At 44.1% G+C, this 57,671-nt stretch carries 41 protein-coding genes, 1 tRNA gene, 2 pseudogenes and 1 riboswitch (2 of these 45 running past the window's edge); of the genes and pseudogenes, 32 read left to right on the top strand and 12 right to left on the bottom strand.

The genetic code is table 11. The annotated features are described in order from the left end of the window. Positions 1 to 738: the 5' end (the start) of a transketolase gene (gene tkt, locus ACLD5M_RS01130; RefSeq protein ID WP_308581758.1), read on the bottom strand. 1,362 nt of this gene lie to the left of the window's left edge; only the first 738 of its 2,100 coding nucleotides appear in the window; it begins with the start codon at positions 736 to 738; the stop codon falls past the left edge of the window. 326 nt (positions 739 to 1,064) lie between these two features. On the opposite strand from tkt, the gene hrcA reads away from it, so the two are divergent. The 8 genes from hrcA (at position 1,065) to ACLD5M_RS01090 (ending at position 13,053) form a co-directional block, all read left to right on the top strand. Then, positions 1,065 to 2,081 carry a heat-inducible transcriptional repressor HrcA gene (hrcA, locus tag ACLD5M_RS01125; RefSeq protein ID WP_246905879.1) on the top strand — a complete coding sequence of 339 codons (1,017 nt, stop codon included), beginning with the start codon at positions 1,065 to 1,067 and terminating at the stop codon, positions 2,079 to 2,081. Between the two features lie 69 nt (positions 2,082 to 2,150). Then, complete coding sequence (dnaJ, locus tag ACLD5M_RS01120) at positions 2,151 to 3,308, top strand: molecular chaperone DnaJ (protein WP_410314383.1); 1,158 nt, start codon at positions 2,151 to 2,153, stop codon at positions 3,306 to 3,308. 80 nt (positions 3,309 to 3,388) lie between these two features. Beyond that, a complete protein-coding gene (fmt, locus tag ACLD5M_RS01115) occupies positions 3,389 to 4,375 on the top strand; it encodes a methionyl-tRNA formyltransferase (protein ID WP_410314382.1) in 987 nt (328 codons plus the stop codon). Positions 4,376 to 4,379: 4 nt separating this feature from the next. Then, positions 4,380 to 5,054 (top strand): phosphoserine phosphatase SerB, encoded by a 675-nt coding sequence (serB, locus tag ACLD5M_RS01110; RefSeq protein ID WP_410314381.1) that lies wholly within the window; start codon positions 4,380 to 4,382, stop codon positions 5,052 to 5,054. Between the two features lie 245 nt (positions 5,055 to 5,299). Beyond that, positions 5,300 to 6,130, top strand: coding sequence for an inositol monophosphatase family protein (locus ACLD5M_RS01105; RefSeq protein ID WP_410314380.1), 831 nt, complete (start codon positions 5,300 to 5,302; stop codon positions 6,128 to 6,130). Between the two features lie 274 nt (positions 6,131 to 6,404). Further along, a complete protein-coding gene (locus ACLD5M_RS01100) occupies positions 6,405 to 6,569 on the top strand; it encodes a hypothetical protein (protein ID WP_410314379.1) in 165 nt (54 codons plus the stop codon). 100 nt (positions 6,570 to 6,669) lie between these two features. Continuing rightward, positions 6,670 to 12,312, top strand: a complete 5,643-nt coding sequence (locus tag ACLD5M_RS01095) for a sugar-binding protein (protein WP_410314378.1) — start codon at positions 6,670 to 6,672, stop codon at positions 12,310 to 12,312. A 204-nt stretch (positions 12,313 to 12,516) separates the two neighbouring features. Beyond that, positions 12,517 to 13,053, top strand: coding sequence for a peptidylprolyl isomerase (locus tag ACLD5M_RS01090; RefSeq protein ID WP_102694689.1), 537 nt, complete (start codon positions 12,517 to 12,519; stop codon positions 13,051 to 13,053). A gap of 223 nt (positions 13,054 to 13,276) precedes the next feature. On the opposite strand, the gene thiC is transcribed toward ACLD5M_RS01090, so the two are convergent. The 4 genes from thiC to ACLD5M_RS01070 form a co-directional block, all read right to left on the bottom strand. Continuing rightward, entirely contained in the window at positions 13,277 to 15,934 is a 2,658-nt protein-coding gene (gene thiC, locus ACLD5M_RS01085; RefSeq protein WP_410314377.1) for a phosphomethylpyrimidine synthase ThiC, read from the bottom strand. Then, positions 15,932 to 16,035: riboswitch (TPP riboswitch) on the bottom strand. It overlaps the preceding gene by 3 nt. 117 nt (positions 16,036 to 16,152) lie before the next feature. Beyond that, a complete protein-coding gene (locus ACLD5M_RS01080; protein WP_375169441.1) occupies positions 16,153 to 16,833 on the bottom strand; it encodes a methionine ABC transporter permease in 681 nt (226 codons plus the stop codon). Position 16,834: 1 nt separating this feature from the next. After that, positions 16,835 to 17,635, bottom strand: a complete 801-nt coding sequence (locus tag ACLD5M_RS01075; protein ID WP_410296122.1) for a methionine ABC transporter ATP-binding protein — start codon at positions 17,633 to 17,635, stop codon at positions 16,835 to 16,837. 155 nt (positions 17,636 to 17,790) lie between these two features. Next, positions 17,791 to 18,624, bottom strand: a complete 834-nt coding sequence (locus tag ACLD5M_RS01070) for a MetQ/NlpA family ABC transporter substrate-binding protein (RefSeq protein WP_410313431.1) — start codon at positions 18,622 to 18,624, stop codon at positions 17,791 to 17,793. Between the two features lie 259 nt (positions 18,625 to 18,883). On the opposite strand from ACLD5M_RS01070, the gene ACLD5M_RS01065 reads away from it, so the two are divergent. From ACLD5M_RS01065 to ACLD5M_RS01035, 7 genes are all read left to right on the top strand, one after another. Further along, the gene (locus tag ACLD5M_RS01065; RefSeq protein ID WP_410314376.1) at positions 18,884 to 20,581 is read left to right on the top strand and encodes an NAD+ synthase; all 1,698 of its coding nucleotides are present in this window, start codon (positions 18,884 to 18,886) and stop codon (positions 20,579 to 20,581) included. Positions 20,582 to 20,698: 117 nt separating this feature from the next. Continuing rightward, positions 20,699 to 23,074: a formate C-acetyltransferase gene (pflB, locus tag ACLD5M_RS01060; RefSeq protein WP_004137380.1), complete on the top strand. Its 2,376-nt coding sequence runs from the start codon at positions 20,699 to 20,701 to the stop codon at positions 23,072 to 23,074. Between the two features lie 161 nt (positions 23,075 to 23,235). Next, complete coding sequence (gene pflA, locus ACLD5M_RS01055) at positions 23,236 to 24,117, top strand: pyruvate formate-lyase-activating protein (RefSeq protein ID WP_016637030.1); 882 nt, start codon at positions 23,236 to 23,238, stop codon at positions 24,115 to 24,117. Between the two features lie 107 nt (positions 24,118 to 24,224). Beyond that, the gene (locus tag ACLD5M_RS01050) at positions 24,225 to 24,596 is read left to right on the top strand and encodes a hypothetical protein (protein ID WP_119521236.1); all 372 of its coding nucleotides are present in this window, start codon (positions 24,225 to 24,227) and stop codon (positions 24,594 to 24,596) included. A gap of 193 nt (positions 24,597 to 24,789) precedes the next feature. Continuing rightward, entirely contained in the window at positions 24,790 to 26,127 is a 1,338-nt protein-coding gene (locus ACLD5M_RS01045; protein WP_410314375.1) for an HRDC domain-containing protein, read from the top strand. A 51-nt stretch (positions 26,128 to 26,178) separates the two neighbouring features. Next, the gene (gene tig, locus ACLD5M_RS01040; protein ID WP_410314374.1) at positions 26,179 to 27,528 is read left to right on the top strand and encodes a trigger factor; all 1,350 of its coding nucleotides are present in this window, start codon (positions 26,179 to 26,181) and stop codon (positions 27,526 to 27,528) included. 142 nt (positions 27,529 to 27,670) lie between these two features. Further along, complete coding sequence (locus tag ACLD5M_RS01035; RefSeq protein WP_410314373.1) at positions 27,671 to 29,092, top strand: chloride channel protein; 1,422 nt, start codon at positions 27,671 to 27,673, stop codon at positions 29,090 to 29,092. A gap of 54 nt (positions 29,093 to 29,146) precedes the next feature. Here the strand turns inward: ACLD5M_RS01035 and ACLD5M_RS01030 are convergent, their stop codons facing one another. Continuing rightward, positions 29,147 to 30,052, bottom strand: a complete 906-nt coding sequence (locus ACLD5M_RS01030) for a hypothetical protein (protein WP_410314372.1) — start codon at positions 30,050 to 30,052, stop codon at positions 29,147 to 29,149. Positions 30,053 to 30,258: 206 nt separating this feature from the next. On the opposite strand from ACLD5M_RS01030, the gene ACLD5M_RS01025 reads away from it, so the two are divergent. The 6 genes and pseudogenes from ACLD5M_RS01025 (at position 30,259) to ACLD5M_RS01000 (ending at position 35,123) form a co-directional block, all read left to right on the top strand. Continuing rightward, the gene (locus ACLD5M_RS01025) at positions 30,259 to 30,870 is read left to right on the top strand and encodes an ATP-dependent Clp protease proteolytic subunit (RefSeq protein ID WP_119521228.1); all 612 of its coding nucleotides are present in this window, start codon (positions 30,259 to 30,261) and stop codon (positions 30,868 to 30,870) included. Between the two features lie 3 nt (positions 30,871 to 30,873). Further along, positions 30,874 to 31,548, top strand: coding sequence for an ATP-dependent Clp protease proteolytic subunit (locus ACLD5M_RS01020; protein WP_004135168.1), 675 nt, complete (start codon positions 30,874 to 30,876; stop codon positions 31,546 to 31,548). 120 nt (positions 31,549 to 31,668) lie between these two features. Further along, positions 31,669 to 31,742 (top strand) — tRNA-Arg (locus ACLD5M_RS01015). A 132-nt stretch (positions 31,743 to 31,874) separates the two neighbouring features. Next, positions 31,875 to 33,113: pseudogene (locus tag ACLD5M_RS01010) on the top strand (Na+/H+ antiporter NhaA); the annotation flags it as partial. An 86-nt stretch (positions 33,114 to 33,199) separates the two neighbouring features. Further along, positions 33,200 to 34,006: a TIGR00730 family Rossman fold protein gene (locus ACLD5M_RS01005; protein ID WP_410314371.1), complete on the top strand. Its 807-nt coding sequence runs from the start codon at positions 33,200 to 33,202 to the stop codon at positions 34,004 to 34,006. A 73-nt stretch (positions 34,007 to 34,079) separates the two neighbouring features. Then, positions 34,080 to 35,123, top strand: coding sequence for a succinate dehydrogenase/fumarate reductase iron-sulfur subunit (locus ACLD5M_RS01000; RefSeq protein ID WP_410314370.1), 1,044 nt, complete (start codon positions 34,080 to 34,082; stop codon positions 35,121 to 35,123). Positions 35,124 to 35,464: 341 nt separating this feature from the next. On the opposite strand, the gene ACLD5M_RS00995 is transcribed toward ACLD5M_RS01000, so the two are convergent. Further along, on the bottom strand, positions 35,465 to 36,262 hold the full coding sequence (locus ACLD5M_RS00995; protein WP_410314369.1) for a 16S rRNA (uracil(1498)-N(3))-methyltransferase: 798 nt from the start codon (positions 36,260 to 36,262) through the stop codon (positions 35,465 to 35,467). A gap of 158 nt (positions 36,263 to 36,420) precedes the next feature. On the opposite strand from ACLD5M_RS00995, the gene ACLD5M_RS00990 reads away from it, so the two are divergent. From ACLD5M_RS00990 to era, 4 genes are all read left to right on the top strand, one after another. Continuing rightward, the gene (locus tag ACLD5M_RS00990; protein ID WP_410314368.1) at positions 36,421 to 36,798 is read left to right on the top strand and encodes a histidine triad nucleotide-binding protein; all 378 of its coding nucleotides are present in this window, start codon (positions 36,421 to 36,423) and stop codon (positions 36,796 to 36,798) included. 135 nt (positions 36,799 to 36,933) lie between these two features. Next, on the top strand, positions 36,934 to 37,488 hold the full coding sequence (gene ybeY / locus ACLD5M_RS00985; protein WP_004135153.1) for an rRNA maturation RNase YbeY: 555 nt from the start codon (positions 36,934 to 36,936) through the stop codon (positions 37,486 to 37,488). A 77-nt stretch (positions 37,489 to 37,565) separates the two neighbouring features. Then, positions 37,566 to 39,125, top strand: coding sequence for a hemolysin family protein (locus ACLD5M_RS00980; protein ID WP_410314367.1), 1,560 nt, complete (start codon positions 37,566 to 37,568; stop codon positions 39,123 to 39,125). A gap of 40 nt (positions 39,126 to 39,165) precedes the next feature. Beyond that, positions 39,166 to 40,245, top strand: coding sequence for a GTPase Era (era, locus tag ACLD5M_RS00975; RefSeq protein WP_410314366.1), 1,080 nt, complete (start codon positions 39,166 to 39,168; stop codon positions 40,243 to 40,245). Positions 40,246 to 40,394: 149 nt separating this feature from the next. Here era and ACLD5M_RS00970 read toward each other — a convergent pair whose 3' ends face one another. Both ACLD5M_RS00970 and ACLD5M_RS00965 read right to left on the bottom strand, forming a co-directional pair. Next, the gene (locus tag ACLD5M_RS00970) at positions 40,395 to 44,393 is read right to left on the bottom strand and encodes a hypothetical protein (RefSeq protein ID WP_410314365.1); all 3,999 of its coding nucleotides are present in this window, start codon (positions 44,391 to 44,393) and stop codon (positions 40,395 to 40,397) included. Between the two features lie 283 nt (positions 44,394 to 44,676). After that, positions 44,677 to 46,728, bottom strand: coding sequence for an AMP-dependent synthetase/ligase (locus ACLD5M_RS00965; protein WP_410314364.1), 2,052 nt, complete (start codon positions 46,726 to 46,728; stop codon positions 44,677 to 44,679). 328 nt (positions 46,729 to 47,056) lie between these two features. Here ACLD5M_RS00965 and ACLD5M_RS00960 point away from each other — a divergent pair, with 328 nt between their 5' ends. The 3 genes from ACLD5M_RS00960 to ACLD5M_RS00950 all read left to right on the top strand — a co-directional run bounded on the left by ACLD5M_RS00960 (position 47,057) and on the right by ACLD5M_RS00950 (position 50,047). After that, the gene (locus ACLD5M_RS00960; RefSeq protein WP_410314363.1) at positions 47,057 to 47,677 is read left to right on the top strand and encodes a 50S ribosomal protein L25/general stress protein Ctc; all 621 of its coding nucleotides are present in this window, start codon (positions 47,057 to 47,059) and stop codon (positions 47,675 to 47,677) included. Positions 47,678 to 47,958: 281 nt separating this feature from the next. Beyond that, a complete protein-coding gene (locus ACLD5M_RS00955; protein ID WP_004137340.1) occupies positions 47,959 to 49,128 on the top strand; it encodes a branched-chain amino acid aminotransferase in 1,170 nt (389 codons plus the stop codon). Between the two features lie 199 nt (positions 49,129 to 49,327). Beyond that, the gene (locus tag ACLD5M_RS00950; RefSeq protein ID WP_116794070.1) at positions 49,328 to 50,047 is read left to right on the top strand and encodes a trimeric intracellular cation channel family protein; all 720 of its coding nucleotides are present in this window, start codon (positions 49,328 to 49,330) and stop codon (positions 50,045 to 50,047) included. A gap of 134 nt (positions 50,048 to 50,181) precedes the next feature. Here ACLD5M_RS00950 and rpsT read toward each other — a convergent pair whose 3' ends face one another. After that, positions 50,182 to 50,442 carry a 30S ribosomal protein S20 gene (gene rpsT, locus ACLD5M_RS00945; RefSeq protein WP_004127335.1) on the bottom strand — a complete coding sequence of 87 codons (261 nt, stop codon included), beginning with the start codon at positions 50,440 to 50,442 and terminating at the stop codon, positions 50,182 to 50,184. A 239-nt stretch (positions 50,443 to 50,681) separates the two neighbouring features. Between rpsT and lepA the strand changes: the two genes are divergently transcribed. The 3 genes from lepA to ACLD5M_RS00930 all read left to right on the top strand — a co-directional run bounded on the left by lepA (position 50,682) and on the right by ACLD5M_RS00930 (position 54,406). Beyond that, a complete protein-coding gene (lepA, locus tag ACLD5M_RS00940) occupies positions 50,682 to 52,562 on the top strand; it encodes a translation elongation factor 4 (protein WP_032843669.1) in 1,881 nt (626 codons plus the stop codon). Further along, positions 52,559 to 53,881 carry a radical SAM family heme chaperone HemW gene (gene hemW, locus ACLD5M_RS00935; protein ID WP_410314362.1) on the top strand — a complete coding sequence of 441 codons (1,323 nt, stop codon included), beginning with the start codon at positions 52,559 to 52,561 and terminating at the stop codon, positions 53,879 to 53,881. Before lepA ends, hemW begins: the two co-directional genes overlap by 4 nt. 69 nt (positions 53,882 to 53,950) lie before the next feature. Then, positions 53,951 to 54,406, top strand: a complete 456-nt coding sequence (locus ACLD5M_RS00930) for an SLC41A family transporter (RefSeq protein ID WP_116794068.1) — start codon at positions 53,951 to 53,953, stop codon at positions 54,404 to 54,406. A gap of 201 nt (positions 54,407 to 54,607) precedes the next feature. Here ACLD5M_RS00930 and ACLD5M_RS00925 read toward each other — a convergent pair. Further along, positions 54,608 to 54,889 (bottom strand): annotated as a pseudogene (locus tag ACLD5M_RS00925) (type II toxin-antitoxin system YafQ family toxin). 342 nt (positions 54,890 to 55,231) lie between these two features. After that, positions 55,232 to 55,681, bottom strand: coding sequence for a Panacea domain-containing protein (locus ACLD5M_RS00920; RefSeq protein WP_410314361.1), 450 nt, complete (start codon positions 55,679 to 55,681; stop codon positions 55,232 to 55,234). A 242-nt stretch (positions 55,682 to 55,923) separates the two neighbouring features. Between ACLD5M_RS00920 and ACLD5M_RS00915 the strand changes: the two genes are divergently transcribed. Then, positions 55,924 to 57,671, top strand: partial view of a G5 domain-containing protein gene (locus tag ACLD5M_RS00915; protein WP_410314360.1) — the 5' end (the start) only. 1,840 nt of this gene lie beyond the right edge of the window; 1,748 of the gene's 3,588 nt are visible here — the first part of the coding sequence; the start codon lies at positions 55,924 to 55,926; its stop codon lies off the right edge, out of view.

Below are 57,671 nucleotides of genomic sequence, written 5' to 3'. Positions count from 1 at the left end.
TTCAATAGCTGCAGCCAAAGCCTGAACGTCTTCCTTGTAGGAGCCGTCTGGCTGAACGAAGCTAACTTCATCGGTGTACCAACCGTATGCACGGTAACGAGCAAGAATATCTTCAGAGAAGGTGAGCTTAGTGTCGCCTTCAATCTGAATGTGGTTTGCATCGAAGATTACGGTCAAATTGCCGAGCTTCTGGTTTCCAGCCAAGGAAGCAGCTTCAGAAGAAACGCCTTCCTCAACGTCGCCTTCGCCGCAGATAACCCATACCTTGTGATCGAATGGGGAAGTGCCGGCTGGAGCTTCTGGGTCAAGAAGACCGCGCTCAAAACGCTGGCCGTAAGCGAAACCAACAGCAGAGGCAAGACCCTGGCCGAGTGGGCCGGTGGTCATTTCAATGCCTGGGGTTAAGCCATACTCTGGGTGGCCTGGAGTACGCGTGTCAGCGCCGCCACGGAAATACTTGAGATCGTCAAGAGTCAAGCCGTAACCAGAGAAGAACAACTGCACATATTGCGTAAGCGAAGCGTGACCGCCAGAAAGAATAAAACGATCGCGTCCGGCCCACTTTGGGTCAGCAGGATCGTGCTTAATGAAGTGCTGGTACAGGGTGTACGCAATTGGTGCCAATGAAACAGGGGAGCCAGGATGTCCGTGTCCTGCTCGCTCAACAGCATCAGCCGAGAGAACCTTCGCCATCTTTACGGCGCGCTCGTCTAATGCAGACCAGTTGAAATCGGTCATGTGATCTACTTTCCTTCCAATAATCCGGGTTTTTAAGCACAGCTTACGCTGGCTTTTTACCCTCTCATTGCCCTTCAATCCTATCTTTCGCGCGCGACGAATATGTTACAAAGTGTGTCAAAGTTTGCTTTTATGTTCTGTTGCGAGTTTGCTTTTGTGTTCTGCTAATAGTTTGCTTTTATGCTCTGTTGAGTGCTAAGAAATAGACTATTATATGAATATTAGAAATACTAAAAAATATCAGAAATATTAGAAATATAGATATTAAAAATATAGTATTTAGACGTATTTGTTATTTATAAGGAGCGGTAATGCAGTCACGACGCATGATGATTTTGCGCGCAGTTGTGGAGGATTATATTCGTTCTCAAGAGCCTGTTGGTTCTGCGGCTCTTGCAAAGCATCATCAGCTTGGGGTAAGTTCTGCGACTATTCGTAACGATATGTCTGCCTTGGAAGAAGAAGGCTATCTTGTTCAGCCGCACACTTCTGCCGGACGCATTCCTACCCAAAAGGGGTATCGCTATTTTGTTGACGGCTTGGCTGCAGTTATTCCGCTTTCTGAGCCTCAACGTCGTGCTATACGAAACTTTTTAAGCGGATCTGTTAGTTTGCAAGATACTTTGCAGCGTTCTGCGCGTCTTCTTGCAAGTATTACCGGTCAAGTCGCGCTCGTCGCATCTCCAGCATTGTCTAAGTCAAAAGTAAAAAGAATTGAGATTGTTCAAGTATCGTCTTCTACGCTTTTGGTTGTTGTTATTACAGACGCTGGAGGCGTGGCTCAGCACATGATTCAAGCGTCCAACATAAATCCAGACGACTTATTGCATCTAACAAATATGGTTAACGAGTGCTGCATTGGAGCGTCTCTTTTAGATGCTTCAAAACGCGTTTATGCGCTCGCAAATCGCAAGGATTTAGCGTCAGCTTTGCAAATTATTAGTCAACTTGCTAATGCTTTAGAAGACATGCACGACGGAGAGCACACTCACGATTTGTATATGGCTGGAGCTTCCCAACTTGCGCATAGGCAAAGTATTGGTGATTTTGCTTCCCTTTTTGACGCGCTTGAGGAGCAGGCTGTTATTATGCGACTTATGACTTCGCTAAGTGAGGAAGCAAGCGATTGCGAAAGCGGCGTTAGTGTTGCAATAGGTTCAGAAACGCACACTCCGGGCTTGCTTAATGCTTCTGTTGTAACAAGCGCTTACGGCTACAATGCTGATTCTGATTCCGCGTTTATTGGCTCAATCGGCCCTACTCACATGGATTATGCTGCAACTATGACAGCTGTTAAGGCTGTTGCGCGCTATCTTAATTCGTTTATATCCGAAAATTCTTAAAATTAGCTGGCTTATAGCTGGCTGTGCCTTATGTAAAAATGATTTATGAAAAGGTAAAAGGGGAATTAATTGACTGATTACTACAAGATTTTAGGTGTTGATCATAACGCTAGCGACGACGAAATTCGCAAAGCCTACCGTAAGATGAGCCGCAAGTATCATCCGGATATTGCAGGCGCTGAGTTTGAAGAAAAGTTTAAGGAAGTAAACGCAGCTTACGACGTGCTTTCTAATCCAGAAAAGCGTCGAATGGTAGATATGGGAGTCGATCCTAACGATCCTTCTGCTGGAAGTGCCGGAGCTTCAGGTGCTGGTTTTGCAGACATGGGCATGGGTGATATTTTTAGCCAGTTCTTCGGTGGCTCTTTTGGAACTTCTCAAGGCCCAATTTCTAGAGTTCAGCCTGGTGAGGACTCTTTAGCTGAAGCTAAGATTGATTTGAAAACGGCTATTTTTGGCGGAAATGTGAGCGTTCGCATAACCGCTTTTGGAGTGTGCAACGATTGTAACGGTTCCGGTTCTGCAGATTCCGCAAATTCCGCTCCGGAGCAGTGCTCGCAATGTCATGGAACTGGCTTCTGTCAGAAGGTTGTGCGCACAATGCTCGGCCAAATGGTTTCTTCAATGCCTTGCGACAAGTGCGAAGGTCACGGCACGATTATTAAAAATCCGTGCCAAAATTGCCGTGGTCGCGGCCGAGTGCGCGCGGTTCGCGAAGTTGGTGTGAATGTGCCTGCAGGTATTCGAGATGGCAGCCGTTTGCGTCTTGCTTCTCAAGGTAGCGTTGGCGAGTGCGGCGGCCCTGCTGGCGACTTGTATGTTGATATTCACATTCGCGCTGACAAGCAGTTTACGCGAAACGGCGACGATTTGCATTGCTGGATTACTGTTCCTATGAGCTGGGCTGTGCTTGGTCACGATGTTGAAATCGAAACTTTTGACGGCCCTCAAAAGCTTGAAATTCCTGCTGGATGCCAGAGTGAGGACACTGTAACTCTTGAAAATCTTGGAGTTACGAAGCTTCGTTCTAAAGATCGCGGCAATATTATTGTTCATGTTTTGGTTCAGATTCCAACGAAGCTTAGTGCAGAAGAGCGTTTGCTTATTAGTAAGTTTGCTAATTTGCATGACGGTGATGTAAATCATGTTAAGCAAAATTCGCTTGACGAGCAGTCGGGTGAGCGTAAAGGTTTCTTTAGTAAATTAAAGGAAGCTTTTGCCGGCTGATTTTGCTGAATAATTTTGTTGGCTGATTTTTGTTGATTTCACAAGCTGATTTTTACGTCTATTAAAATAGTAGAGGAAATATGGCATTACCAATTTTGTTTGCAGGCACTCCGGAAGTTGCTGTTCCATCTCTTAAGGAGTTGGCAAAAAACACCGAGCATTTTGACGTTCGCGCTGTTATTACACGCCCGGACGCTCCAACTGGTCGCGGTCGAAAACTCGTTCCAAGCCCAGTAAAACAGGCAGCTCTTGAGCTCGGCTTGCCAGTAATCGAAATTGACCCTAGCAAAGACGAAGCTAACTTCCTTAATAAGCTTGCTGAAACTGGCGCGAAAGCTGCGGCAGTTGTGGCGTACGGCAAGATTTTGCGACAGAACGTTTTAGACGCTTTGCCGCTCGGCTGGTACAATCTTCACTTTTCGCTTCTTCCGCAATGGCGAGGAGCAGCTCCTGTGCAGCGCGCAATTTGGGCTGGGGATGATATTACGGGAGCCACGGTTTTTCGCATTACGCGCGGCATGGATTGCGGCCCTATTTTGGCGCAGTTTACTACGAAAATTGAGCCTCACGAAAATTCTGGCGATCTTCTTGCGCGTCTTGCGAGCGATGGCGCTCCGCTTCTTGCAGCATCTCTTCGTGGCATGGAAACTGGCGAAATCGTGCCGGTTGAGCAGGATCAGTCTCCTCAAGAAGTTGCGCAAAAAATCACGGTTGAAGATGCGCATATTGATTTTCACGCGCCAGCTTTTGCGGTTGACCGTCAAATTCGCGCTTGCACGCCAAATCCGGGCGCATGGTGCGAGCTTCATGCGGACGACGAGAATAACGCTGAACCGATTACTTTGCACGTTTTGCGCGCAAAGCCGGCAGACGCTAACGATCCGCATGCTGAAGATTTTAAGCAACTTAATCCTGGAAAATTACTTGCCGGCAAAAAGCAAGTTTGGATCGGTACTTTAAGCGGCGCGCTTGAGCTTTTGGAAGTAAAAGCGCAAGGAAAGAAAGCTATGAAGGCGGCCGATTGGGCGCGCGGAGCCAGGCTTTCTGCCAAAGCTTACTGCGCATAAAATTATGAGCATGAACTTTTCTTCGCTGCTGCCAACTTTAGCCAAGCCGGGGCTTTTGGTTATGGATGTTGACGCAACGCTTATTGAGGAAGAAGTTATTGATTTACTCGGCGAGGAAGCTTTCTGCGGCAAGGAAATGTCTTTGATTACAGCGCGCGCAATGCGTGGCGAAATCACTTTTGACGACTCCTTGCGTTTGCGCGTGAAGATGCTTCGCGGCCTGAACATTGACGAGTGCAAAAAGCATATTATTTCCAAAATTCACGTAACTAAAGGCGCGAAAGTTTTAATTGACGCACTTCATGCGAACGGTTGGAAAGTTGGCGCAGTTTCTGGCGGTTTTCACGAGATTTTGGACGAATTGCTGCCGAATTTGAATATTGATTTTTGTGTGGCTCATCATTTAGAGGCGATTGACGGCAAGCTTACTGGCAACGTGCTAGGAAATATTGTTAACGCTAACGCAAAAGTTGAAGCGCTTCAAAATTGGGCAAGTAATCTTGGCGTTGAACGTGAGCAAACTGTTGCCGTGGGGGATGGAGCGAACGATATTTCAATGATTAAATTCGCTGGATTAGGCGTGGCTTTTTGCGCAAAACCAGCAGTTCAAGCGGCTACTCCTTACCGCATTCTTACTCGTGATTTAAGCGCTGTATTGCGTTTTTTGACTGAGAATTAATACGTTTATAGAGCGAAAAGTTGAGTAATGTACATAAGCAATGTAAAATAATGAAGCAATGACTAAAGATTAATGATTATTTTTTGTGAAAGTTCTGTAGCTTTTATCCACAGAGCATAAATGTGTTGGTAAATCTTTCTATTGATGAGTAAAATAACAGTTAGTTTTTGAGAGAAAAGTGTGCGCAAAAGCAGGAGATTCAATAATTTATATTGAAATTCGCGCACGAAGGTAGGGAGTGTAAGTTGAATTTAAGAGAAGTTGCGTTAGAAGTTGCGCGCATTTTGGAAGACGTTGGTAAGCACGCGTATCAGGATCAATTAAGCCCTCAAGATATGACGTCGCTCGCGCTTGGTGATCCTACAAAATCTGATTCCGGCTTTGGAGATAAGCTCGTGCGCTTTATTCAAAACCGTTTAACGTACGTAAATCCTTTCCAAGGTTTTTGGCGCACTAGGCCGGAGCATTGCAATCCGGGCGACCGTTTTTGGTGCGTTGGAAACGTTGACGGAGCTATTAATTTTAATCGAGACATGGCAGAGTGGACTCTTACGGTTTCGCTTTTTGAATTTAACGATGAAGGCTCAGCTCGTCCGGTGCTTGGCGTTGTTCACGCGCCTGCATTGGGATTAACCTATTTGGCTGCAAAGGGCCAGGGTGCTATTCGTATTCGTAGAACTCCGCAAGGTGAAAAGCGCGAGAAGATTACGCCTTCTACAACTTCAACTTTGCGCGGATCCGTGGTTTGCTACGGAATGTCTTATATTCCAGAAGAGTCTAAACGCGCTCTTGACGTAGTTGCTTTTGTTGAAACAGGCTGCCCTGCGGATATTAAGCGCATTGGGCCTGCGTCTCTTGACTTGTGCAAGGTGGCGGACGGCACGTACGACGCTTACTTTGAGCCGCACTTGCATCAGTGGGATATTCCGGCCGTTTCTGCTGGGGCTGTGGTTGTGCTAGAAGCGCAGGGTCAGGTTTGCCAGTGGGATGGAAACCCTATCCATTGGCGACGCGAAAATGACGTAGTTGCTTCTAACGGTTTGCTTATTAACGAGTTAAAGCCGTATCTTAAGTAAGCGTAAACTAATTTTCGCACAAATAACGCAATATTAGTTTTGCTCTAAAAGTAGCAAAAATCACATATAAAAATGCTTGAAATGTATGAATTTTTGAGTAAAATACCCCTTGTGCTGGTTTCAGATTGCTAAAAATCTGCTGTGCTGAACGCATATTAAAACGTTGGCACGGTGATTTAGCAGTATGATATTACTAATTGATATGGAAAACGCTAATTTGCCGAGTTTGATTTAATACGCAAAATCTCTCGGTTGAATAAACGGAGTAAAAGAAATGATGAAGAAGAATATTATTAACGCAAATAGTTTTGCTGATTTACTTAAGTCTGCTAAGAGTACGTCTTACGCGCCGCTTTCTAAGAGCGTGTGCGCAGCGATGCTTGCCGGCGCTATGGTGCTTGGGGGGGGGGGTATTCGTTTCCTCACCTGCCTATGCTGACGGTTATGTAGCTCCTGACGGAAACATTTACTACGGTTACAAGTCAGACGCAAATTATAGTAAAGAACGCATTAAGATCGAGGTTCATTACTACAGCAATATGAAAGATGCCGAAGACGACAATATTGCTAACCAAGATCCTTTAGGTAAATATGTACATGTAAAATACATTGCTAATCTTAATTCTAGTGACAATTCTTTTGATAAGTGGGCATTCCGTCCAATGTGGTGGTACGGTGTTCCATCAGGTTTAACAGACGTACACGATATTAATTATAGTCGTTTTGAAAAATACACAGGTGACGGTAACCCTGTTCCTTCTCGTCCTGGTCTTCACAGAGAAGATGAAAATGTTACTAAACATTATGCTAATTCAAAGGATTGGAAAGGCATTTCCAATTTCTATATCACAGACCCAAGCAAACTTACCTCTATGAATGGCTTAAAAACGCTTTTGGGTATTGATGGTAACCAGAACCATGGATACGATAAAACTGGTAATACTGCAGGTAATTGGGCAGATTATTACGACGCAACAAAAGGTATGCAAGGAATGTTTGTCGACTGGGAATCTGCCGGTAAGCGTTTTTATCAAATGACTTATGTTGCAGAACTTACCGATCAAGCATGGAAACAACGCGATGAGCATCCTTTGCGTTTTGCTGCTGGCGTTTACCGTTTTGCTGGTAATTGGCATATTGCTACTGGTCAGACTCATCATGCTCCAAAGATTGCAGACAGCTTGAAGGTTAAGTATCCAGATCGTACGCCAGTTGCGAAGGTTAACCAACTGACTGATGAAGAACAAGGCAAAGTTAAGGACGCAATCTATAACGCTAATAAAGATGCAACTCCTCACTTCAGTGATTTGCTTGACGGAACTGCTGGCATAGAAGTTGCTGCAGACGGTACTGCAAAGCTTACTTTCAAAGACAATACAACTCTTACCATGCCTGGTAATTTACTGGTTATGGAGCAGAAGCGGGATCGTGATTTATACCCACCAACCTACCCGGCTCCAGTTCCTGCAGTAGATCCTGATAAGCCAAATGCTGAAGAGCAGAAGGCTATTATCAAGGCTATTAAGGATGCGAATAAGAGTAACGACTTCAGCAAGCATGTAGATTTTAATGGTGCTGACACATTTACGTTTGATGACTCAGGTAAGCAGCTGAAGGTTAAGTACAATGACAATTCCGAGCTTGCAATCCCTTATTCTTCTTTGGTGTATCAGGGTGCAAAAATCTCCGATTGGGCGCCTTATTCTGTGCCGGATGTGATTACGGTTGATAACCTCACGAATATTAGTGATGCTGAGGTAACTGCCATTAAGAAAGCATTCGACGATGCCAATAGTGGCTTGGATGTCTACACGAATGCGAAGACTAAGGACTCTACTGGCTACTTAACAATCGATAAAAAGACCGGTAATGCCACGATAAAGTGGGAAGACGGTTCTACAACAGAAATTGATGCATGGCAGTTCCTTAAGGAAAAGGAAAAGACTACACCTGCTCCAGAACCTTCAACGCCTGTTGCTGAAGAAAAGACCTTTACGGTTGATGCACCGGCTTCGCAAACACAAGTCAACTTCAACCCATTCAGTATGGCTGAAAGTGATTTAACAACTAATTCTGCGCAGCTTGACCCTATTAAAGGCGCATTGAAAGCAAAGGGTGGTAAGGATTCTAAGAATCCAAATACAAAAGTAACCATTGATAGCGTTGAATATAGTGTTGAAAACGGTATAGGCTACATCATCTTTAAGGCAAATGGATACAAAGATGCAAAGTATCCAATGGGTATGTTCTTTAAGCAGAGGCCGGGTATGCAAACGCCTAAGGAAACTGAGCATACAAGTGGAATCTATAAGTATAAGGTAACTCCAATAGAGTATACAGGTAATGATCCAACTCCTCAGCAGCAGATTCAGGCTTTAAAAGATTTTGTTAAATCTAACTATGGAACTGATATTTCTAACGATGCTTCTGCTGCCGGCGGTACATATGTTCTGAAAAGAACTGATATTCCAGTTCAGGGTACTTCCGGACTACAATTCTATGATAAAAATTCATCAGATGGAGCTGGTGTAGCAACAATAGGTTTATCTACTACATCAACTGATGGTAGCTTGACGATTCAAGGGTATGAGAAGGGTGATAGTAATATTAAGACTCTATTCACCGTTCCAGCAACAGAGTTGTATGTTAAGAAGAATACTAGTGGCATGGATCACACTGTTTCGGATTTGAAGGATCTTGCTAAAAAGATTCGCGATGCAAAGAAAAACAGTGGTGTAACAGACAACGATTTCAAGCGAGCTGGTATCGATAATACTGATGACAATACCATCAACGGCATGAATGAGAAGCAGCTTCGTGAGCTTATTCGCAAGCTTACCGATGCCACAAAGTCTGTGTATAAGTACAATACAAATCCGTACGGGGTTGATAATCCAACGGCATCACCGACTGACGATGATTTCCAAGCTGCAGTTAAGCAATTCCTGAAAGCCAATTACGACGATAGTAAAGCAACTGAAGCTAATAAGATTGATAAGCTTAACTTCTTTGTTCCAAACACTGCAACTCTAACAGGTAAGGGTTGGACTCCAAAGGCAGGTACTTCCTGCTTGGAGCTTAAGTCAGATTCTGCAACGTATGGCATTACTACTGTGAGCATGAATAATGATGACAGCGCGAGTGCTGACTTTAAGAATGGTGATACTGTTCTGTTCACGGTATCTAAAGATAAGCTCTACAAGAAGAAGGCCGAGTCTAAGCCAGCTCCATCCACTGACGAACTCGAGAAGCTCAAGAAGCAGGCGGAGGAGATTATCAACCGTAATCCTAAGCTTACTGAGGATCAGAAGACAGACTACATAAATCAGATTAAGAATGCTAAGAACAAGGAGGAAATCCAGGAGATTCTCAAGAAGGCCAATGAGCAGGCTGGTAAGAATAATGTAAATCCTGGCGACATCAAGAAGAAAGAGAAAGAAGAAAAGGAGAAGCGCGAGAAAGAGAAGCGCGAAAAAGAACAGCAAAATAAACTTGCTGAAGATAAAACCAAAGCCAAAGAAGCTCTCAAGAACCTGACTAATCTGACTGATGGTGAGTCTGGCGATAAGAATAAGCTATCAGGTGAAATTGATAAGGCTAAAACTCCTGAGGAAGTTAATAATATTCTCGAAAAGGCCAAGGCGATTAACGACGCTCGAGGTGCTTTGAAGGAAGGTGCGCTTCCATTCTTAAGCCACGGCAAGTCTGATAGTAACGACGATAAGGCTCTTAAGGAGTTAATCGGCGCTGACATAACCAAGAAGGATGAGACCCTCACTGCTTTGGAAAATGCCATTAAGGACATTTCCAGCGCTCAAACCAGCGCCATCCGCACTGCTCTTGACGCTGCAACTCGCAAGAACGGCATTAACGAGCAAGCTGCAAGGCAGGCTGCTAACGCCAAGATTGCTGAGTTTGAGAATAAGCTTGAAGCTGCTGAAAAGGTTCTTAACGATAACACAACAATCAAAGCTGAAGATAAGACCAAAGCTACTACTGATATAGCGACTGCAAAGTCTGCTATAACAACCGCTAAGGAGTCTGTAAAGAAAGCTACCAAGCCTTCTGAAATGTTGACTCAGCTTACCAATGTTGAAACTAAGTTCAAGGACGCTGATGGTAAGGTCAATGATGCAGTTAACAATGCTCAGAAGGAAAACAAGAAGCAGAATACCAACGATCCTGATGCTAAAGCTTTCGAGAAAGAGAAGAATGACGCTAAGGGTGAGATTGATAAGATTCCTGGCTTGTCTAAAGAAGAAAAAGACAAGTATAAGGAACAGATTGACCACTCTACTCATAAGGGCGATCCTGAGGCAATTGTAAATCAGGCTAAGAAGCACAAGAAGATTGAAGCTGCTCTTAAAGCTATTGACAACTTCGAGCATTTGAACAATGCTCAGAAGGATGCTTTCAAGGCAATCCTCAAGGATACTGATGCCTCTGATCACACCAATCCTGACGGTACAACTTCTGATGATATCGATGATGTACTTGCTAACGCTGCAAACACCGATAATGCTATGGCTCGTCTTGAGGAGCTTAAGAAGAAAGCCAATGACTTTAAGAATGAGAAGGACAGCAAGTATTCTAAGCTTACTAATTCTGAAGACGATCAGAATAAGAAGAAAGCATTTGATGGCTATCTGGCGGATGCAACAACGCTAACTACAGCTGACAAGGGTGCTGATAAGGGAGCTGATGAAGTCAATACGTTGTATAACGATCTTCTGAAAGCGATGCGCGCTATTGATCCTGATGCAAAAAGTGCTGGTCTAAAGACTGATGCTCTTAAGAATGAGATTGACACCGATAAGACCTTTAAGCCAAGCGAAACTGATCCCAAGACCCCAGGCAATTCTGTTTACAACACGGCTTCTAAAGCTAAGAAAGATGAGTTTGATAAAGCGTTGGGTGAAGCTCAAACGGTTTTGAATGCTGCCAAGACTGCTGATACTTCTACTGCAGATAAAGAAGCCGCTGAACAGAAAGAAATCGATGCTGCTCTTGACAAGCTTATTAAAGCTCGTTTAGCTTTAGACGGTGTAAACACTGATGCTTTACAAGCTGAAGTAACTAAAGACGGTGCATTGAAAGATGGCATCTCATATAAGAATGCTTCACAAGCTAAGAAAGACGCATTTGATAAAGCACTCAAAGATGCACAAGACCTTATTTCTCAATTAGGTGATCTTGAAGGCACAGGTAAACAATACGCAGGCAAGTCTCAAAAAGAAAAGCAAGCTCTTGTTGATAAGGCTCTCCAGACTCTTAAAGAAGCAGCTGCCGCTCTTGACGGTAAGGAGCCAACTCCAGCGCCGACCCCAACTCCTGCTGCTGATAAGACTGCTTTGGCTGCTGAGATTGCTTTGGATAGCACTATTGGCCGCCGCATGTCTTACATTGTTTCGCCTTTGGATAAGCAGGATGCTTATAATGCGGCTTTGGCTGAAGCTCGTCGCGTTTACGGTGATTCTAATGCAACTCAGGAGCAGGTGAATGCTGCTGTTGAGGCTTTGCGCGCTGCGGCTCGAGCTTTGAGTGGTTATGGTTCTGTTGATAATGATGTGAGCCCACTTCCAAGCCCAAGCCCAGTCCCTGGTGGCGCTGGTTTTGGTGTGAACGATAATGCGCCTACTACTGTGGATAAGGGCGAGTTGAACGTTCAGATTGATAGTGCTGAAGCTGACTCTCAGCCTGGCAATGCTGGAGCTGGCAACAACAACGCTGGTAACAACAATGCTGGCAACGCAAACGCCAACGCTGCTAACGCCAACAACAATGCTGCTAATGCTGCAAATTCTGCTGCTGTGAATGCTGCGGTTGAAAATTCGCCGGCTGTGAAGCAGGCTGATGCTCAAGTTGCTAAAGCTCAGGCGGCTTTGGACTCTGCTTTGGCTGAGGCTAAGAAGGTTGCTGCTGATCCTAACGCAACTCAGGCTCATGTTGATGCTGCAGCTCAGAAGCTTTCTGCTGCTCGTAAGGCTTTGGCCGCTGCTAAGGCTCATGCGGCTCAGGTGCGTGCTTCTGTGCGTGCTCAGGTGTTGAAGAGTGGTGTTTCTAAGCTGAGTAAGACTGGTAGCAACGTGTCTGTGATTGGCTTGCTTGCTACGGTTGCTGCTGCTGGTGCTGCGTTCTTCGTGAGCAAGCGCCGCGGAATCTCCCGCCATAGCAACAACTAGGCGAGAGGCTGCAAAGCCAGTAAAGCATGTAAAGCCTGCAAAGCCTGCTGCTTTGCTAGACAATAAATAAATAAATAAATAAATAAATAAATACTTGCCCCACTTCGCATCTTTCTTCACTCCGCGAAGTGGGGCATTTTCGTATGCGAATATTTTTATTTAACACGAATTGAAACAGTCACGAAAATATGGGAGAATTGCCACATGACTACAGTTATTATGCATACTTCTGAAGGCGATATTAAAATCAACCTGTTTGATACCAAAGCGCCTGAAACCGTCAAAAATTTCGTTGGCTTAGCTACCGGTGAGCGCGAGTGGCTTGACCCATTCAGTGGAGAACCTTCGCATGAGCCATTTTACGATGGTTTAACTTTCCACCGCATTATTAAGGAATTTATGATTCAGGGTGGATGCCCACTTGGTAACGGAACTGGCGGTCCTGGCTACGAGTTTGACGATGAAATTGACGCATCCTTGAAGTTCAACAAGCCTTATTTACTCGCTATGGCAAATGCTGGAAAGCGTCGCGGTCGTGACGGTCGTTTGCATGGCACTAACGGCTCGCAGTTCTTCATCACAACCGTTCCAACTCCATGGCTTGACGGTCATCATACAATTTTCGGCGAAGTCGCTGACGATGAATCCAAGGCTGTTGTAGATAAGCTCGAGTCGGTTGCAACAGATCGCTCTGATGCTCCTCTTGAGCCTGTTGGCATTATTTCTATTGAAGTTTTGTGAAGTTTAAGCTGTAAATAAATCAGCAATAAAAAAGCGAGCTTTATAGTTAAGCCCTGCAAGATTCCTTGCAAAACCTAGCTATAAAACTCGCTTCGGTTGTTCAACCTTCTTCTGTTATGCATTATCCATTGTAAGTATTTTATTCATTACTTTAAAAAGTAATTCGTGCGCTGTAAGCTCACATAAGCTTGCCTACAGCGCTTAAGTTCGCGCTTATTATCGCTTATTCTTTAACACTTTGGTAAAGCGAAGACCCAGATTCCTGGAACTTCTTGCTCATCTCTTTCATGCCGTCAGCAATAGCCTGGTTTCGAGCTTCTTCAACAAGCTGCTCCTGCTGTGCAGCTCCACCAAAGCGCTTACGAATATTTTGCGAAATAGCCATCGAGCAGAACTTTGGTCCGCACATCGAGCAGAAATGCGCCATTTTTGCTGGTTCTGCAGGAAGCGTATCGTCGTGGAAGGCGATTGCGGTATCTGGATCGTAGCTTAAGTTGAACTGATCCAACCAGCGGAACTCAAAACGAGCCTTACTAATAGCGTTGTCGCGATCCATAGCATGTGGATGATGCTTAGCAAGATCAGCCGCATGGCAAGCAATCTTGTACGCAATTACGCCCTGCTTCACGTCGTCTTTGTTAGGCAATCCCAAATGTTCCTTAGGGGTTACGTAGCAAAGCATTGCCGTGCCGTAGCGCGCAATTTCTACGCCGCCAATTGCGGAAGTAATGTGATCGTATCCTGGGGCAGTGTCGGTAGTCAAAGGACCAAGCGTATAGAATGGAGCATTCTGGCAAATCGCCTTCTCCATTTCAATATTCATGCGCACAGTGTCGAATGGCACGTGGCCAGGGCCTTCAATCATAACTTGCACATCATGCTGCCAAGCAATCTTAGTAAGCTCGCCAAGTGTCATAAGTTCGGAAAGCTGAGCAGCATCGTTTGCATCAGCCAAGCTACCTGGGCGCAAGCCGTCACCCAAAGAGAATGCAACATCGTACTTTGCAAAAATCTCACACAATTCTTCAAAGTGCGTGTACAAGAAGCTTTCCTGATGATGCTGCAAGCACCATTCAGCCATAATCGAGCCGCCTCGAGAAACAATGCCGGTTACGCGGTTTGCAGTAAGCGGCACGTAGCGAAGAAGCACGCCAGCGTGAATAGTCATGTAGTCAACGCCCTGCTCGCACTGCTCAATAACAGTGTCGCGGAAAAGCTCCCAGCTTAGCTTAGAAGCGTCATCCTCAACCTTTTCCAAAGCCTGGTACATTGGCACAGTGCCGATCGGCACAGGGGAGTTGCGCAAAATCCATTCGCGCGTCGTGTGAATATCGTTACCGGTGGAAAGATCCATAACGGTATCCGCACCCCACTTCGTTGCCCACGTAAGCTTTTCAACTTCTTCGTCAATAGAAGAAGTTACGGCAGAATTGCCCATGTTTGCGTTGAGCTTAGTTAAGAAGCGTGAGCCAATAATCATAGGCTCTGCCTCAGGGTGGTTAATATTGCAAGGAATTACAGCGCGTCCTGCTGCAAGTTCGGAGCGAACAAGCTCTACGTCGCAATTTTCGCGCGTAGCAACATACTGCATTTCTGGGGTTACAATTCCGTGGCGAGCGTACCACATTTGCGTAATCGGATGATCCGCGCCCTTCATTGGCTTATGAGTGCGACCACGCCATTCTTTAGAAGCCTTACCGCGTTTAATTGCGCGCTTTCCGTCGTCTTGAAGATTACGCCTGCGACCCTCATATTCCACAACGTCACCACGGTCGCGAATCCAGTCAAGGCGAAGCGGAGCCAAGCCTTCCTTAGGATCGCACTTTGGACCTTCAGTATTGTAGTCCTTAAAAGGCGGGTTAGGGCCAACGCCAGGAGTGTCCGAAAGCTTAATCTCAGTGTATGGAACTTCCAAATCGTAAGAACCGTACTCGTATTCAAAATGAACTGGAGTAGTTTTGCGAATATGAGCCTTGTCTCTCTGAGTGCATCCGCGTGATGCAATATCTACGCGCTGCTGCTTAGCTAACTTTGCTGCTTCTTTTGCTTCTTTAGCGTTAATAAAAGTTGGTTTCTTTTCTTCTTTTTCTGCAGACTTTTTTTCCTTATTTTCTGCAGAAATTACGCGCTTAGCGTAGCCGTGCTTGCTTTCTTGGCGAACCGACTTCCAGCTTTCAACAAAATCATGCATTGTTGATTCTGGAGTTTGTGAAGCATAAATCGGTTCTGTAACGAAGAAGCCTGCAGCTTTTGTGCGAGCAATCATAGATACGTCTTCAAGCTGAGTTTTTCCGCCAACAAGAACAGGGAAGTCGCTTGCGGAGCAAATCGTATTGATTTTTGCTTCGTCCAACGTTGTGTGATTTGCTTCCAATTCGTAAGAGGCAGTAGAGTTTTCTTGCCCCTCTTCTGGGTTTCGCATTGCTGTTACGCAAATGTAGTCAATGCAACCGTCTGGAAGCTCGTTAATAACCTTAACTAAGCTTTCTGTTTCAACTGTTAAACCAATAACAGCATCCTCACCAAGCAAAGCGCGCGCTTCTCTAGGTTCCATGTCGCTTTGAGCTAAGTGAACGCCGTCAACTTTAATGCTTTGATTTCTAGCCTGCCAAGCAACATCAACTCGCTCGTCAATAACAAAAGTTACTGAATCACACTTGTTATTGTCTTCAATAATTTGCGCAATATCTCGAGCAATAGTTGTGATTTCTTTTGCGCTCTCATCGTTTGCGTGCAAACGAATCAACGTTGCTCCTGCGCGCAAAGCATCATCAACAATATCGGTAAGCGGACGATTATTACAAGCTTTTGGGTCTGCAATAAAGCAGGCGGTGAGATTGAACTGATCACGCATTGATGCGTATGGATAATTCGAGGTCATACTAAAATCGTTGCTCCCTACGTTGTATTAACTAAACAGGTTCGAAGGGTTAGGCTTTGCCTATCTCAGCCTTCTAAAAGAAAGCACCCCTGCAAATGTCGAATTATCAGCCATTTTACACGATTACATGCACTTTTTAGTAAAGGCATGTTGCGAAGACTTCGTTCTTGTAAAGTTTTCACAACATGCCTTAGTTGTAAAGTTAGAGTTTGTAAGTTTTAGCGCTCGTGGTGATTTATAGTGCGTGAAATAAAATCTCCCAAGCTTTGCACAATCTGAACAAGAATAATGCAGAGCACCACGGCAACCGTCATAACATCGTACTGGTAGCGCTGGTAGCCGTAACGTATTGCAATATCTCCAAGTCCGCCAGCTCCAACTGTTCCAGCCATTGCACTAAAACCAAAAAGCGTAATGAATGTAAGAGCAGCGCCGCGAATAAGCGAAGGCAAAGCTTCCCAAAGCAGCACTTTGCACACAATTTGAAGTTTGCTTGCTCCAAAGCTTTGTGCAGCTTCAATTAAGCTTCCGTCAACTTCTGCCAAAGACTGTTCAACAATTCGCGCCACAAACGGAGCTGCTGTAATAACAAGCGGCACAATAGCTCCTGGAACTCCAAGAGATGTGCCAACAAGTAGGCGAGTGAACGGAATTAAAGCAACAAGAAGAATAATAAACGGCACTGAGCGCACAATATTAACAATCCAGCCAATAACAGCGCTTAAAGTTGCGTTTGGGCAAATGCCCTTTTTGCTCGAAATAATAAGCAGCACACCAATTGGAAGGCCAATTGCATAAGCTAAAAGTGTTGCAACAGAAGTCATTACTAAAGTATCTTGCACGCCTTCAATTAGTAAATCGCCATAGTTATCAATAAATTGTGTAGCAGTTTCTAGCATTTTACTTCACCTCGCCTGCAAGTGTGTAGTTTTCGGTAAAACTCTTCTTATTTCTATGATTTTCTACTTTGTCGTCTGCAATAAGCGTGCGCAAAATATCGCTTTGTGGATTTGCGAAAAGCTCTGCAGTATCTCCTAATTCCACAATATTTCCGCCGTCAATCATTGCCACACGGTCGCAAATATTTCTAGCAACTGCCAAAGAGTGCGTAATAATAACGAGCGTCACGTTAAGCTCGCGGTTAATTCGGCGCAATAAGTCAAGTATTTGAGCTGTTGTAGTGGAGTCGAGTGCGCTTGTAGCTTCGTCGCAAAGCATAATCGAAGGATTATTTGCCAAGGCTCGAGCGATTGCTACGCGCTGCTGCTGTCCGCCGGAAAGCTGGCTAGGGTAGCGGTTAGCAAAATCCTGCAATCCAACCAAGTCGAGCAAATAGTGTGCGCGCTCTTCACGTTCTTTTTTTGGAGTGTGATTTAGTTCAAGCGGAAAAGTTACGTTTCGCAATACTGTTCGCTGCTGGAAAAGACTAAAGTTTTGGAAAATCATTCCAATATTCGCGCGAACTTTAGCAAGCTCTTTATCTTTTACTTCGCTAATATCGTTGCCGTCAATTATAACTTTTCCGGAAGTTGGCCTCTCAAGCAGATTCATGCAGCGCACTAATGAAGATTTACCGGCACCGGAAGAGCCAAGTATTCCGAATACTTCGCCAGATTCAATGGTGAGATTAATATCGTGCAATGCTTCATGCGCTTCGCTACCTTTTCCGTAGCTTTTATGAAGATGTTCAATCTGAATCATGCTTATTCCCTAACAGCTTATTATTCTTAGGATACTTTAGGTAAGTTCAATACTTAACTAAAATATCTACACTACGTATATTACAAACTAAAAAATACTAAAAATACTGCCGCAAAGCACACGCCTTGTGGCAGTATGTGGCTACTTTTTATTCTTTAGAAAACTGGAAGCACAGCGCCCTTATAGTTCTTATTAATATAATCGCGAACTGCACTTGTTTTCAAAGCTTTAATCAAGGCTTTAATCTTAGCCAGCTTTTCTGAACCCTTCTTTACAACAATAATGTTTTCGTAAGTTTTAGCGGCAATGCCACCAACTTTTTCGGAAGTAAGAGGATCCTTAGTTGGGTTAAAACCAGCCTGAATAGCGTAGTTTCCGTTCATTGCAGCAAGATCAACATCCTTAATAGCTGTTGGAACTGCAGACGGGTCAAGCTCCTTGAACTTCAAATTCTTAGGATTGCTCGTAATGTCGTTAACTGTTGATTTTACATCCTTTGGATTCTTCAACTTAATCAAGCCGGCATCCTGAAGAAGCAGAAGTGCGCGAGCTTCATTAGAAGGATCGTTTGGAACTGCAATAGTAGCGCCGTTAGCCAAATCCTTAATGGTTTTTGTCTTTCCCGGGTAAAGTCCAAATGGCTCAAAATGGATTCCTGCAATTGAAATCAGGTGCGAGCCCTTTTCCTTATTGTAGTTGTCCAAGTATGGAAGATGCTGGTAGTAGTTTGCGTCAACTTCACCTTCTTCGGTTGCAGCATTTGGCTGAACGTAGTCGGTGAATTCCTTAACAACAAGCTTGTAACCTTCTTTTTTCAAAACTGGTTTCACAACATTGTTAAGAATTTCCGCATGTGGGGTTGGCGTTGCTGCTATGGTAATTGTCTTATCATCGCCGTTTGCGCCTTTAGTGCTTCCGCATCCGCTTAAAGCAAAAGTTGCGAGTGCTGCGAGTGCTGTGAGTGATGCAATAACTTTAATCCTGCGCATATTTTCTTCTCCTTGGTTTGTTTACCTGTTTGTTTGTTGTGTTTGTTGTTTGTTTTTTTTTTTATTTTGTTTTTACGTTTCTCCCCTTCGCGAGTAACGAGTTCTCAATATAGGCCAGAAAAATCAAGAATTCTACAATTTGCTTATTAGTAATATTTATGACGTGTTACTAATCCGCATGCTTACGGCATGGCTGGGGAAAAATAAGTTTTTCAACACGTCGCTTAATTGCGTAACGCATGCTATTAAACTAGTAAATATGAGTTTTTTGCGATTGGCATTAGCGCAGATAGATACCTGCGTTGGAAATATTGATAGCAATGTTGAAAAAGTGGTGAAATACGCAACTTGCGCCGCAAATAATGGTGCGAATATGGTTGTGTTTCCAGAAATGACATTAACCGGATATCCGATTGAAGATCTTGCTTTAAGAGGAACTTTCCGTGCGGTCGCGCAAAAAGCTGCAGAGTCTCTTGCTAAAAAACTTTCGGAAGAAGGCTTGGGTGAGCTTTACGTAGTAGTTGGCACTGTTGGTTTCGACGAATCTGCAGGAAAGCCTCGTAACCGTCTACTTGTTCTTCACAAAGGCGAATCAGTGCTTCAGTACGATAAGCATTTTTTGCCAAATTACGGCGTTTTTGACGAGTTTCGTATTTTCTCTTCCGGAAATAAGTGCGAAATTTTGCAGATTAATAATATGCGTCTTGGCTTTGCTATTTGTGAAGACATTTGGCAAGATGGCGGACCTGTTGCGCGCTTAGCAGAACTTGGTATTGATGCTCTTATAACAATGAACGGCTCTCCTTACGAGGAAGGTAAAACTCATGTGCGCTTGAATTTGGCTAAAAAGCGTGCTGAGGAAGTTCATGCTCCAGTTGTGTACGTGAATCAGGTTGGTGGCCAAGACGATTTAGTTTTTGACGGCGGAAGTTTTGTTGTTGATGTTGACGGAACTTTGCTTGAGCGCTCGCCAATGTTTGCTGAAGACTTGTCTTTTATTGATTTTGACACTTCGCTTTCTTCTCAAAAAACTTCTAGTATTGCTCCAAAACTGGATTCGGACGAAGAAGTTTACAGCGCTTGCGTTCTGGGTCTTCGCGACTACATGCGTAAAAACGGTTTTAAAGGCGTGTGCTTAGGTCTTTCTGGCGGTATTGATTCAGCTTTAGTTGCAACTATGGCTGCGGACGCGTGTGGCGGCGAAAATGTTCACGGAATTTCCATGCCGAGCATGTATTCTTCTGACGGCTCTAAGGATGATGCGTGCGATTTAGCAAATCGCATTGGTGCTCACTACGATGTGCAGCCGATTGAGCCTATTTTTAAGGCTTTTCAGTCTCAGCTTGATTTGCAAGGTGTTTCTGCAGAAAACTTGCAGGCTCGCGTTCGTGGAGTAATCGTAATGGCTTACTCAAATTCTCTAGGAGTGTTGGCGCTCGCAACTGGTAATAAATCAGAGCTTGCTTGCGGATATTCAACAATTTATGGAGATGCGGTAGGAGGGTATGCTCCTATTAAAGATTTGCTAAAAACGCGTGTTTGGGCGCTTTCTCGCTGGCGCAATCGTGCAGCTAAAGCCGGAGTAGGCGTTGGAATGTTAAAAATTGTTGGTTTTGAGGATGCTAAAAAGACGCAAGCTCCTAAAGACGGCATATTGATTCCAGTAAACTCTATTGTTAAACCGCCTAGCGCGGAGCTTCGTCCGGGGCAAAAAGATTCCGATTCTTTGCCTGAATATGAGCTTCTTGACCGTGTCTTACAAGCTCATATTGAGCATGCTCACGGAAGGGCTGATTTGCTTGCCGACGGTTTTGACTCTAATACGGTAGATACGGTTATGCGTTTGGTAGATCGCGCCGAGTGGAAGCGCAGGCAGTATCCGTTGGGTCCAAAAGTAAGCGCTATTGCTTTTGGTAGGGATCGAAGAATGCCTGTTACAACCGCTTTTCGAGAATAAAATGTGACATATCTCACTAGATTTCTTGCAAAACTCCTCGCGCACTTTTCTACGTATGCCTTAATATTGTTATTAAGACAGCGTGAAGGTGCGCTGCATTACAAAAGGAGCTTAAAAATGACATCGGTTGATGCTTCCGTTCTCAACGAAGAGGATCTTCGCACCAAAGCTTGGGACGGTTTTGAAAGTGGCAACTGGCAGAAAGATATTGACGTTCGTGACTTCATTTTGAAGAACTATACGCCATATGAAGGCGACGAAAGCTTCTTGGCTAATGCCACAGAAAAAACGAAGCACATGTGGAAGTATCTTGACGACAACTACTTGGCTGTTGAGCGTGAGCGTCGCGTATACGATGTTGAAACTCATATTCCTGCAGGTATTGACGCCATGCCAGCAGGTTATATTGAAAGCCCAGAAGTAGATAACGTAATCGTAGGTCTTCAAACTGATGAGCCTTGCAAGCGCGCTATGATGCCAAACGGCGGTTGGCGTATGGTTGAGCAGGCTATTAAGGAAGCTGGTAAGGAAGTAGATCCTCAAATTAAGAAGATTTTTACCGTTTACCGCAAGACGCATAACGATGGCGTGTTTGGTGTTTACACCAAGAATATTAAGATTGCTCGCCACAACAAGATTTTAACCGGTTTGCCAGATGCTTACGGCCGTGGTCGTATTATTGGCGATTATCGTCGCGTTGCTTTGTACGGTGTGAACATGCTTATTGAGTTCAAGAAGCGTGACAAGGATTCGATTCCATACCGCAACGATTTTACCGAGACCGAGATTGAGCATTGGATTCGCTTCCGCGAAGAGCATGATGAGCAGATTAAGGCTTTGAAGCAGCTTATTAACTTGGGTAACGAGTACGGTTTGGATTTGACTCGTCCAGCACAGACTGCTAAGGAAGCTGTTCAGTGGACTTACATGGGCTACCTTGCTTCTGTTAAGAGCCAGGATGGCGCTGCAATGAGCTTCGGCCGCGTTTCTGCATTCTTTGATTGCTACTTTGAGCGCGATTTGAAGGCTGGTTTAATTAACGAAACCGACGCTCAGGAAATTATTGATGCTCTTGTTATGAAGCTTCGTATTGTGCGCTTCTTGCGTACTAAGGATTACGACGCAATCTTCTCGGGAGATCCTTACTGGGCAACTTGGTCCGATGCAGGCTTTAGCGAGGATGGTCGCACTTTCGTGACCAAGACTTCGTTCCGTCTGCTCAACACTTTGACTCTTGAGCATTTGGGACCGGGTCCTGAGCCAAACATCACTATTTTCTGGGATCCAAAGCTTCCAGAAGCCTACAAGCGTTTCTGCGCACGAATCTCTATTGACACTTCTGCAATTCAGTACGAGTCAGATAAAGACATTCGTGAGCACTGGGGTGACGATGCTGCTATTGCTTGCTGCGTTTCACCAATGCGTGTTGGTAAGCAAATGCAGTTCTTCGCTGCACGCGTGAACTCCGCTAAGGCTTTGCTTTACGCTATTAACGGTGGTCGCGACGAAATGACCGGCATGCAGGTTATTGACAAGGGCGTTATTGAACCAATTCGCCCAGAAGCCGACGGTACTCTCGACTATGAGAAAGTTAAGGCCAACTACGAGAAGGCTTTGGAATGGCTTTCCGAGACTTATATTGAGGCTTTGAACATAATCCACTACATGCACGATAAGTACGCTTACGAGTCCATTGAAATGGCTTTGCACGATAGGGAAGTCTACCGTACGCTTGGTTGCGGTATGTCCGGCTTGTCTATTGCAGCGGATTCTTTGGCTGCCTTGAAGTATGCAAAGGTTTACCCAATCTACAACAAGGATGCTAAGAATACTGAAGGCCACGAGTACGAGTACATCGAAGGCGCAGACGACGATTTGGTGGTCGGCTACAAGACGGTTGGTGAATTCCCAATCTACGGTAACGACGATGATCGCGCCGACGACTTGGCAAAGTGGGTTGTAAGCACAGTTATGGGCCAGGTGAAGCGTTTGCCTGTGTATAGAAACGCCGTGCCGACACAATCAATTTTGACAATTACCTCTAACGTTGAATACGGCAAAAACACCGGTTCTTTCCCGTCTGGACACAAAAAAGGCACGCCGTACGCACCAGGCGCAAACCCAGAAAATGGAATGGATTCTCACGGAATGCTTCCATCTATGTTTTCTGTTGGTAAGATTGATTATGACGATGCCCTCGATGGCATCTCACTGACCAATACCATTACTCCTGATGGTTTAGGTCGAGATGAAAGTGAGAGGATTGATAACTTGGTCGGCATTCTGGATGCTGGCAACGGTCACGGACTGTACCACGCAAACATTAACGTGTTGCGTAAGGAACAGCTCGAGGACGCAGTTGAACATCCAGAAAAGTACCCGCATTTGACGGTGCGAGTTTCTGGCTACGCGGTGAACTTCGTGAAGCTCACTAAGGAACAGCAGCTCGACGTTATTTCTCGTACGTTCCATCAAGGATCAGTCTCTGACTGACTCATCTAATCTATGAGCGCCGGGAGCGAGCTTAGCTTCGCTCCCGGTTTACTTATTTGCATAACGGTTAGACGCAAGTTTACTGTTGCAACAGTTACACATTGCAATAGTTACACATTGCAATAGTTACACACAGTTAAATAAGTTTGGAGGGCAGAAAAGTGGTTGAAAATACAGCGTTTCGTACTACTACTCAGCATATGCTCAAAGAGTCAAAAGAGTATGCTCGTCAAACTTTAATGGGTGGACTTTCCGGCTTTGAATCTCCAATTGGGCTAGATCGTAAAGATCGCCTTGTTGCTCTTAAAACAGGCGATATTGGGTTTGTGCATTCGTGGGATATTAACACTTCTGTTGATGGCCCGGGAACTCGTATGACAGTGTTTATGAGTGGTTGCCCGCTTCGCTGCCAGTATTGCCAGAATCCTGATACTTGGAAAATGCGCGACGGAAAGCCAGTCTACTTAGATGCGATGATTAAAAAAGTTGACCGTTATCAAAGTCTTTTTAAGGCAACAGGCGGCGGAATCACTTTTTCTGGCGGCGAGTCCATGATGCAACCAGCTTTTGTATCTAGAGTTTTTCGTGCTGCAAAAGAAATGGGCGTGCATACTTGCTTAGATACTTCGGGCTTTTTGAATCGCAATTATACGGATGAAATGATTGACGACATTGATCTTTGCCTTCTTGACGTTAAATCCGGAACTGAAGAAACGTATAAAAAAGTAACTGGCGGCTTGCTTCAGCCAACTATTGACTTTGGTCAGCGATTGGCGAAGGCTGGTAAGAAGATTTGGGTGCGTTTTGTGCTAGTTCCAGGTTTGACCGACAGCGAAGAAAACGTTGAAAAAGTTGCTGAGATTTGCGATTCGTTTGGGGATGCTGTTGAGCATATTGACGTGCTTGGCTTCCATCAGCTAGGCCGCCCAAAGTGGCATGAGCTTAGGATTCCGTACCCTCTTGAGAATCAAAAAGGACCTTCTAGGGCGCTTAAAGAGCGAGTTGTAAACCAGTTCAAAGACCACGGTTTCGTTGTGTACTAGACTGAACCTCGATGCGTTTTAGACAATTTTTGCGTATTGTATTGTTTTTTTTTTTAAAGGATTTTGTATAATTATGCAAATAACCTTTTTTAGAGAAAGGATACGCAATGAAGCGCAGAATAGGTTGTTGGATTGCATTAGCTTTTACATTAGCGTTAGCTATTTTTGTGCGGTGTAACGATCAGTTTGGCTTTGGCACAGCAATTATTATTTTAATTGTTTTGCCTATAATCTTGCTGCCGACAAATATCGTTGCGGCTTTCGATAAGAAACTTCTTATTGAAGTGCCAATAATATCTATTGCTATAACCATTGCTACAGAACTTGCCACTTTCCCAATAAGAGATTTAGGTTTACATACCCTCTACGTTATCCCAACGATTTTGGTTTCGGTGGTTGCGTTTACTCTTACTAGATTCCTTAAAACTAAACTTGTTAAGCGCATAACTGACGAAATAGCAAACAATAAAACAGATTGATTATTTGATTGATTATTTATTTGATTATTTATTTTTGAATAGTCGTAGTTGTGTGCGAAAGTTGAAGCCGTGTTAAAAGATGCATAATCTTTCAACACGGCTTAAATATTTTTTACGGATATTTTGCAAAAAGTACAGAATATTTTGCAAAAAACGTAAGAATTTGGGTAAAGCATGCAGTCGGGAGGCGTACTTGAACGAGGAACCAAAGCTTTTAAAAGAGCCGCGAGAAGGAGTTCCAGAAGTCATTGATACGCTTGAAGCATATAAAGAATATTGCAGTTTATTGGCAGCGGGCTCTGGCCCTTTGGCTGCGGACGCTGAGCGAGCTTCCGGTTTTCGCTACAATCATGAAGATTGGTTGATTCAATTTAAACGCAAGGGTGCAGGAATTGGTTTGCTTGATCCTGTGGCTCTTAAAAATCTCGGTGTTGATTGGCATGAGTTTAACGAGGCAATAGGGGATTCGCCTTGGATTATTCACGACTCTATGCAAGATTTGCCAGGATTTTTCGACATTGGTTTGCGCCCGCGTGACTTATTTGATACGGAAATCGCGGCTAAATTACTTGGCAGAAAGCGTTTTGGTTTAAGTTCTGTAACCGAATATTATTTGGGATTGACGCTCGCAAAAGAACATTCTGCAGCGGACTGGTCTTACCGCCCTCTTCCTAGAGATTGGCGAAATTACGCGGCTTTAGACGTTGAGTTGTTAATCGAACTAGAAGAAGTGATGCGCGGCGAACTTAAAAAGCAAGGAAAATTGGATTGGGCTAAAGAAGAATTTAAGCACTTGCTTATAAAGGGTGCGCAAAAGAAAGCGCCTCATCCTCGTCCATGGCTTAAAATTTCGCATATAAATGTTCTTATGCACGATCGTGTTGGCTTAATAATTGCAAAAGACTTGTGGCAAGAGCGTGATGCTTTAGCTCAAAAATACGATATTGCGCCTAATCTTTTGCTTTCTGACTCAGCAATTATTGAAGCCGGAAAGCGTAAGCCGCGTAATGCTCGCGATTTTCGTTCTATTCGTTCTCTAAACGAGCGCGTGCGCATTCACACAGGCAGCGAACAAGACAAAATGTTTGAACGTTACGCGCCAATTCAGCGCAAAATTAAGCCATCTCTTTGGAAGAATATTATTGAAAAAGCGCTTAATCGTGCAAAATCTGGCGAAACGGCCATGGATGATTTTTCGGAAATTGCGCATAATGATTCTGACGATTTTAAAGATTCTAAAAGTTTGCAGCAGTCTCAAGACGCGCAATCTGCTCCTCGCTCAATGCGCTATTGGAAAGAGCATCATCCTGCTAGATATGAGCGTTTGCAACGAATTCGAGCAGTTCTTACAAGTATTTCGCAAGACACGCATACTCCAGTAGAAGTCATTATTAAACCGCAAATTATTCGTAACTTATGTTGGTGCGAAAATATTACGGATGTTGACGTTTATTCCTTCTTTTTGGAACAAGGCGCTAGGCCATGGCAAGTTGCACTTATTGCTGAGTCCGTAACTCGCGCTATCATGTAACGGTTGTGCCATACGGCAGAAGGTAGAAAACGTAATTTCAGGAGCGCAAGCGTGAAAATCAGCGTCAGGAATCTTGAGCCAACTAAGGTTAAGCTCACTATCACCGCAGATCTCGAAGACTTCAAGCCATTCTTGGATGAGGCTCGTAAGGAGATTGCAAAGCAAATTAACGTGCCAGGTTTCCGTAAGGGTCATGTACCGGGCAAGATTGTAGATCAGCGTGTCGGTTTTGCAGCCGTTGCTGGTGAAGCCGTTAATTCCGCTGTACCAGAGCTTTATTCCAATGCTTTGGAAGAAAAGAAGATTCACCCAATGGATCAGCCAGAGTTTGACGTTCAGGAAGTTCCAACGTCTACTGAAGCTGATGCAACTCTTAAGTTTGTTGCGACCGTTGAGCGTCGTCCAGAGTTCAAGCTGAACAAGTTCAAGGGCGTTGAGATTGAAGTTGAGAAGCCAAAGGTTTCCGACAAGGATGTTAAGGCTCGTTTGGAAGCTCTTCGTCAGCGTTTCGCAACTTTGGTTGGCGTTGACCGTCCAGCTACTAAGGGTGATTACACCAATATTGATTTGGAAGCTCGCATTAACGATGAAGTTGTTGACGCTCAGGAAGGCGTTAGCTACGAAATCGGTTCCGGCGTTTTGCTTGACGGCTTGGATGAGGCTTTGGATAGCCTTTCTGCCGGTGAAGAAACCACTTTTGAAGGCAAGCTTGAGTCCGGTAAGCATAAGGGCGAAAAGGCTCAGATTAAGGTTAAGGTTAATTCCGTAAAGACTCAGGAATTGCCAAAGCTTGATGATGACTTCGCTCAGGAAGCTTCCGAGTTTGACACTTTGAAGGAATTGAAGGCAGAAATTCGCAAGTCTTGCGAACAGGCTGCTGAAGGTCGTCAGGCCACCAACGCTCGTGACGCATTCCTTGTTAAGCTTCAGGAAGAAGTTGAAATTCCTGTGCCAAAGGGTGTTTTGGACAAGGCTGTTGCTGAGCATTTGAAGGGCATGACCCCAGATCCTGAAAAGGCTACTAAGAAGCAGAAGGATGAAGCTCAGAAGGCTGCAGAAAAGGAAATTCGCGACCAGATGGTTCTCGATGCTTTGGCTGAGCAGATGGATGTATCCGTTTCTCAGGCAGATGTCACTAACTTCTTGATTTCTGTTGCTCAGCAGTACGGCATGGATCCAAACCAGTTCATCAATGCAATCGTGAACAACGGTCAGCTTGGTTCCGCTATTCAGGAAGTTGCTCGTTCTAAGGGCTTACTTGCTGGTATGCGTGCTGTAAAGTTTGTTTCTGAAGGCGAGGCTCTTGATTTGAGCGCATTCTTGTCTGAAGAAGATGAAGAAAACGAAAGCGTAGAAGCAGCAACTAAGGCTGCTGCTGTTGCTGACGAGCTTTCTAAGTAGAAGTAGGGTAGAATTAACTAAATTCTAAGCTGCTTTGTAAATGCTTTAACTAAGACCTGGCGGAATTATTTTTCTGCCGGGTCTTATTTATAGCTTAACTAACTAATCAAAGGTCTAATTTACGTAAGAATTGCGGGAAGTTATGGATAGTAGTTCTGAAACTAAGTCTGAATCTTGCTCAAGATTTGGCAGTTTACTTAATCTCGCAATTCGAGTAGCGCGATTTGCAGCAGCTTCTGTTGTTCTAGGCATTCTTGCCGGCTTAGGTGCAACAGTTCTTACGCTTATTCTTTACGCAGTACAATACCTTGCTTTTGGCTCAATTGAATCTGCTGAAAACACTGTATTTTCAGCGCTTCCTTGGTATCGCTACGTGCTATCTACAACCATTTCAATGACTATTGCCGGCATAGCTTGGTATTTTTTGCGCAAAAGAGAGAATCCTCCTCGAATCGTCACTATTCCGCAAGCTGTTTTCGGAAGCATTATGCCAATTTTTTCTACTATTGCACATGTTTTGCTGCAAATCGGAATTGTTGGTTCTGGAATTTCAATAGGCAGGGAAGTAGCTCCGCGAGAATTGGCTGCAATGATTGCTCAGCGTTACAGCCGCATTTTTCATGTGTCTCACAAAACTCAGCGCGTACTTATTGCTTCTGCTGCGGGAGCTGGATTGGCGGCAGTGTATCACGCGCCTTTAGCTGGCACTGTGCTTGCATTAGGTTTGCTTAGTAAAACTCAAGGTCTTGGTTTTTACGCGTGGTTAAATCGCGAAAATGGTCCTGTAGCGGTTAATGTAGTTAAAAATATTGCGCAATCGGAGCGCATGTATTGCTTGCCTTTTGCTCTTGTTATGAACTATGTTGCCACGTTTGTTGCAGAATTTTTACTGCATCATTCCAAATACTACAATATTTCGCAATTTTCTTGCACGATTTCTTGGCAAATTTTTGTTTTAGCTGTTGCTGTTGGCGTAGTGTGTGGCTTATTTGGTTGTGTTTTTCGTTTTGGTATTATTTGGTGTCGCACTCATGCTTTGCGCGGCGTAAAAATGCTGTGTTTTATGCCAATAGCCGGATTACTTATTGGTGTTATAGCTTGCCGTTTTCCGCATATTATGGGCAATGGTAGGTCGCTTGCTCAGCTTGCTTTTTCTGTATCAAGCTTTCCGCATGTGGCAGCTAGTGCGAATATTACGATTGTTTTGCTGATTCTTGCAATGATTAAAATGCTTGCTACTTTGCTTGTTTTGCGCTACGGTGCTTCCGGCGGCGTGCTGCAGCCTAGTATTTCATCGGGTGCTTGCATTGGGCTTGTTGTGTGCGCTGTAAGTATGAAACTTCCTATTGGAAGCGTTCTTATAAACCAGCCTAATGTATTGATATTGTCTGCTATTTTTGGCGCAGCAAGTCTATTGGCTGCAAGCCGAAAATCATTATGGTTTGCGCTTTTACTTGTGGCGCAACTAGTGAATGTTCCGCTTATTATGATCGTTCCGATGATTGTTTCCTGCGCTGCTGCACGAAGTGTAACGCTGCTGCCAAGAATTTTTAGACGCAAATAAAATATGCGCCTTTGCTAATTCAATTAGTAGCAAAAGCGCATATTGTAATATTGTTTAGTTATCGATGAAGTCATCTTTATAAATAACACTGCCGTCGTCATTTAAAATAGTGTAATACAAGTGTATTGGAGAGCTGACCTTATTTTTAGCTTCTTCAAGTACTGGGAACAGATTTGAAAGGAAGAGTCTGTCGGAAAAAGTAGCAGTGGCCTTTGGAATTGCATCGTCAGGTACGCGATCTGTGAATTTAACAGTTATATTGAGGTTATCTCCCTTAGCGTCAAACGTTGCGGATACGTCATCATCGCCTCTTTCTTCAAAGTCTGATGGATGGCAATTTGCGTATTCTTCAATATTGACGCTTTTTTCTGCAGAACAATTGTAATGTTTGCCAAAAGTGCCCGTAATTAAGCTGCCGAAAACTATTACTGCTAGTACAACAGCAACAATGACAGCAATTCTTTTCTTATGCTCATCTGCTAGTGTCGTATTTACGAAGCTTATTGCTCGCTGCTGGAAATCTTTATACGTTTTTAATAATTTATCGTTATTTATATAACTATTTGCGTACCCGTTTTGGTAGCTGTTTTGGTATCCGTTTTGATAGTCGTTTTGATACCAATCATTTTGATAGCCGTTGCTTTGGTAGTCGTTATTTTGGTATTCGTTATTTTGATAGTTGTTGTTTTGGTAAGTGTTTTCTTGATTCCAATTATTTTGGTAATCATTGTTCACGTATGAATTGTTCTGATACCCATTTTGGTAGCCGTTATTTTGGTAGCCGTCGTTTTGATAAGTGTTGTTCTGATATTCGTTGTTTTGATAGCTGTCCGTTTGATTAGCATTATTTGGGTAAGTGTCTGTTGGATTCCAATTATTTTGGTAATCGTTGCTCTGATTGTCATTATTTGCTTCTGCATTCGGAGGGTAATTGTTGCTTGGTAAGTTGTTAGAATCCATGACTTCTCCTCTTTGAGCGAATTTGCATTAATAAAAAATATACTAAACATTTTATATCAATCTGTATAATAGTTGAATAATTATCTGAATTGATTCGTAAAAATTCAGTCTAGAATATTTCGCTGATTCGCTGCATACTATGTTTTCTATACGGTCACGCGCACACGATAATCTAGGAATACTTAAGTTTATGGTAAGGAGATAAGGTGACTGAGCTTTTTACAGCTTCTCCTGTTATGGAACAGGCGGAAGCGTCTTCGCAAACCGATTCTATTTTTAATCGGTTGCTAAAAGATCGCATTATTTGGTTGGGATCTGAAGTAAAAGACGAGAATGCTAATATTATCTGCGCTCAGATGCTGATGCTTGCGGCGCAAGATCCTAAGAAGGATATTTGGTTGTATATTAATTCGCCTGGTGGTTCTATTACTGCGGGTATGGCAATTTACGACACTATGCAGCTAATCGAACCAGATGTTGCAACTATTGCAGTCGGCATGGCAGCTTCAATGGGTCAGTTCTTGCTTAGTTCTGGAACTCCTGGTAAGCGTTATATTACGTCTCATGCGCGCGTGCTTATGCATCAGCCTTCTGGCGGCGTTGGTGGTACTGCTACGGATGTGCGTATTAATGCTGAGCTGATTATGGATATGAAGAAAACACTTTCTGAATTAACAGCTAAGCAGACTGGTCATACCGTAGAAGAAATCTACCGAGACAACGAATATGATCACTGGTTCACTGCTAAACAGGCGTTGGAGTATGGTTTTGTAGATAAAATCGTAACAACTCCTGCTTCAATGCGAGGTGAGGAGTAATTTATGGCAAGTGAAGAAGCAAAGTTTGTTGCGCGTGCTGAGCGTTTGGCTGGTTTTGGCGGCGTTTCTTCAGCACAGCGAATTACTAACCGCTACGTTTTGCCACAGTTTGGTGAGCAAACCCCGTACGGCTTAAAAACGCATGATCCGTACACGAAGCTTTTTGAAGATCGCATTATTTTTATGGGCGTTCAGGTTGACGACACTTCTGCTGACGATATTATGGCTCAGCTTTTGGTGTTGGAAAGCATGAATAGCGAACGCGACATTATGATGTATATCAATTCTCCTGGCGGCTCTATGACTGCAATGACTGCTATTTACGACACAATGCAGTATATTGGCCCTGATGTTCAAACCGTATGCTTGGGTCAGGCTGCATCTGCTGCTGCAATTTTGCTTGCTGCTGGAGCTCATGGCAAGCGCATGATTTTGCCGAATGCGCGCGTGCTTATTCATCAGCCTGCAATGGGTCAAGATTTTGGTAAGGCTACTGAAATTGAGATTCAGGCTAAGGAAATGCTTCGATTGCGAGAATGGTTAGAAAATACTCTTGCTAAGCATACCGGTCAAGATGTTGAGCGTATTCGCAAAGATATTGAGGTGGATACAATCTTAACTGCTCCAGAAGCTAAATCTTACGGTCTTGTAGATAAAGTGCTTGAGCATCGCGAGTAGTTTTTTGTAGAAGATAAGCAAACCCCGGTCGACACGCCGGGGTTTGTGTTTTGTTGGTGATGGTTGTATATTAGTCAAGTTGCCGAAAACGAGAGAGTTGTTCTCGTGGACGGAAAACATGCGCCAGTAGCCCAACGGATTAGAGCATCTGACTACGGATCAGAAGGTTGCAGGTTCGAATCCTGTCTGGCGCACAAACAAAACGCGAAGCATTTGCCTCGCGTTTTTTTTTTATCTCAGCTACTTGGTTTATCCCTTTCCGCTATACTAAAAAGTGCTGCAAAATTAATGTGTTTTGCATAACTTTGGGAGGAAATATTTACAACATGATACGACGCAGCTGGATAATAGTACGCAATATAGCAAATAATGAGCGAATTTCTGGCTTAATTATGCTTGGTTTTGCTCTTACTGGCTTATTGCTTGCAAACATTCCTTTAACCGCGCCAGTATTTGAAGCTGTTTCGCATACTCATATTGGTATTCCGTTTACTAATATTCACATGTCTATTAGCCATTGGGTTCAAGACGGCGTGCTTACTATTTTCTTCCTTTCTGTTGGCTTAGATTTAAAGCACGAGCTTATTGCTGGTTCTCTTTCTGATCCTCGTGCTGCCGCAATGCCAATGATTTGCGCAGTTGGTGGCATGGTTGCTCCGCCTTTGCTTTTTGTGGCAACAGTAACCGTATTTTCGGAGCTTCACGCAGGTCAGGAGATTATGCGTCTTACATCCGGCGCTTTACCTTCGTTAGACATGGTTCGTGCTGGTTGGGCGATTCCAACTGCAACTGATATTGCTTTTTCGCTTGCAGTATTAGCTTTATTTGCTAAAACTTTGCCTCATGCTTTGCGCGCGTTTTTGATGACTCTCGCAACTGTTGACGATTTGCTCGGAATTGCGCTTATTGCAGTGTTCTTCTCTTCACTAAACGCGTGGTACTGGTTTGTTGGCGTTGTTGTGTGTGGTCTTATTTGGACCACTTTAGTGCGTCTTAAACATGTTCCGTGGCCTCTTGTAGCGCTAGTTGGTATTGTGGCATGGGTAATGATGTATGAAGCTGGAGTGCACCCAACTTTAGCTGGCGTAATGGTAGGATTGCTCACTCCTGCGCATCTAGTTCACGGAGAAAAAACTTTGCGAGCTGAGCGTTATCGCGAAAAAATTCAGCCTGTATCTGCTTTAGTAGCGTTACCTATTTTTGCGCTTTTTGCAACCGGCGTGCATTTTGAAACGCTAACTTGGGAGCTGTTCTTATCTCCAATTCTTATTGCTATTACTATTGCTCTGGTTGTTGGAAAACCTTTGGGAATTATGGTAACTGCTTGGCTTTCAAAGCACTTACTTGGCTTAAAAGTTCCGGATTCTTTGCGTGTAGTTGATTTGCTTCCGACTGCTTGTGCGTGCGGTATTGGTTTCACAGTCTCGCTACTTATTGCTTCTCTTGCATATTCGGACGCAGATTTGTCTGCAGAGGCACGTTTTGGTGTTCTTGTTGCTTCTATTGTTGCGGCTGGTGTTTCGGGATTCTTGCTTTCTATGCAATCAAAGCATATGGAAGAAGAATTGGACGATATTGAAGATTAACTTTTAGTATTAACTTTTGTATTAGCTTTTGTGATTATTTTTTAGGATTATTTTTGGGAGTAGTTATGAATAATAGTCAGGAAGATTATTCTTCAGAAGTTCCACCTTGGTCTAATACGTATCATCGCGGTTCTGTGCTTATGCGCGGATCTATGATTCCTAAAGAAAGCACAACCGAAACGCTTCTTCGCAAAGATAGAACTCAACAGATTGCAGCAGGCGTTGGCGCAGACCGAGATAACAAGTGGGATTGGCGAAGTGCAGACCCTTGGCGCGCGCTTCGAATTCAGGCCGAATTTGTTGACGGTTTTGACGCTCTTGCCGGATTAGGGCCTGCTGTTAGCGTTTTTGGCTCTGCGCGTATAAAAGAGGGCGAGCCGGAATATGTGGCCGCGCTAACTATGGGCAAGGAGCTTGTAAAACGCGGTTTTGCTGTTATTACAGGCGGCGGCCCTGGCATTATGGAGGCTGCGAATCGCGGTGCTGCAGAAGCTGGTGGCACTTCGGTTGGTTTGGGTATTGAGCTTCCGCACGAGCAGGGTTTGAATAAGTGGATTAATCTCGGAATGCAGTTTAGATACTTCTTCGTTAGAAAAACAATGTTTATGAAGTATTCTTCCGGAATTATTGTGTGTCCTGGCGGATTTGGCACAATGGATGAAATGTTTGAAGCTCTAACTCTTGTGCAAACGCATAAGGTTGCGCGCGTGCCGGTTGTGCTGTTTGGAACTGAGTATTGGAAGGGCTTGATTAACTGGCTGCAGTCAACTGTTACTTCTCGTGGATTAATTTCGTCTCTTGACCCGCATTTGTTTGCTGTTACGGACGATCCGCTAGAAGCCGTGCGCATTGCGTCTGGATCATCTAAGTAAATACATTACTAAACTGCTTCCAATTCTGTGCAAGTATTGTGGCAAACTAGAACAGTACGTACTGGAGGTTGCAATGAGTAATGAGCTTGGTGATAACACTGCGCTTGTTACCTTGCGTATATCCCGTTTTGTGCCGTGCGAAGAAACGCAAAATTCGCAAGATGCTCCGAAACTCGTGCGAAAACGTCACGAAAGTCCATTTGCTCGAAAAAAGCGTAGCAATCCTTTTGCAAAAGTAGATTCTGCAGAAAATGATAATGCTGATGAATCTTTATCAACAACAATAAAACGAATTCAAGGCAAGCATTGGGTTCAAGATTACGTTTTGCGCGTTCGTTCAACGGATACTATTCTTGACTGTCTGTTAACTATTAAGCGCACAATCGACCCGACTTTGGCTTTTCGCTACTCTTGTGGCCATGGAGTTTGCGGGTCGGATGCTGTAAACGTAAACGGCATGCCAACTCTACTTTGCGGCGCAACAATAGGCGCGAACGCGCGGCCCGAAGCAAATAATAACGTGCAATCGCGCGGATTTAGAAAAACCGGAGCTGCAAGTAGCGGCGAAAGTTCAGTAAAATCGCCGATTCTACTGCAAGAATCTAAAGAGACTGCAGCTCAAAAAAATGGAAGTTTCGGTATTATTGAGCTTGCGCCGTTAGCAGGATTTGCAGTTCAACGCGATCTTATTTGTGACCTTTCGCCTATGATTTCGCAGATAAAACGTTTAGAGCCTTACTTACAAGCATCAGACGTTTCTGTGAGAAATGCCGAAGGGAAACTTAAGCTTATTGAGTTTTTGCAGCATCCTGAAGAGCTACAAAAATTTGAGCTTTTAAGTAACTGCATTATGTGCGGTGCGTGCGAAGGAATATGCCCAATTTACGCCGGCGGAGAGGCTTTTATTGGGCCTGCTGCTTTGATTAACGCGGCTCGTTTTATTTACGATTCTAGGGACAATGCAACAGAGCGTCGGCTAGATTTGATTGATGGCAGTGATGGAATTAGTGCGTGCCAGTCGGTTAGAGCGTGCTCAAGGCAGTGTCCGCGCGGAATCGACGTTGGCGAAGAGATTTGGCAGCTTACCGCACTCGTGAACGAGCGCAAAAACTTGTAGTTTTTTCTTTTCGATATTCTTTAGTATCGTCTATGAGTTTTGTAACTGATTTTGTTCTTTGGTTTTGACGAGGCTAGAAAATTTGTGTTTGCGCAAGTCCCGTCCTTCGTCGCTCTGACTGTGAAAAGAGTTTGATGTGTTCGCCTATTTTTAGGAATGTTGCTTCCTCAGTCCTCTTTTATTGCTGAACACAATTTTTCCAGCCTCTCAACACACTAAACCGCAACACAAAACTCATAGACTCGTTAAGTTTGTTACGTAAAGTGCGTGGTTTACTAAGTGCAACTAAAGTCGAAAAATTAAGCTGCGGGTGGGTGCAAATTAAGATGTAATAATTTGGGCTATTCGTAGCGGCCTAAAGCGCGCGAAAGAAGCGAAAGTGCCACAGGTCCTGCAGTGGATGCGCGAAGAATATTGCTGCCCAAAACGCAGCTTTTAGCACCAGCGTCAACAAACATCGAAACCTCGTCGTCACTAATTCCGCCTTCTGGACCAACAAGCACGTAAGCAGTGCGCTCCTTGCCATCATCCAGGCAGCGCTCAGTAAGAGTGTTTACAGCTTGCTCGATTTGACTCCAGCAGTCGGTTGCATCCTGATGCAATACCACTACTAGGTTTCCGTAAACGCACGCACGCCTACATATTGCAACAATCTGCTTACTGGACACGCATTCTTGAAGCTCCGGCATAAAAGCTCTTCGAGACTGCTCTGTAGCAGCCTGCAACACCTGATTCCAACGCTTATCCGTGCGACCAGGCTTCCACTTTGCGATTGAGCGGTCAGCGCACCAAGGAATCACTTCATCTACGCCAATTTGCGTAGCCATATCGATTGCTTGCTCATCGTGGCCGGTTTTTGCTAAAGCCTGCACAAGCGCAAGACGCGTAGTGCAACGCGCTTCTCGAGTGAACGCATCGACGCGAACTAAACCATTTTCCGCATCCGTAACAGTTGCGTGAATTCGCAAACCTTTGCCATCAGAAAGTTGCAAAGAGTCACCCTCTAACAAGCGCATAGCGGATATTGCGTGGCGTTTTACGCTGGAAGGAAGCGTAAGAGTCCATCCTTCCTCAATCCCATCTGCAAGCACAGGAGCATTATCGTGGTCAGTATCTAGCAAAAATAAAGCGTCAGTCATAATCTAAAGCCTAACGTGAGGAGCAAGACAAACTTCAAAAACAGTAAATCAAACTATAAATAAAATGCGCAAGTTTGTGTAAAATAGTATGTGGTATGCCGATTGCTTTTGGCTTTTGGCATGAATTTTATTTCGTAATAAAAAATAGGGGAGAAACCATGAGCGATGCAACTATGAACGGTGCTGCGAGCCATACTGATCCAGACTGCATTTTTTGCAAGATTATTGCAGGCGAAATTCCAAGCACGCGCGTTTATGAAGATGATTCGGTAGTCGCTTTTGAGGATATTAATCCGCAGGCAAAAGTGCATGTGCTGATTGTGCCGCGCAATCACTATAAGAATGTTGCTGAGCTTGCTAGTAAAGCTCCTGAAACTTTAGCTCATATTGCTGGTGTTGCGCAAAATATTGCTAACGACGCGTTTAATGGAGACTACAGGCTTGTTTTTAACACTGGTCTTGCAGCTGGTCAAACAGTATTCCATGTTCATGCACATGTTCTTACTGGCGAAAAGCTTGTGGAAGGCAGCTTGTAAAGCTTACAAAATAGCGCAATCTTATAAAGTCGCGTGCTTTTACAAAGTAGCTTGCTTCTACAAAATTGCACGCTCGTGCAAAATCTAAACTAGCAACACTTGAAAAATAAACTTCGAGAGGAATAACAAATAATCATGAGCATTGAAGTCATGAACGAAACCGTGTGGCGAATCGACGCTAAAATCTTCTCCGATCTTGGCATGTGGGTGTTGCAGCAGATGAAAGTCAGCACGCAGTCAGATTTATCAATTACTTTCGTTGATCCTGAGCCAATTGCCTGCCTTCACGAGCGCTGGATGAACCTTGAAGGTCCAACAGATGTTATGAGTTTTCCAATGGACGAGCTTACTCCTGGAAGCGATGAAAAAGTTTCCGAGGGCATGCTTGGAGACTTGGTGATTTGCCCTTGGGTGGCTCAGCAGCAGGCGCTCGCAGCGGGGCATAGCACAATGGAAGAGATGATGCTTTTAACCATTCATGGCATACTGCATTTGCTTGGTTACGATCACACAAATCCGGAAGAAGAAAAGCAAATGTTTGGTTTGCAGCGTCAGCTTTTGCTTACTTTCTTCGCTGCACGTTCTGGGGAATTGTATGACGCGACTCTTCCGGAAGGAGCTGTGAACGAGCTTGAACGTTACGATGCTGAGCATGATTCAAAAGGCAGCAAAAATAACAAAAGCAAGTAAGCATAAATAAGCAGAAGTAAGCACAAACTACCGCAAACAAGCACAAACAAGCAGTTGTAAGATGTAAGAGCATAATTATGGAAGATATTAAAGAATTTTTTACAAATATATCGTTACCGGAACTTCCGTTGCACGTGTGGCTAGGATTAGCCGTTTTGCTTTTGCTTGCAATTCTTCTTGTGTGGCTGTCTCTTGCAATGGCAGCTGCAGAAGGGGCAGTGCCTAGAGTTACGCGAGCGAGCTTAAACAATCTTATGATTGAAGCGCAAACTCACGATGATGACACAAGCGCAATAGTGCGTATGCGTAGAATCGCAAGAATTCATCGTGTAAAAAAGCTTATTTCAGACCGTTATGCAACTTCTAGCGCATGCGCTTTTGTGCGCGTTCTGTGCAATGTGTTTGACGGCGTTATTATTGCTGCGGTTTCGGCGTTTTTCGGCGCTCCAATGTGGCTTACTTTGGTTGTTGGCGTTGTGGTTTCGGTGATTGTTGCTGTTATTTCTATGCTTGTTCGCCCGCGTTCTGTGGGAGCTGCTCAGCCTGTGGCAAAGTTGATGAGACTTTCTCGCATTGTTTCTATTGCTATGGCGATTAATCCTCTGGTGCATATTGCTAGCGATGTGGACGTAACTTCTAGAAAAAAGAATGTTGATCTTTCAGACGATGAGGCTTTGGAAGATATTCAGCTGGATCAAGCGAAGGCGAGTATTGATCGCCTTGTTGAAGCGAATGATTTTGACCCTGAAGTTTCGGAAATGATGCGCAATGTGCTTACGCTTTCAGACACTTTGACTCGCGAAATCATGGTTCCTCGAACCGATATGATTTGCGTAAAAAGCGACGAAACGCTGGAAAATTTCCTGAAATTATGCTCAAGATCCGGATTTTCTAGAGTTCCTGTTATTGGAGATTCGGTTGACGATTTAGTTGGCGTTGCTTATTTGAAGGATGCAGTAAGAGCTACCGTGTTTAATCCTGCAGCTTCTTCTAGAGCTGTTGACACTATTAGCCGAGACCCTATGCTTGTGCCGGAGTCCAAGCCGGTTGACGATTTATTCCACGAGATGCAGCGAATCCGTCAACATGTTGCTGTAGTGGTTGACGAATATGGCGGTATTGCAGGCTTGGTTACTATTGAGGATGCTATTGAGCAGATTGTGGGCGAGCTGGAAGATGAGCATGATCGCACGCAGCATGCGGATCCGGAAGAAGTAAGCGATGGCGTGTGGAAGATGCCTGCTAGAACGCCGATTGCGGATTTGGAGGATATTTTTGAAGTTCATATTGACGAAGATGATGTGGACACTGTGTTTGGTTTGCTTACAAAGCTGCTTGGCAACGTGCCGATTGTGGGATCTAGTGCGGTTACAAGAGGCTTAAAATTAACTGCTGTGGATTCTGCTGGTAGACGAAAGAAAGTCTCAACTATTTTGGTTGAGCGCGATGTTAAGGGCTTAGAAGAGCCTAAAGACGAGCAGTCTGAAAATAGCAGCGCGGTAAAACTTTCGGAAAAAATATCTGAAAAGATTTCGGAAAAACTTTCGGAAAAAATTTCCACACAAACGCTGGAAAGTAAGCAAACTAACGCGCTTAAGCAAGCAAGTAATATGAAGAAAACAAATTTACTGAAGTAAACGAATATGCTGAAATAAAGAACTGGATGGTAAGAATAACGTGAATAATATTAACAACTTTGACAATACTGATGACTTCGACGATACCGATGATTTCGACGACACTGATGACTTCGACGACGAGATGTTTGCAAATCTAGACGCTTCAACTCACGCAACGATTACGACTCCTGATTTTCACGGTTACCGTTCCGGTTTCGTAGCTGTAGTTGGCAGGCCGAACGTTGGCAAATCTACGCTTATGAACGCCCTTATTGGTACGCAAATTGCTATTGCGTCATCTCGACCGGAAACTACTCGTAAGGCAATCCGCGGCATTGTGACTACTGATAATGCGCAAATGGTTTTGGTTGATACTCCAGGCATTCACCGTCCGCGTACGCTTCTTGGCCAGCGTTTGAACGATATTGTTGACGAGTCGCTTTCAGACGTTGACGCGATTGCATTCTTGCTTCCAGCAGACCAGGAGATAGGACCTGGAGATAGGCGAATACTAAGCCGTCTTCGCTCCGATTTTGCTAAAAAAGATGAGCAAGGCAACTGGACTTGGAAGGTTCCGCTTATTGGTATTGTTACGAAAATCGATACGCTTAGCCGCAGTGAATTAGTTGAGCATTTGCTTCAAATACAGCAGTTTGCTGATTTTACGGATATTGTGCCGGTTAGTGCGTTGGAACGCGACAATGTTGACGAAGTTAAGAATGTTTTGATTCAAAACTTGCCGGAAGGTCCGCAAATGTATCCGGCGGATCAGCTTAGCGAGGAAAGCCCAGAAAGCATGATTTCGGAGCTTATCCGCGGAGCGTTTTTGGAAGAATTGGACGACGAGTTGCCTCATTCTTTAGCTGTTGTAGTTGACGATATTGTGTATCCGGGCGGTGGCGAGGATACTCAATACGAAGACAACAAAGCGCATGTGCTTGTGTCTGTTTATGTTGAGCGAGATTCGCAAAAGCCGATTATTATTGGGCATCGTGCGGAACATTTAGTTCGCGTAAAGAAGCGTTTGCGCACTGCGGTAAATCGCATTACTGGCACTAAAGCAGTACTTGAATTGCATGTAAAAGTTGCAAAAGGATGGCAGAGCGACCCTAAAAAGCTTGAGCGTTTGGGGTTCTAGCAAGCAGATTTTGATTAGTGCGTTTTGACGCGCGCGTTTTTCTTAGCGCATTTGCTTGGTGTGTTTTAATTAGCTTGTTCAGTACAGCACTTATAAAAAACCGCAGCCGATATAATTTCGACTGCGGTTTTTGTTTTATTTAGTTTCAACTACATGCGACGGTGACGTGCGAAAGTCACACCTCCGCCGATTGCAACAATTCCAGCAATCACAACTGCCACAACCGCGCCAATTGTAAGCGTGTTGTTGGAGCTGTTTTGTGCCTTTGCAGCATTGCCGTTTGCTTGAGCATTCTTAGACTCGTTGCTTGGAGTGCTGTTTGGCGTGCTGTTTTGATCACTGCTATTGCTATTAGAATCCTGAGTTTCTTGCTTTGCGGAGTCTTCCTTTGCAGATTCCTTCGATTCAGCATTCTTAGAATCTTTAGCGTTCTTGCTTTGTGCTACGCCAGAGTTAGAAGTTGCTGCCGCATTTGCAGAAGCAGTGTGGTTAGCGTGCTTCGTGTTCTTTGCGTTCGCACGTTCTTCCTTAGTAGACTTTCCAGCTTCACTCTTAGAAACAGCCTTTGTAGCGTGATTTTCTGCGGTAGTTGAAGCAAACTCGTTAGATTGTTGTTCAACATTAACGGCAGGAACACTAACATGTGGTGTTTGTGGAATGAACGGAACATTACTGTTTCCAGTGTTACCACCGTTTTCAGTGTTGCCAGTGTTGCCAGTGTTGCCAGTATTACCAGTATTGCCGTGACCGCTTTCTCCATCATGACTTGGCACAACAACCGGTGGCTTTGGTGCAGGTGGTACTGGTGGCTCTGGAGCAGGAGCTGGTGGTGTAACAACAGAATTTGGTGCAACATCTTTCAGCTGTGTTGTGAGTGTTTTTGCAGACTCGGTAAGCTTGTTAGCAGTATCTTGCAGCGTACTAACTTTTCCTGTCAGAGTTTCTATGAAGGTGTTAAACTCTGGATAAGCTGCCAAGAATGTTGACTGCATGAAGGATTGCTGAGTTGTTGGGTCAGTAACAACCGCCTTAAACTTTTCTTCCGCAGTCTTAAGATTCTTCTGTATAGTTTCAATCTTGGTTTTAGCAGCTTCAACAACTTCTTGAGCATGCTTAACCTTATCTTGAGCGTTTGTTACAGCAGCTTGAGCAAGCTTAATCTTCTCAACAACAGCATCGGTTGCAGTCTTAACCGCAGCCTTTTCTTCATCAACTTTTTCAGCAGCCTTTTTAGCTTTTGTTTTCAATGCTTTAAGCTGTGCTGTTACTGTGTTCTGAGTATCTTTAGCACCATCAAGAGCGATCTGAGCAGCTTGAACTTTGCCATTAGCTTCAGTAACTTTCTGATTCTCAGCTGCAATCTGCGCTTCAAGAGTCTGAATCGTCTTATTCAGATTAGTTACCTTCTCGTTAGCCGCTTTAAGCTCTTGAGCAACCTTAGCTTTGTTTGCATTGGCTTCTTTAACAGACTGAGTTGCTGTATCAAACCTTACTTGAGCTTCGTTAACAGCCTTGGTAAATTCGCTGTCAACTTTTTCTTGCTGTGCCTTGGCAGCAGTTCGAGCTGCTTTAGCAGTCTGCTTTGCAGTTTCAGCTTCTGACTTCAAAGTCACTGCTTTTGCTATCAAGCCGTTAAGCTCGGTTGTAAGCTGATTAATCTGTTGCTGGCGTGCTTCTTTGCCTAACTGTGCATCATTCTCAGCCTTCTGCTTAGCGGCTTCATATGCCGCGTTATCAGTATCCCAAGTGCTCTTTAGCTTACTAGCATTTTCCTTCGCCTTGGATGAAGCTTCATTCGCTGCAGCAGAATCCTTAATAGCTTTATTGAAGTTATTTGATGCTTCTGCAATATTCTTTTCCAAAGCCTCAACAGCAGTGCGTTCATCAGTAGACATGTTATGCTTTGCGCTCAAAGCATCATACTTAGCATTGAATACAGCCATATTAGCCGAGTTTGCATCAGCGTTCAGCTTCTTCAAAACCTCTGCATTTTCTGGTTCTAATGCTGCATTAGATGGATTGACTTTTTCCGCATACTCATTTAGCAATTTTTGATAATCATTTATGCTAATTGAGCTTTCTTCATTTCCTCCGTGCCATACTGCAATATCTTCGTAACCTAACGTTTCTGTATGAGAATTATCTGCTTTAGCAAATCCAGAAGCAAATTTATTGTCTGCGGAGAAGTTAGTGTAGTGGCCAACCACATTCTTAAACAGATTCTTCGTTTCTCCGTTCGGATCATCCTTAAATAGAGCTAGATCAGTATTTTTACCTAGATATGCTCCAAAATCTGTGCGATGATCTTTGAGTGCATTCAAGCCATCTTCAGTAAACTCGTGATTATTCCACTTTTTATCTTTAAGCGCTTTGTCGTAGATTTGCTTCTCCAAGCCATACCATGCGTCAACAGCATTGTGCTTTTCTGGATTGTTATCTTTGCTGATGTAACTGCATGAAAGATGGCCAGAAGCTGTGTTGCATTGTTTAAGATCCTGTTTTGGCCTATTAGAATCATAATTATTATAATCTGCATCCCAAGCAACATTTTCTGCAACATTAGTATTATATGCATGAGTCTTCAACTCGTCTGGAGTTTTAGATCCCATAGTATCGTGGCATGCAGCATGACCAATAATTGCTGCAGAATAGAACGAATGTACAATGCTTTCTGCAATAAATGTTAGACGCACCTTAACGGTTTTCATGCCAGGAACGTCTGCTTTACGATAATCGTCAAGAGCTGCATAGTAGGTTGCTGCCTGCTTCATGTTTTCCAAAGAGTCAGCGCTACCAACGCGGCCCAAACCAGGTTTTACCAAGTCGTTATACCATGTTGGTGCATAAGCGGTGTAGGCAGGAACAATTTCTTCCGAATATCCACCATCGGCATTCTCTGTGCGACTAATTACCTTTTTTGGAACTTCATAATTTTCGCCCTTAAGAACTTTCTGGGCGCGCTTGGCATCCGCAATAAGATCAGTGTTCTTGTCTGCTTTCTTGCTTTCAGTATCAATTACATACTGCAAGAACTTGTAGAAATCAGACTTCTGCTCCACAGGAATGTCATCCTTAGGAGCGTTCGTATCTTCTGCACCATAAGCTTGTGCTTTTCCTTCAGCAGTTCTTTCAGCTTCAGCTATAACTTTATAATGTTTTGCATAATAGTCAGAATTCTTATTCTCTAGCGCCTGCTCTGCGGTTGTTAACAATCCTGATTTAGTGTCGATATCATCATGAGCTTTTTTAGCTTCCTGAGCTTTTTGAGTTGCTGTATTATTTGCTTCCTCATAAGCCTGCTTAGCTTCATTTGCTTTCTTTTCTAGCTCTTTTACATCGGCACTTGTTGTTCCGGAACCAGCATCGTTCAGATTATCTATTTGTTTTTGAATATTTTCCTGCTGTTTTTTATTTTCTTCTACTTTTTGCTCTGCTTCTTTTTGTTTTCCTTCTTTTTGATCAGCCTCGCTAGAAAGCCTATCTGCTACTCCCTGAGCTTGCTCTTTATTTTGCTTAGCTTTTTCAAGATCGCCTTTGGCGGTATCTAGCTTGCCTTTTTCAGTTTTTACTTTTTCTCCAGCTTGAGCATGTTCTGTTTCTTTAGCTTTAACGGCTTCTTTTTCAGTATTAAGCTCGCCTTCAGCTTTGCCTTTTTCTTCTTGAGTTGCTTTCAGCTTATTTTCAGCAGCTTTCTGATTTTCTGTTTCTTTATCAAACGCAGCTTGCGTATCTTTAACCTCTTTGTCAGCGTTTTCTGCCGCAGTCTTCTTTTTATCTAATTCCTTATCAGCTTTACCTTTTTCTTCTTCAGCTGTTTTAGCTTCTTTTTTCTTGTCGTCTAATTTAGTCTGAGCTTCAGTTACTTCCTTATTAGCATTAATGGCTTCTGCATTAGAATCATTAGCTTCATTTTCAGCCTTATTGACTTCCTCATCAAGTTTGTTTTTCTGCTCAGTAGCGTCGTCTACAGCTTTCTGAGCTTCGCCTTTAGCTTTTTCTACCGGATTCTCATTGCTTGGCTTAACAACAGGCGGGTTTGCGCCAGTGTCGGTAGTTGTTACTGTTGCAGCATTGGCCACATTTGCCATGCCGAATAATGCAAGGGAACTTGCGCCTAATGAGATTGCTACTGCGAGTTTGGCGTTCATATTAACCTCTCCTCTTAATTGTTAATGGAAATCAGAAGATTTTCATATCTCTTGCCAAGCTTTTTCGAAAAGCAGCATCGCTGTGAATGTAGCTTTTCTTTTAACTTGTGCTAAGAAAATATTTTATTCTCCAACGGGGGGGGGTATCAAGTTTTTTCACGGTAATTTTATCAAATACCCATAGATTATTAAGAAAAATTTATGGATTCGCGCAAGTCGCACTAAACATACGCGAATCCATATATAAAACTTGCAAACGTCTGCTTCTTGCGAAAGCTTACGCTTACTTCTTTCGCGAAGTGTACATCTGCGTATTAAGCAGCGTTGCGTAATGCTTAATAACACGCGGGCGAATAATCTTCATAGATGCTGTCATTAAGCCATTTTCTTGCGTAAATTCTTCCGGCAAAATAATGAATTTTCGCACGGATTCTGCGCGAGACACGCCCTCGTTAGCACTGTCAACAAACTTCTGTACTTCGGCGCGCACAACAGCATTATTTGCGGCTTCGCTCATGCTCATGGTTTCGTCTAATCCCTTAAGCTTAAGCCAGTTGCGCAAAATCTCCTCGTCTAAAGTAACAAGTGCGGAAATAAATGGACGCTTATCTCCAAGTACTAATGCTTGAGACACAATCTCGCATCTCTTAATCATCTCTTCAATAGGTCCAGGTGCAACGTTTTTACCGCCGGCTGTAATAATCAAATCCTTTTTGCGGCCGGTAATATAAAGCATGCCTTCGTCGTCAATTCTTCCCAAATCGCCTGTTGCATACCAGCCGTCTTTGGTGAACGAAGTTTCAGTTGCTTCGTCGTTCTTATGGTACTTATGGAACACGCATGTGCCCTTAATTTGCACTTCGCCATCTTCTGCAATTCGCAAAGTAAAGGCTGGGAATGCAATTCCAACAGAGCCTTCACGGAAAGGAACTCCGATTGGTGTAAACGCGCATGGGGCAGTGGTTTCAGTAAGACCGTAGCCTTCGTACACTGGAACTCCTGCGCCTCGGAAGAAGGAAAGCAGCTCAGGGTCTAGTGGAGCGCCGCCGGCAACAATCCAGTGCGCGCGTCCGCCAAGAGCCTGGCGAAGTGGTCGGTAAACAAGTGGATCGTAAGCAGTGCGGCGAGCTTTGGTAAGCGCTTTAGCGTCACCAAACTCTTGAACTTCCTTCATATACTGCTGAGCTGTCACAACAGCACCCTGGAAAGCCAAGCCTTTAGCGCCGTGACCGGCCTTCTGTGAAGCCGCGTTATACACTTTTTCAAGAACTCGAGGAACAACAATCATAACCGTAGGTTTTGCAACCTGCAAATCAGAAATTAAAGTAGAAATTCCTTGAGCAATGTAAATTCGCAATGTACTTGCCACAACAATGTAGTTGATTGCGCGCGCAAAAGAGTGTGCTTGCGGAAGGAACAGAAGCACAGAACCGTCTTTTTCGCTTAACAAATCTGGCAGGTAGATTGGCAGGTTTAGTGCGGTTGTGCAGTAGTGCTCGTGTGTCATTTCAACGCCTTTAGGCGCTGCTGTGGAGCCGGAAGTGTAAACAATTGAGCACAAGTCTGTTTTCTTTACGGAATCAATGCGCTCTTCCAATTCTTCGTCGCTAACTGTAGAGCCAAAAGCCTTAAGCTCTTCCAACCCGCCGGTTTCTAAGCAAATAATACGTTCCAAGCTTGGGCATTCTTCAATAGCGCCGTCTGCCTTATCTCGCATTTCTGTAGTTCCAACAATAAGAAAACGCGAGTCGGAATTATTAACAATGTTGCGAATCTGCTCTTCAGAATCCGTGTCGTAAATAGTGGCGAGCACGCCGCCGCAAGCCATAACAGCAGCATCTGTAACATCCCACTCGTACGACGTTTTGCACATAAGAGCAACAGCATCTCCCTTGTGCAAGCCATAGTGAATTAAGCCTTTTGCGGCATCCCTAACTTCTTTAAGGAACTGATTTGCGGTTTTAGTAACCCACGTATCGTTTTCTTTGTAAGTGTAAAGCGGGTCGTCTCCCATGCGTGCAGCACGGTCTGCATACAAGTCGTAAATGCTTGTACCTTCTTCCAGTGGTGCGGCGCTTTCCGTTTTTGTGGTAAGCAAACCTGTTTCTGGGTCAATAAACGTGGTTGTTGGCATTCCTGCGCCCCACTCTTCTACGCGTGGAAGACGTTTATTTTGCGAAAGTAGAGTATTTGTAGAAGATTCTTGTTCTTCATTCTGGTAGCCTGGTTCGCCTGCGCGATCGTCGCTGACTGGGTGTGCGAAATTGCTGCCAATACGCAATGCTTTACGTGCAAGATTAAACGCTTGCTGTTGGAGTGCATTAAAGACGGACACATCTGCTCCTTAATCATGCCTTAGCGGCTCTTAAAAGCGCATAGTTTCAAAGTGCGCTTAGTGCTGTTATCTATAATAATCGTTTGTGTGCTCAAGTTGTGTAAGTGTTTGCATATTATTTTATTTTATTTATTAAATAATTGAGATTTAAAATTAGTCTTGCTCTGTGGTTACACTAGAAAAGTTGCTTTGGCGAGGGAATATGCTGACTGATTGTTGGCAAAGTTCCGTTATCGACTGGGCTGATAGCCACTTATGGTTTTCGGCGCGTCGGTGCGCCTGAAGCTGGATTAACAAACAAAACTATCCAGACCATAAGGAGACCGATATGGCTACAAAGATTACTCTTGAAGGCGAAGTTCGCAACGAGTTTGGCAAGGGCGTTGCTCGCCGCTTGCGTGTTGCAAATTTGATTCCAGCAAGCCTTTACGCTGGCGGTGCTGATCCAGTGCACGTCACTCTTCCAATGCGTGAGACCACTTTGGCTTTGCGTCACGCAAATGCTTTGTTCACTATTAAGTTTGGCAAGGAATCTCGTATTGCAGTTGTTAAGGATGTTCAGCGCAATCCTGTTAAGCGCATTGTTGAGCACATTGACTTCTACGAGGTTAAGGCTGGCGAAAAGATTGACGTTGAAGTTCCAGTCTTCGTTGAAGGTACTCCAAAGGGTGCTGCTGTTGCATTCGTTGACGTTCAGGAGCTCAAGGTTCGCGCAGACGTTGCCAACTTGCCAGAGCGTGTTGTTGTTAACGTTGACGGCTTGACCGACGGCACCAAGGTGTTTGCTAAGGACGTTAAGCTTCCTAAGGGCGTTGTGCTCGACATGGATGGCGAAGAGTCTGTTGTTAGCGTCACCGTTCCTGAAGATGCTGCTCCAGCCGAAGCTGCTGCTCCTGCTGCAGATGCTGCCGCCGCTCCAGCTGCTGCTCCTGCTGCAGAAGAAAAGTAAGTTATAAAGTAAGCTATAAAGTAAGCTATCGTATTTAATTACGAATTAACTTATAACTTATAAATAGTTTAAAATTTTAAGCCGCATAAGAACTGACTTATGCGGCTTTTTGTATAAAATCAATAAATTTGCTAAATAATTTTTACTTTCAACCATATTTTTTGAAATATTTCTTAAAATATTTTGGCGTGTAAGTTTTGCTAAACGCAAGAATCGTATTATCCTATACGTTAATTGCGTTAAAAGGCAATAAAAAATATTACAGATAGAAAAGAGACATAATGGCTGATTTAGAAATCGCTCCAGAGTTTTCGGACGCCTATGAATCCGATGATCATAGCAATCCTGCTCTGTTGAACAAATTAGCTGGCAACTTTGAAGTTCTGCCTAACGATAATCCTGTTTCGGACGCAAAGCGCAACGAACTTATTGATAAGCCTGCTTTCGGTCAGATTTTCTCCGACAATATGGTTCACATGTCTTGGACTAAAGGCGAAGGCTGGTCGGATCGTCGCGTTGAGCCTTACGGACCATTGAAAATGGATCCAGGCGCATCCGTTTTGCATTACGCTCAGGAATGCTTCGAAGGTTTGAAGGCGTACAAGCGTGCCGACGGTTCAATTTGGCTGTTCCGTCCAGATATTAACGCTGCTCGCTTCCAGAATTCTGCTAAGCGTTTGTATTTGCCAGATCTTTCTATTGACGACTTTATTGGTTCTGTTGCAGCTTTGGTAAAGCGAGATAAGCAGTGGGTTCCAAGCCGCCGCGAGTATACGCTTTACATGCGTCCATTCATGTTTGCTTCCGAGCCATTCCTTGGTGTGCGTGAAGCTCACGAGGTTGAATATTGCGTTATTGCTTCTCCATCCGGCCCATACTTCAAGGGTGGTTTGAAGCCTGTTAGCATTTGGGTTGAAGACCAGTGGTTCCGCACTGGTCCTGGTGGTACCGGTTTTGCTAAGTGCGGCGGAAATTACGCTGCTTCCTTGCTTGGTGAATACAAGGGTATTGAGCATGGTTGCGAGCAGGTTTGCTTCGTGGATGCTGCAACTAAGACTTATTTGGAAGAGCTTGGCGGCATGAACATGTTTGCGCTCCACAAGGACGGTCATTTGGAAACACCATCTCTTACTGGCAGCATTCTTCCAGGCGTTACGCGTCGTTCTTTGATTCAGCTTGCTAAAGAGGCTGGCCATGATGTTGTTGAAACTATGATTCCGCTTCAAGGCTTGCTTGACGACATTCGTTCTGGCGAGGTAACTGAAGTCTTTGCTTGCGGTACTGCTGCAATCATCACGCCAATTGGTCGCTTTAAGTCAGACGACTTCGATCTTAAGGTTTCTGACGGTGGCGTTGGTGAGTTGACTCAGGCTTTGCGCGACGAGTTACTTGGCATTCAGCTTGGCGATGTTGAAGACAAGCACAACTGGATGTGGAAAGTTTGCGACTAATTAGCTAATAATAAGCTAATAAATAGTTTGCAAACGCTTACGCAAGTTGCAAATAATTTAATATAAATAATTGCGTGTGGCGCGTCGTGCTCTATGTATGTAGATTCATATAAGGTACGGCGCGTCACTTATTTGCGTAATCTGTTTTTCGCAATCTGTTTTGCGTAATCGTAATAATTATTTTTTGAAGGGATATTCTGTGGAAGGCGCATTAGGGGATAACATCTTCTTTCTAATTGTTGAATATGTTGCTGTGGGATGCTGCGGAATGGTTGGCGGACTGTGGGCTATTCGTAAAAAGTACGATGTTTTTGCCATTATTACCACTTCTTGGATTACTGCGTTGGGCGGCGGAATTGTGCGCGATGTTTTACTTGGAGCGCTACCGCCTGTTGGGATTGCGGATCATGGTTTTGTGATTGCTGGCCTACTTTCCGGCATAATTGTTGCAATCGCGCATCCGGAGATTGATAAGTGGCGTTGGTTTATGCTTACGATTGACGCGCTCGCATTGGGATTATTTGCTGTAAACGGAACTGCAAAAGGCTTAGATTTTCACATGTCTGGCACGACTTCAGTATTTTTAGGAATGGCGACCGCTTTGGGAGGCGGTCTTATTCGCGACATGATTTTGAATCAGGTTCCAGTTATTGTGCGAGATAAACATTGGTATGCTGTTCCGGCTGCAGCTGGTTGCGTTCTTACGGTTTTTGTATTTAAAGCAAAACACGCTGGTTTATTTGGCGTAACTGTTGAGATTATTTTGGATGTGCTTATTGTTGCGCTGGTAGTTGCAATGCGTTTGCTATCTGTAAAATTTGACTTGACTTTATTCGGAGCAATGAATCGCACTGAGCCGATTAAAGTGCGACGTCCGCGCATTCGCCGCTTAAACTTAAACAATCGCAAGCGCAGATAGTTTTAGATAGTCTTAAATATCTTAAGCGCAAATAATCTAAATGAGTTTTAGTCGCGTATAAAAATAATCCCCAGCGCCTATTGGTACTGGGGATTTTCCTTACATGCTGTGTTATGCAGTTACCTGCACAAACTTCACAGAGCGTTAATCGCTACAGCAAGACCGGACTTGCGGTTTGCAGCCTGATTCTTGTGAATCACACCACGGCCTGCAGCCTTGTCAAGCTTCTGAGCGGCTACTGCGAAAGCGGCCTGTGCTGCAGCCTTATCACCAGCGGTGATGGCTTCACGAGTTGCACGAATAGCGGTCTTCAAAGCAGACTTTACTGCTACGTTACGCTTGTGTGCTTTCTCGTTGGTGAGCACGCGCTTCTTCTGCGACTTAATGTTTGCCACTGTTACTCCAAACGACGTTTGCTATATAAGGACATACAAAGCGTAAGCATATCATGATTATTGGATAACTTTACTGTAGCTGGCGTTTGTTGTCGTTTCGGCTGTATTTGACCACATTTGCCGCGTAATTTTTCGGCGTTTGTTTTACTAGACTAGGGTAGTAGAGTTGGTAAGATTAATTACTTGCGTAGCTTGCGCAATTTAATACTATCCGCGTATTTAATAAGGAGATGCTTGCTTTGATTACACCGCATAACCAGCCAGGATTTACGGATCAATCGTTGATACGCAATTTCTGCATTATTGCGCATATTGATCACGGCAAGTCTACCGTAGCTGACCGCATTTTGCAGCTTTCCGGAATCGTGCCAGAGCGCGAAATGCGCGACCGCTTCCTTGATCGCATGGATATTGAGCAAGAGCGCGGAATTACTATTAAATCGCAGGCTGTTCGAGTGCCGTGGACTTTTGAGGGCAAAGAGTATTCGCTTGGCATGATTGATACTCCTGGTCACGTCGATTTTACTTACGAGGTTTCGCGCGCGCTGGCAGCATGCGAAGGTGCGGTGCTTCTTGTTGACGCAACTCAGGGCATTGAAGCGCAAACGCTTTCTAATCTTTATATGGCAATCGACCACAATTTGACGATTATTCCTGTTCTTAACAAAATCGACTTGCCAAGTGCTGAACCAGATAAGCATGCTGAAGAAATCGCGGGCTTAATCGGCTGCAAGCCGGAAGATGTTCTACGCGTGTCTGGCAAAACCGGCGAAGGTGTTAAAGACTTACTTGATCAAATTGTTCTGGAAGTTCCAGCACCAAGCGGAAATCCTGATTCTCCTGCTCGCGCACTTATTTTTGACTCCGTCTACGATTCGTATCGCGGAATCGTTACTTATATTCGTATGGTCGATGGCGAACTTAAGTCGCGCGAAAAATTACATATGATGGGAATCGGCATGACGCACGATCCTATTGAAATCGGCGTTATTAGCCCAGATATGACTCCAACAAAGGCGCTTGGAGCGGGCGAAGTCGGCTACGTAATTACAGGCGCAAAAGATGTTAGCCAGTCTAAAGTCGGCGACACCATTACCAGCGCAGTAAATCCCGCATCTGAGCCTTTGGATGGATACCGCGACCCTAAGCCTATGGTTTATGCAGGCTTGTTCCCAATTGATAACGCGCAATTCCCGGAACTTCGAGATGCTCTTGACAAGCTAAAACTTAACGACGCTGCTCTTATTTACGAGCCAGAAACGTCGGTTGCATTGGGATTTGGTTTCCGTTGTGGATTCTTGGGTCTTTTGCATATGGAGATTGTTTCCGAGCGTTTAAGCCGCGAGTTTGGCTTGGATCTTATTTCTACCGCCCCAAACGTAACTTACGACGTTACTAGCGAAGACGGCAGTGAGCATCACGTAACGAATCCTAGCGAGTTTCCAGAAGGCAAAATTAAGCGCATTATTGAGCCAATGGTTGCGGCCGATATTATTACGCCTAAAGAATTTATTGGTGCTGTAATGGATTTGTGCCAGGAGCATCGCGGAGAAATGGGCACAATGGAATACATTAGTGCCGACCGTGTGGAAATGCACTACAGAATTCCTCTTGCAGAAATCGTTTTTGACTTCTTCGATCAGCTTAAAAGCCGCACAAAAGGCTACGCTTCTCTTGACTACCACGAGGATGGTGAGCAGGCTGCTGACCTTGTGAAGGTTGATATTCTTATTCAGGGAGATAAGGTTGACGCTTTCAGTGCGATTGTGCACCGAGATAAGGCTTATTCTTACGGCGTTATGATGACGAAGAAGCTTCGCGGTCTTATTCCTCGTCAACAGTTTGAGATTCCAATTCAGGCGGCAATCGGCTCTCGTATTATTGCTCGCGAAACTATTAGCGCGCTTCGAAAAGACGTGCTCGCAAAATGCTACGGTGGCGATATTACGCGTAAGCGCAAGCTTTTGGAAAAGCAGAAGGCTGGCAAGAAGCGCATGAAGATGCTCGGACACGTTGAAGTTCCGCAGGAAGCATTCGTTGCGGCTTTGGCTACTGATGAGAGTGCAAATGACAGAGATACTAAAGATAAAATTCGCGCAGCGCAAAAGTCTGAAGGATGAGTTTAGAGTTGGATGCTGAATTAAATAAATCAGCTACGCAAACTACAAGTATGCCTTTTGAAGTGTATGTGCACGTGCCGTTTTGCTTGCGCCGCTGCGGCTACTGCGATTTTAACACGTATACTGCGCTCGATTTGGGTGAGGGAGCAAGTCGCGAAGGTTATGCTGATGTTGCGATTCAAGAGATGTGTCTTGTAAAAAAATGGCAGGAATTTCACGGAATTTTCGAGCCTAAAGCGCAATCTGTTTTCTTCGGCGGAGGCACTCCAACTGTTCTTAAAGCGCAAGATTTAGTTCGAATTTTGCAAGAAATACGAAACTTGTGGGGATTGAAAACTGGTGCGGAAATCACTACTGAAGCAAACCCAGATACTGCAGATGAGTCTTATATTCAGGAGCTTGCAGAAGGCGGATTTACGCGAATATCTTTCGGTATGCAATCAGCTGTGCCGCATGTGCTAAAAACGCTTGATCGCACGCATACTCCGGAAAATGTAGAGCGCGGAGTTAAAGCTGCAAATGCTTGCGGTTTGCGTTCAAGTGTGGACTTGATTTATGGCGCTCCGGGGGAGAGTTTAGACGATTGGCGAAAGTCGGTAGAAATGGCTTTGAAGCTGGGCGTAAACCACGTTTCTGCATACGCGCTAACGGTAGAGCCGCACACAAAAATGGGTCGTCAAATTGCTGCTGGAACAATTCAAGCACCAAACGACGATGATGAAGCAGCAAAATACGAGTTAGCAGACGAGCTTTTTAGTTCTGCTGGCCTAGAGTGGTATGAGATTTCTAATTGGGCGCGCCCAGGTTTTGAGTCCCGTCACAATCTTGGATATTGGAAGAACATTGATTGGGCTGGAATTGGACCTGGAGCGCACTCTCACTACAATGCGGCAAGCGCTCTTAGCAAGCAAAGTGTTGATTCGGATGCTAAAAAGGCGAATCCTAATCAAGAATACAATTTGCGCGCATGGGATATTTTGCACCCAAAACGCTGGGCACAGGTGATTAACGCAGGTAACGTGCCGTGGCAAAACTATGAGTGCATAAACGTTGAAGACGCGCTAATAGAAGAAGTAATGCTTGGGTTGCGTATTAGTCAAGGGCTTAGTGTTGATGAATTGTGCGCAAAGATGCGAAAGACTAATCGCGGATTTGACGATTCGCATTTGCAAAAAGTGATACGCGAAGTATGCAATGAAGATTTGGCAGTGTTGCACGAAAATCGCATTATTGCAACACGCAAAGGTAGGCTGCTCAACGATTTATTAATAGAAAGAATTGTTGACGCGTGTGAAGAAGGTCTTACCGTGCTAAAATAGTGCGTATTGTGTAAGTTTTGTGCAATAGATGCGTTGTATGCGAAAATTTCAGCGTAGAAAGGAACAATCATGGCAAACCGCAAGGAGCGTCGCGCAAGGGATAAGCAGAATCGTAGGGGTATTCCTTCGCAGTATGATGAAACAAAGGGTCGCGCTCGCGGCGGAATGATTGACGAATATAATCTTCAAGAGCGTTCACGCAAGCTTCAAGAAAAGGGTGCTGGCCCTTGGAAGCCAACTTCTAACGTGACGGCTGAAGAAGAAAAAATTGCACGAAACATTCGCCGAGCTGAATCAGGCGACGACACTTGGAACGCAGTTCGCAAGGTTGTTGGCGTTTGCTCTTGGGCTGTGATTTTGATTTCTGCATTAGCATTTTTGGTGATTATGTGGTTCCCAAGCCAGCCGATTGCGCTCGTTATAACTATTGCAGTGCTGTTTGCTTTGGGTGTATTTGGGCTGTTCTTTAGCTTTAGCAACGCTAAGCAAAATCCTCATCTTGACGAGCATGGAACTGCGCTTTAGGTTGATTTAGGTTGTTAAGTTGACTTAAGTTGATTTAAGTTAGGTCAATTTAGGCGCGTTTATAAATAAATAAATAAAACTATTTTTAATAATTAAGGCGGGCACTCGTAACACAACGTGCTCGCCTTAGTTGTTTTCTGTGTCTTGTTGTTTTTTCTATGCCTTGTTATTTTGTATTCCGCTTTGTTGCTTCTTAAGAATTTACTCGTTGAATACGTCGGAGTGTGTTCCCGTGCGCGAAAGTACAAGCACTACGTCATCGTTATCTATGCGATATATAAGCAGCCAGTCGGGTTTTACATGACATTAACGGAATCCTAAATAGTTTCCTGTAAGTGCGTGGTCGCAGTATCTTTCAGCAAGCTTTTCTTGTGATGCAATCATTCGCACGACGCTATCTAAGAGTCTTATATCGTATCCGAGCTTTTTCATACGTTTAAGATCTCTTTTGAATGAATTTAATAATACGACTTTTAGGCTCATTTTAGTGCGTCCTCCAATGCTTCGGTAACATTGTCGTAGCGCTTGTACTCTTCTGGATGCGCTTTCATGTAGTCATATTCCTTAAACGCGGCGATTGTTTCTTTATTGTATTTTGGCGAGTTTTTGAATCCTACGTTAAAAACTTTTGTATTTTGGCAAGTTTTTGAATCTCACGTTAAAAACTTTGTGTATCCAGCAAACTAAGTCTCGTGATAAGTACGCCTACGCGCCAAACCGCGCTACGCACTAAGCCGCCAATGTCTACGCATCAAACCGCTCATCTCGAAAACCGCTCATCTCGCAAACCACTCATCTCGCAAACCGCTCCTCGCCAAACCACGCCTACACAACAGGATGATTTACGTAATAGTCGTGAATAGACTTCTTGGAAATTATTTCCTCGCTGCCTTGATTTGCTGGTATGCCGATCCTTGCTCGAATCCACGGGTCTTCACTGTGCGTTCTTTCGCTGAGCTGATTTCCTGTAAAATGTCCAAGCTTCGCACACACTTCCTTTATGATTTTCACCTGCTCATCTTCCAAATCTGCACATCTTTCTGGAAGAGAAATCAGTAGTTCTTCTCTACGAATTGTAAATCTTCCACGATGCCTGTTGAATAATTCCAATGAAACTGGACCGTTCGTCCAAGCTTCAAAATCTTCAGGGAATAGTGACAATCCAGTTGTTGCTAAGCTGTGCGCTTGAGAATAATATACAAGCTTCTGCAGTTTCATGGTTGTCATTGGCCCCATAATTTCCAATATTTTTGCCGCTACGTTAATAATGCTCATCGCGCACCTCCTTTTATTTGCAGCGAATTAATAGAGATTTTATGAATAGCAAAAGTGGGCGTCAATTCGATTAAAGAAATGTGGATAACTTTTAGCGTTTTTTGTGTGCAAGTTTTTAGGTTTTGATTGCTGCAATCTGATTGTTTAAGTGCAAAAAATGCGTACGGGGGGGGGTATACAATTTCTAGATGATATGGCAAGGGGACCCAATTGAAGAGAGATAATTTATCAAGGAAACAATTATGAAAAATAAGATTATGCAACCGTTGAGCGCCGGTTTTTGCGCTACAGTTTTGGCCATTGCAGGTTCTGTTACAGCTAATGTTGCTGCTTCTGCAGTTTTGCCTTCTAAAGCTTTTGCTTTGGCGAGTACTAGTAATAGTAGTGAGACTGATTCGTCGCTTCCGCCTGTGCGCGAGACTTTATCTGAGGAAGAAGCCAAGAATCTTCCGGGATGTGAGGCCTATTTTGATTCAGCAAAGCATGAATTCGTTATTCGGCCTAAGAACGGGGCGAACGAGGGCGTTATTTCCTATTCGCTTGACAATAAAAAAGACGATTTTACAGCAATAAGAAAAGTACTTATCTTTGATGGCGACAGTGATGAAGTGTCGGTACGCTTCGATAAGCGGGTGTATATTTACGATTCTACGAATCCAAGTGCAAACGATACTTTGTTTTACCAAGTCCACGTCAAAACCATTAACATCACGCCTAATCTAAGTATTAAGTTTGCAAATAATTTAGCAACGTTCTTTATGCAAAATTATAATAAGGATGCCGATCATCTGCATTATATTAAGGGCGTAGAGAACTGGGATACATCTCATGTTGAGAGCATGGAAAAGATGTTTAACTTGGCCAGCCAGCTTGAAGGTAAGCTGGATCTTTCCAAGTGGGATGTATCAGGTGCAGATAAGCTTAATTTGATGTTCTCGGGCGTAGGTAACGACAACTTTGTCCTGGATTTCAGCAATAAAAGGTTTAAGAATTCTGTTGATGTTACGAACATGTTCAATTCTTTCCGCGGCGTGCTTGTGGCGAATAATTGGACGACTGTCAATTCGAGCGGTGACAATCCGATTCAGAAGTTGATGAATAGCACAAGCTCTATTCTTACGCACTGGAATGGTTCTGCATACACTGGCCCGAGCTGGCACCTTTTGATCACCGATAACCCGACAATTCTTGAAAAGAATAAAACCGAAAAATACAAGTTCTATAAAAAAGTCAAAGTCATTTACAAGACCAAGGACAAGGAACAGTCGGTAGAGCTTGAGCTTCCTGCTGTCTATGATTCGCGTATCGACGAAAACGGTAAACCTGATGCAAGCAAGGCCGCTTCCAGCGACCCTATGAAGGTTATTAAGCCTCAGATTAAGGAAGCTATTCAGAAGGCGATTGCCCAGATTCGCACCGAGAATCCATCGCTTAACTTACCGCAGAATGTTATTCCTGTGCCGGTTAAAGAGATTCTTGACAGCGATTCGCCTGCTGCACTCTTCCAGGATTACTATCTTGGTCTTGTAAAAGAGGAAACAGTAAAAGCCAAGACGACGTATACTGCCGATCCAACGCTCACTTATCAGCAGGTTGTTACAGATACGCAAGCGGTAGACGGTAAAAAGCAAGTCATAACCGGCAAAATGGTAAACGGCGTTTGGGATCCAGATGCCACTTCGGAAAAAGAAATAACGAAAGTTGTCAACGGCGTCGCTCGTGTTGGTAATCAGACGACCACAGTTACCGTACTTGAGCCCGGCATTACTTATGTTGCAGATGGCAATCTTGCTTACAATACCACAGAAACACAGTCCGAAGGTGTTAAAGGCACATCTACGTCAATTGATACGTATGAGGTGAACTCTGAAACAGGTTTAACCAATACGCTTGATCATCACGATATGCGTATAAAAAAGGCAACTAATAAGGTTGTTAAGGTTGGTAATAAACAGGTTACGACTGAGGATATTCAGCCTGGCACAGTCTA

Origin of the sequence: Gardnerella sp. Marseille-Q9185, from assembly GCF_046508745.1 — a bacterium.
In the GTDB taxonomy this organism is placed as follows: domain Bacteria; phylum Actinomycetota; class Actinomycetes; order Actinomycetales; family Bifidobacteriaceae; genus Bifidobacterium; species Bifidobacterium greenwoodii.
This window is presented reverse-complemented; position numbering and strand designations above follow the sequence as displayed.

Coding starts and splice junctions, on each gene's coding strand:
- hrcA (WP_246905879.1), top strand. CDS start 1,065: ATGATGATTTTGCGCGCAGTTGTGGAGGATTATATTCGTTCTCAAGAG.
- fmt (WP_410314382.1), top strand. CDS start 3,389: ATGGCATTACCAATTTTGTTTGCAGGCACTCCGGAAGTTGCTGTTCCA.
- serB (WP_410314381.1), top strand. CDS start 4,380: ATGAGCATGAACTTTTCTTCGCTGCTGCCAACTTTAGCCAAGCCGGGG.
- ACLD5M_RS01100 (WP_410314379.1), top strand. CDS start 6,405: ATGATGAAGAAGAATATTATTAACGCAAATAGTTTTGCTGATTTACTT.
- ACLD5M_RS01095 (WP_410314378.1), top strand. CDS start 6,670: ATGAAAGATGCCGAAGACGACAATATTGCTAACCAAGATCCTTTAGGT.
- ACLD5M_RS01090 (WP_102694689.1), top strand. CDS start 12,517: ATGACTACAGTTATTATGCATACTTCTGAAGGCGATATTAAAATCAAC.
- thiC (WP_410314377.1), bottom strand. CDS start 15,934: ATGACCTCGAATTATCCATACGCATCAATGCGTGATCAGTTCAATCTC.
- ACLD5M_RS01080 (WP_375169441.1), bottom strand. CDS start 16,833: ATGCTAGAAACTGCTACACAATTTATTGATAACTATGGCGATTTACTA.
- ACLD5M_RS01075 (WP_410296122.1), bottom strand. CDS start 17,635: ATGATTCAGATTGAACATCTTCATAAAAGCTACGGAAAAGGTAGCGAA.
- ACLD5M_RS01070 (WP_410313431.1), bottom strand. CDS start 18,624: ATGCGCAGGATTAAAGTTATTGCATCACTCACAGCACTCGCAGCACTC.
- ACLD5M_RS01065 (WP_410314376.1), top strand. CDS start 18,884: ATGAGTTTTTTGCGATTGGCATTAGCGCAGATAGATACCTGCGTTGGA.
- pflB (WP_004137380.1), top strand. CDS start 20,699: ATGACATCGGTTGATGCTTCCGTTCTCAACGAAGAGGATCTTCGCACC.
- ACLD5M_RS01050 (WP_119521236.1), top strand. CDS start 24,225: ATGAAGCGCAGAATAGGTTGTTGGATTGCATTAGCTTTTACATTAGCG.
- ACLD5M_RS01035 (WP_410314373.1), top strand. CDS start 27,671: ATGGATAGTAGTTCTGAAACTAAGTCTGAATCTTGCTCAAGATTTGGC.
- ACLD5M_RS01030 (WP_410314372.1), bottom strand. CDS start 30,052: ATGGATTCTAACAACTTACCAAGCAACAATTACCCTCCGAATGCAGAA.
- ACLD5M_RS01020 (WP_004135168.1), top strand. CDS start 30,874: ATGGCAAGTGAAGAAGCAAAGTTTGTTGCGCGTGCTGAGCGTTTGGCT.
- ACLD5M_RS01005 (WP_410314371.1), top strand. CDS start 33,200: ATGAATAATAGTCAGGAAGATTATTCTTCAGAAGTTCCACCTTGGTCT.
- ACLD5M_RS01000 (WP_410314370.1), top strand. CDS start 34,080: ATGAGTAATGAGCTTGGTGATAACACTGCGCTTGTTACCTTGCGTATA.
- ACLD5M_RS00995 (WP_410314369.1), bottom strand. CDS start 36,262: ATGACTGACGCTTTATTTTTGCTAGATACTGACCACGATAATGCTCCT.
- ACLD5M_RS00990 (WP_410314368.1), top strand. CDS start 36,421: ATGAGCGATGCAACTATGAACGGTGCTGCGAGCCATACTGATCCAGAC.
- ybeY (WP_004135153.1), top strand. CDS start 36,934: ATGAGCATTGAAGTCATGAACGAAACCGTGTGGCGAATCGACGCTAAA.
- ACLD5M_RS00980 (WP_410314367.1), top strand. CDS start 37,566: ATGGAAGATATTAAAGAATTTTTTACAAATATATCGTTACCGGAACTT.
- ACLD5M_RS00970 (WP_410314365.1), bottom strand. CDS start 44,393: ATGAACGCCAAACTCGCAGTAGCAATCTCATTAGGCGCAAGTTCCCTT.
- ACLD5M_RS00960 (WP_410314363.1), top strand. CDS start 47,057: ATGGCTACAAAGATTACTCTTGAAGGCGAAGTTCGCAACGAGTTTGGC.
- ACLD5M_RS00955 (WP_004137340.1), top strand. CDS start 47,959: ATGGCTGATTTAGAAATCGCTCCAGAGTTTTCGGACGCCTATGAATCC.
- hemW (WP_410314362.1), top strand. CDS start 52,559: ATGAGTTTAGAGTTGGATGCTGAATTAAATAAATCAGCTACGCAAACT.
- ACLD5M_RS00930 (WP_116794068.1), top strand. CDS start 53,951: ATGGCAAACCGCAAGGAGCGTCGCGCAAGGGATAAGCAGAATCGTAGG.
- ACLD5M_RS00920 (WP_410314361.1), bottom strand. CDS start 55,681: ATGAGCATTATTAACGTAGCGGCAAAAATATTGGAAATTATGGGGCCA.